The sequence below is a fragment of the Arthrobacter sp. Y-9 genome (assembly GCF_029690065.1).
In the GTDB taxonomy this organism is placed as follows: Bacteria; Actinomycetota; Actinomycetes; order Actinomycetales; family Micrococcaceae; genus Arthrobacter_E.
This window is the reverse complement of the sequence record NZ_CP121463.1, coordinates 113,757-170,996: the sequence shown is the minus strand read 5'-3', so window position 1 is coordinate 170,996 and position 57,240 is coordinate 113,757. Positions and strand designations below refer to the sequence as shown.

At 68.3% G+C, this 57,240-nt stretch carries 51 protein-coding genes and 1 tRNA gene (2 of these 52 running past the window's edge); 26 read left to right on the top strand and 26 right to left on the bottom strand.

Features of this window, described 5'->3' with window-relative positions; all coding sequences use genetic code 11:
* Positions 1-1,440 carry the 5' portion of a CoA-acylating methylmalonate-semialdehyde dehydrogenase gene (locus tag P9849_RS00785; RefSeq protein WP_278267849.1) on the bottom strand. The gene continues 51 nt to the left of window position 1, outside the view, so only the first 1,440 of its 1,491 coding nucleotides appear in the window; the start codon lies at positions 1,438-1,440; its stop codon lies off the left edge, out of view.
* A 104-nt stretch (positions 1,441-1,544) separates the two neighbouring features.
* On the opposite strand from P9849_RS00785, the gene P9849_RS00780 reads away from it, so the two are divergent.
* The 5 genes from P9849_RS00780 to P9849_RS00760 all read left to right on the top strand — a co-directional run bounded on the left by P9849_RS00780 (position 1,545) and on the right by P9849_RS00760 (position 8,606).
* Entirely contained in the window at positions 1,545-3,299 is a 1,755-nt protein-coding gene (locus P9849_RS00780) for a PucR family transcriptional regulator (protein WP_278267848.1), read from the top strand.
* A 141-nt stretch (positions 3,300-3,440) separates the two neighbouring features.
* Positions 3,441-4,334, top strand: a complete 894-nt coding sequence (locus P9849_RS00775) for a MurR/RpiR family transcriptional regulator (protein WP_278267847.1) — start codon at positions 3,441-3,443, stop codon at positions 4,332-4,334.
* A gap of 128 nt (positions 4,335-4,462) precedes the next feature.
* Entirely contained in the window at positions 4,463-5,668 is a 1,206-nt protein-coding gene (locus tag P9849_RS00770; protein WP_278267846.1) for a M20 family metallopeptidase, read from the top strand.
* A complete protein-coding gene (locus tag P9849_RS00765; RefSeq protein WP_278267845.1) occupies positions 5,665-7,011 on the top strand; it encodes a DUF3100 domain-containing protein in 1,347 nt (448 codons plus the stop codon). Before P9849_RS00770 ends, P9849_RS00765 begins: the two co-directional genes overlap by 4 nt.
* 251 nt (positions 7,012-7,262) lie before the next feature.
* Positions 7,263-8,606, top strand: coding sequence for an MFS transporter (locus P9849_RS00760; protein WP_278267844.1), 1,344 nt, complete (start codon positions 7,263-7,265; stop codon positions 8,604-8,606).
* Between the two features lie 97 nt (positions 8,607-8,703).
* On the opposite strand, the gene P9849_RS00755 is transcribed toward P9849_RS00760, so the two are convergent.
* Both P9849_RS00755 and P9849_RS00750 read right to left on the bottom strand, forming a co-directional pair.
* A complete protein-coding gene (locus tag P9849_RS00755) occupies positions 8,704-8,904 on the bottom strand; it encodes a hypothetical protein (protein WP_278267843.1) in 201 nt (66 codons plus the stop codon).
* Between the two features lie 177 nt (positions 8,905-9,081).
* Complete coding sequence (locus P9849_RS00750; RefSeq protein ID WP_278267842.1) at positions 9,082-9,831, bottom strand: NAD(P)H-binding protein; 750 nt, start codon at positions 9,829-9,831, stop codon at positions 9,082-9,084.
* 163 nt (positions 9,832-9,994) lie between these two features.
* On the opposite strand from P9849_RS00750, the gene P9849_RS00745 reads away from it, so the two are divergent.
* Positions 9,995-10,357 (top strand): cupin domain-containing protein, encoded by a 363-nt coding sequence (locus tag P9849_RS00745; protein WP_278267841.1) that lies wholly within the window; start codon positions 9,995-9,997, stop codon positions 10,355-10,357.
* Between the two features lie 88 nt (positions 10,358-10,445).
* Entirely contained in the window at positions 10,446-11,072 is a 627-nt protein-coding gene (locus tag P9849_RS00740) for a thymidine kinase (RefSeq protein ID WP_278269189.1), read from the top strand.
* Between the two features lie 40 nt (positions 11,073-11,112).
* On the opposite strand, the gene P9849_RS00735 is transcribed toward P9849_RS00740, so the two are convergent.
* On the bottom strand, positions 11,113-12,420 hold the full coding sequence (locus tag P9849_RS00735) for a helix-turn-helix transcriptional regulator (protein ID WP_278267840.1): 1,308 nt from the start codon (positions 12,418-12,420) through the stop codon (positions 11,113-11,115).
* Between the two features lie 436 nt (positions 12,421-12,856).
* Between P9849_RS00735 and P9849_RS00730 the strand changes: the two genes are divergently transcribed.
* Together P9849_RS00730 and P9849_RS00725 are read left to right on the top strand one after the other, a co-directional pair.
* Positions 12,857-13,534, top strand: coding sequence for a FadR/GntR family transcriptional regulator (locus P9849_RS00730; RefSeq protein WP_278267839.1), 678 nt, complete (start codon positions 12,857-12,859; stop codon positions 13,532-13,534).
* 97 nt (positions 13,535-13,631) lie between these two features.
* Complete coding sequence (locus P9849_RS00725; protein WP_278267838.1) at positions 13,632-14,294, top strand: FCD domain-containing protein; 663 nt, start codon at positions 13,632-13,634, stop codon at positions 14,292-14,294.
* Positions 14,295-14,322: 28 nt separating this feature from the next.
* On the opposite strand, the gene P9849_RS00720 is transcribed toward P9849_RS00725, so the two are convergent.
* Positions 14,323-14,994 (bottom strand): FCD domain-containing protein, encoded by a 672-nt coding sequence (locus P9849_RS00720; RefSeq protein WP_278267837.1) that lies wholly within the window; start codon positions 14,992-14,994, stop codon positions 14,323-14,325.
* A 190-nt stretch (positions 14,995-15,184) separates the two neighbouring features.
* Between P9849_RS00720 and P9849_RS00715 the strand changes: the two genes are divergently transcribed.
* Together P9849_RS00715 and P9849_RS00710 are read left to right on the top strand one after the other, a co-directional pair.
* Positions 15,185-16,966, top strand: a complete 1,782-nt coding sequence (locus P9849_RS00715) for an endonuclease/exonuclease/phosphatase family protein (RefSeq protein ID WP_278267836.1) — start codon at positions 15,185-15,187, stop codon at positions 16,964-16,966.
* Between the two features lie 392 nt (positions 16,967-17,358).
* Positions 17,359-19,272 carry an ATP-binding protein gene (locus tag P9849_RS00710; protein WP_278267835.1) on the top strand — a complete coding sequence of 638 codons (1,914 nt, stop codon included), beginning with the start codon at positions 17,359-17,361 and terminating at the stop codon, positions 19,270-19,272.
* Between the two features lie 1,563 nt (positions 19,273-20,835).
* On the opposite strand, the gene P9849_RS00705 is transcribed toward P9849_RS00710, so the two are convergent.
* A tRNA-Lys gene (locus P9849_RS00705) sits at positions 20,836-20,908 on the bottom strand.
* Positions 20,909-21,067: 159 nt separating this feature from the next.
* On the opposite strand from P9849_RS00705, the gene P9849_RS00700 reads away from it, so the two are divergent.
* From P9849_RS00700 to P9849_RS00690, 3 genes are all read left to right on the top strand, one after another.
* Positions 21,068-21,712, top strand: coding sequence for a hypothetical protein (locus tag P9849_RS00700; protein ID WP_107003863.1), 645 nt, complete (start codon positions 21,068-21,070; stop codon positions 21,710-21,712).
* Between the two features lie 216 nt (positions 21,713-21,928).
* Complete coding sequence (locus P9849_RS00695) at positions 21,929-22,546, top strand: nuclease PIN (RefSeq protein WP_066213231.1); 618 nt, start codon at positions 21,929-21,931, stop codon at positions 22,544-22,546.
* Positions 22,547-23,557 carry an inorganic phosphate transporter gene (locus P9849_RS00690; protein WP_278267834.1) on the top strand — a complete coding sequence of 337 codons (1,011 nt, stop codon included), beginning with the start codon at positions 22,547-22,549 and terminating at the stop codon, positions 23,555-23,557.
* A gap of 100 nt (positions 23,558-23,657) precedes the next feature.
* Here the strand turns inward: P9849_RS00690 and P9849_RS00685 are convergent, their stop codons facing one another.
* Both P9849_RS00685 and P9849_RS00680 read right to left on the bottom strand, forming a co-directional pair.
* Positions 23,658-24,323 carry a response regulator gene (locus tag P9849_RS00685; RefSeq protein WP_278267833.1) on the bottom strand — a complete coding sequence of 222 codons (666 nt, stop codon included), beginning with the start codon at positions 24,321-24,323 and terminating at the stop codon, positions 23,658-23,660.
* Complete coding sequence (locus tag P9849_RS00680; protein ID WP_278267832.1) at positions 24,320-25,930, bottom strand: sensor histidine kinase; 1,611 nt, start codon at positions 25,928-25,930, stop codon at positions 24,320-24,322. Before P9849_RS00680 ends, P9849_RS00685 begins: the two co-directional genes overlap by 4 nt.
* Before the next feature lie 248 nt (positions 25,931-26,178).
* On the opposite strand from P9849_RS00680, the gene P9849_RS00675 reads away from it, so the two are divergent.
* The 4 genes from P9849_RS00675 to P9849_RS00660 all read left to right on the top strand — a co-directional run bounded on the left by P9849_RS00675 (position 26,179) and on the right by P9849_RS00660 (position 31,256).
* The gene (locus P9849_RS00675; protein WP_278267830.1) at positions 26,179-27,195 is read left to right on the top strand and encodes a tripartite tricarboxylate transporter substrate-binding protein; all 1,017 of its coding nucleotides are present in this window, start codon (positions 26,179-26,181) and stop codon (positions 27,193-27,195) included.
* A 116-nt stretch (positions 27,196-27,311) separates the two neighbouring features.
* Complete coding sequence (locus P9849_RS00670; RefSeq protein ID WP_243874921.1) at positions 27,312-27,776, top strand: tripartite tricarboxylate transporter TctB family protein; 465 nt, start codon at positions 27,312-27,314, stop codon at positions 27,774-27,776.
* A gap of 1 nt (position 27,777) precedes the next feature.
* Positions 27,778-29,286: a tripartite tricarboxylate transporter permease gene (locus tag P9849_RS00665; RefSeq protein WP_278267829.1), complete on the top strand. Its 1,509-nt coding sequence runs from the start codon at positions 27,778-27,780 to the stop codon at positions 29,284-29,286.
* 638 nt (positions 29,287-29,924) lie between these two features.
* The gene (locus P9849_RS00660) at positions 29,925-31,256 is read left to right on the top strand and encodes an MFS transporter (RefSeq protein WP_278267828.1); all 1,332 of its coding nucleotides are present in this window, start codon (positions 29,925-29,927) and stop codon (positions 31,254-31,256) included.
* An 86-nt stretch (positions 31,257-31,342) separates the two neighbouring features.
* On the opposite strand, the gene pstB is transcribed toward P9849_RS00660, so the two are convergent.
* From pstB to pstS, 4 genes are all read right to left on the bottom strand, one after another.
* Positions 31,343-32,122 carry a phosphate ABC transporter ATP-binding protein PstB gene (gene pstB, locus P9849_RS00655; RefSeq protein ID WP_144629715.1) on the bottom strand — a complete coding sequence of 260 codons (780 nt, stop codon included), beginning with the start codon at positions 32,120-32,122 and terminating at the stop codon, positions 31,343-31,345.
* Positions 32,123-32,157: 35 nt separating this feature from the next.
* Positions 32,158-33,267 carry a phosphate ABC transporter permease PstA gene (gene pstA, locus P9849_RS00650; protein ID WP_278267827.1) on the bottom strand — a complete coding sequence of 370 codons (1,110 nt, stop codon included), beginning with the start codon at positions 33,265-33,267 and terminating at the stop codon, positions 32,158-32,160.
* 1 nt (position 33,268) lies between these two features.
* Positions 33,269-34,201, bottom strand: coding sequence for a phosphate ABC transporter permease subunit PstC (gene pstC / locus P9849_RS00645; protein ID WP_066213254.1), 933 nt, complete (start codon positions 34,199-34,201; stop codon positions 33,269-33,271).
* A 189-nt stretch (positions 34,202-34,390) separates the two neighbouring features.
* Complete coding sequence (gene pstS, locus P9849_RS00640; protein ID WP_278267826.1) at positions 34,391-35,509, bottom strand: phosphate ABC transporter substrate-binding protein PstS; 1,119 nt, start codon at positions 35,507-35,509, stop codon at positions 34,391-34,393.
* A gap of 309 nt (positions 35,510-35,818) precedes the next feature.
* Here pstS and P9849_RS00635 point away from each other — a divergent pair, with 309 nt between their 5' ends.
* Together P9849_RS00635 and radA are read left to right on the top strand one after the other, a co-directional pair.
* Positions 35,819-36,946 carry an FUSC family protein gene (locus P9849_RS00635; protein ID WP_278267825.1) on the top strand — a complete coding sequence of 376 codons (1,128 nt, stop codon included), beginning with the start codon at positions 35,819-35,821 and terminating at the stop codon, positions 36,944-36,946.
* Between the two features lie 68 nt (positions 36,947-37,014).
* Positions 37,015-38,391, top strand: a complete 1,377-nt coding sequence (gene radA, locus P9849_RS00630; protein ID WP_278267824.1) for a DNA repair protein RadA — start codon at positions 37,015-37,017, stop codon at positions 38,389-38,391.
* A gap of 40 nt (positions 38,392-38,431) precedes the next feature.
* On the opposite strand, the gene P9849_RS00625 is transcribed toward radA, so the two are convergent.
* Positions 38,432-39,067 (bottom strand): T6SS immunity protein Tdi1 domain-containing protein, encoded by a 636-nt coding sequence (locus P9849_RS00625; RefSeq protein ID WP_278267823.1) that lies wholly within the window; start codon positions 39,065-39,067, stop codon positions 38,432-38,434.
* 214 nt (positions 39,068-39,281) lie between these two features.
* Here P9849_RS00625 and P9849_RS00620 point away from each other — a divergent pair, with 214 nt between their 5' ends.
* The 3 genes from P9849_RS00620 to disA all read left to right on the top strand — a co-directional run bounded on the left by P9849_RS00620 (position 39,282) and on the right by disA (position 41,385).
* On the top strand, positions 39,282-39,674 hold the full coding sequence (locus P9849_RS00620) for a metalloregulator ArsR/SmtB family transcription factor (RefSeq protein ID WP_278267822.1): 393 nt from the start codon (positions 39,282-39,284) through the stop codon (positions 39,672-39,674).
* Positions 39,664-40,092, top strand: a complete 429-nt coding sequence (locus P9849_RS00615; RefSeq protein WP_278267821.1) for an SRPBCC domain-containing protein — start codon at positions 39,664-39,666, stop codon at positions 40,090-40,092. The genes P9849_RS00620 and P9849_RS00615 overlap by 11 nt, the downstream gene beginning before the upstream one ends.
* Positions 40,093-40,308: 216 nt before the next feature.
* Positions 40,309-41,385, top strand: a complete 1,077-nt coding sequence (gene disA, locus P9849_RS00610; protein WP_278267820.1) for a DNA integrity scanning diadenylate cyclase DisA — start codon at positions 40,309-40,311, stop codon at positions 41,383-41,385.
* 24 nt (positions 41,386-41,409) lie between these two features.
* Here the strand turns inward: disA and P9849_RS00605 are convergent, their stop codons facing one another.
* The gene (locus P9849_RS00605; RefSeq protein WP_278267819.1) at positions 41,410-42,048 is read right to left on the bottom strand and encodes a hypothetical protein; all 639 of its coding nucleotides are present in this window, start codon (positions 42,046-42,048) and stop codon (positions 41,410-41,412) included.
* Between the two features lie 81 nt (positions 42,049-42,129).
* Between P9849_RS00605 and P9849_RS00600 the strand changes: the two genes are divergently transcribed.
* On the top strand, positions 42,130-43,122 hold the full coding sequence (locus P9849_RS00600) for an A/G-specific adenine glycosylase (RefSeq protein WP_278267818.1): 993 nt from the start codon (positions 42,130-42,132) through the stop codon (positions 43,120-43,122).
* Between the two features lie 84 nt (positions 43,123-43,206).
* On the opposite strand, the gene dhaM is transcribed toward P9849_RS00600, so the two are convergent.
* The 8 genes from dhaM to lysS all read right to left on the bottom strand — a co-directional run bounded on the left by dhaM (position 43,207) and on the right by lysS (position 51,338).
* Positions 43,207-43,929, bottom strand: coding sequence for a dihydroxyacetone kinase phosphoryl donor subunit DhaM (gene dhaM / locus P9849_RS00595; protein ID WP_278267817.1), 723 nt, complete (start codon positions 43,927-43,929; stop codon positions 43,207-43,209).
* Positions 43,930-44,140: 211 nt separating this feature from the next.
* Positions 44,141-44,779: a dihydroxyacetone kinase subunit DhaL gene (gene dhaL / locus P9849_RS00590; protein WP_278267816.1), complete on the bottom strand. Its 639-nt coding sequence runs from the start codon at positions 44,777-44,779 to the stop codon at positions 44,141-44,143.
* 2 nt (positions 44,780-44,781) lie between these two features.
* Positions 44,782-45,783, bottom strand: a complete 1,002-nt coding sequence (gene dhaK / locus P9849_RS00585; protein ID WP_278267815.1) for a dihydroxyacetone kinase subunit DhaK — start codon at positions 45,781-45,783, stop codon at positions 44,782-44,784.
* A gap of 106 nt (positions 45,784-45,889) precedes the next feature.
* The gene (locus P9849_RS00580) at positions 45,890-46,402 is read right to left on the bottom strand and encodes an amino-acid N-acetyltransferase (RefSeq protein ID WP_278267814.1); all 513 of its coding nucleotides are present in this window, start codon (positions 46,400-46,402) and stop codon (positions 45,890-45,892) included.
* Positions 46,403-46,551: 149 nt separating this feature from the next.
* Positions 46,552-49,089 carry an ATP-dependent Clp protease ATP-binding subunit gene (locus P9849_RS00575; RefSeq protein ID WP_278267813.1) on the bottom strand — a complete coding sequence of 846 codons (2,538 nt, stop codon included), beginning with the start codon at positions 49,087-49,089 and terminating at the stop codon, positions 46,552-46,554.
* A 165-nt stretch (positions 49,090-49,254) separates the two neighbouring features.
* On the bottom strand, positions 49,255-49,578 hold the full coding sequence (locus P9849_RS00570; RefSeq protein ID WP_066213296.1) for an Lsr2 family protein: 324 nt from the start codon (positions 49,576-49,578) through the stop codon (positions 49,255-49,257).
* Positions 49,579-49,687: 109 nt separating this feature from the next.
* Positions 49,688-49,879 (bottom strand): hypothetical protein, encoded by a 192-nt coding sequence (locus tag P9849_RS00565; protein ID WP_278267812.1) that lies wholly within the window; start codon positions 49,877-49,879, stop codon positions 49,688-49,690.
* Position 49,880: 1 nt separating this feature from the next.
* Positions 49,881-51,338: a lysine--tRNA ligase gene (lysS, locus tag P9849_RS00560; protein WP_278269188.1), complete on the bottom strand. Its 1,458-nt coding sequence runs from the start codon at positions 51,336-51,338 to the stop codon at positions 49,881-49,883.
* A 109-nt stretch (positions 51,339-51,447) separates the two neighbouring features.
* On the opposite strand from lysS, the gene P9849_RS00555 reads away from it, so the two are divergent.
* Complete coding sequence (locus P9849_RS00555) at positions 51,448-52,407, top strand: alpha/beta hydrolase (protein WP_278267811.1); 960 nt, start codon at positions 51,448-51,450, stop codon at positions 52,405-52,407.
* 42 nt (positions 52,408-52,449) lie between these two features.
* Positions 52,450-53,283, top strand: a complete 834-nt coding sequence (locus P9849_RS00550) for an alpha/beta hydrolase (protein ID WP_278267810.1) — start codon at positions 52,450-52,452, stop codon at positions 53,281-53,283.
* A 90-nt stretch (positions 53,284-53,373) separates the two neighbouring features.
* Here the strand turns inward: P9849_RS00550 and P9849_RS00545 are convergent, their stop codons facing one another.
* The 4 genes from P9849_RS00545 to P9849_RS00530 form a co-directional block, all read right to left on the bottom strand.
* Positions 53,374-54,873 (bottom strand): MDR family MFS transporter, encoded by a 1,500-nt coding sequence (locus P9849_RS00545; protein ID WP_278267809.1) that lies wholly within the window; start codon positions 54,871-54,873, stop codon positions 53,374-53,376.
* A gap of 277 nt (positions 54,874-55,150) precedes the next feature.
* The gene (panC, locus tag P9849_RS00540; RefSeq protein ID WP_278267808.1) at positions 55,151-56,029 is read right to left on the bottom strand and encodes a pantoate--beta-alanine ligase; all 879 of its coding nucleotides are present in this window, start codon (positions 56,027-56,029) and stop codon (positions 55,151-55,153) included.
* A gap of 68 nt (positions 56,030-56,097) precedes the next feature.
* Positions 56,098-57,069 (bottom strand): DUF2520 domain-containing protein, encoded by a 972-nt coding sequence (locus tag P9849_RS00535; RefSeq protein WP_278269186.1) that lies wholly within the window; start codon positions 57,067-57,069, stop codon positions 56,098-56,100.
* A protein-coding gene (locus tag P9849_RS00530; RefSeq protein ID WP_278267807.1) for a DUF3180 domain-containing protein crosses the window boundary here: on the bottom strand, positions 57,062-57,240 show its final stretch. The gene runs 307 nt beyond the window's last position; 179 of the gene's 486 nt are visible here — the last part of the coding sequence; its start codon lies beyond the right edge, outside the window — the gene reads right to left on this strand; its stop codon occupies positions 57,062-57,064. Before P9849_RS00530 ends, P9849_RS00535 begins: the two co-directional genes overlap by 8 nt.

Genomic DNA, 57,240 nt, shown 5'->3' with positions numbered 1-57,240 from the left:
CCAGCGCGTGGTCACCACCTTGCCGCGCGTGAAGAAGTGCACGCCGTCGGCCCCGTAGGCGTGGGTGTCGCCGAAGAGGGAGTTCTTCCAGCCGCCGAAGGAGTAGTAGGCCATAGGCACGGGGATTGGCACGTTGATTCCGACCATGCCCACGGTGACCTCGTTCTCGAAGCGGCGCGCCGCCCCGCCGTCGTTGGTGAAGATGGCCGTGCCGTTGCCGTAGGGGTTGGAGTTGATGAGGTCCAGGCCCTCGTCGAAGCCGGGGACGCGGACCACGGAGAGGACGGGGCCGAAGATCTCGTCCTGGTAGATGGTCATGTCCGGGGTGACGTTGTCGAAGAGGGTCGGGTTGAGGAAGAAGCCGTCGCCCTCGGCGTCGGGGCTGGGGTGGCGGCCGTCCAGGACCACGGTGGCGCCCTGTTCGATGCCGGCGTCGATGTAGCCGGCCACCTTGTCGCGGTGGGCCGCGGTGATGAGGGGTCCCATGTCGCAGCCGCGGGTGCCGTCGCCGATCCGCAGGGTGCGGGTGCGCTCGGCGATCTTGGCCACGAGTTCGTCCGCGATCGCGTCCACGGCGACCACGGCGGAGATGGCCATGCAGCGCTCCCCGGCGGCGCCGAAGCCGGCGTTCACCGCGGCGTCGGCGGCGAGGTTCAGATCGGCGTCCGGCAGGACGAGCATGTGGTTCTTCGCGCCGCCCAGGGCCTGGACGCGCTTGCCGGTGGCGGTGCCGCGCTCGTAGACGTAGCGGGCGATCGGGGTGGAACCGACGAAGGAGACGGCCGAGACCTCCGGGGAGTCCAGCAGGGCGTCGACGGCTTCCTTGTCACCGTGCAGGACGTTGAACACGCCGTCCGGCAGGCCGGCTTCCTTCCAGAGGGAGGCGAGCCAGTTGGCGGCGGTCGGGTCCTTCTCACTCGGCTTGATCACGACCGTGTTGCCGGCGGCGATCGCGACCGGGAAGAACCACATGGGGACCATCGCCGGGAAGTTGAAGGGCGAGATGATCGCGGCGACGCCCAGCGGCTGACGCAGGGAGTGGACGTCCACCTTGGTGGAGGCGCTCTCGGTGTAGCCGCCCTTGAGCAGGTGCGGGATGCCGCAGGCGAACTCCACGACCTCCTGACCTCGGGCGATCTCTCCCAGCGCGTCCTCCAGGACCTTGCCGTGCTCGGCCGTGATGATCGCGGCCAGTTCGGACTTGCGCGCGTTCAGCAGCTCGCGGAAGGCGAAGAGGACCTGCACGCGGCGGGCCAGGGAGGTGTCGCGCCAGCCCGGGAAGGCGGCGGCCGCCGCGGCGACGGCCTCGTCGGTGGTGGCCTTGCTCGCGAGCGCGACCCGGCCGGTGACCTTGCCCGTGGCGGGGTTGGTGACGTCGCCGAAGCGGCTGCCGTCGACCTCGACCGGCTTGCCGTTGATCCAGTGCGTGATGTTCTGCATGGTGGTCCTTTCAGGGAATGTCCTGGGATCATCCTGCGCCGCAGAACCAGCCCGCACACGTGACACACTGTCGCGCATTCAGCGGAAAAACATACACTGTGTCCATGACCGCGGCCTCCTTCCCCTTCCAGCGGCCCCTCACCGTGCGGGACGCCCTCGACCTGGACGCCCTCCGGGCCGGCTCCCCGGAGGTGCTGGCGGGCGAGGCCGGCCTCGACACCCCGGTCCGCTGGGTGCACATCGCCGAGGAGGCGGAGGCCAGTTCACTGCTCGAGGGCGGCGAGCTCGTGCTCACCACCGGCCTCGCCTTCCGGCACTCGGCGGACCTGACCCGCATCTTCCTGGAGCGCTACCAGGCGGCGGGGGCGGCCGCCGTCGCGGTCGAACTGGTGGACGACGACGGCGCCCCCGACGCCCGCGCGGCGGCGCACCTCCGCACCGCCGCCGGAGCCGTGGCCTGCCCGCTGATCCTCCTCACCCGCCGCGTGCGCTTCGTCCAGGTGACCGAGGAGGCGCATCGCGCCCTGATGGACCACCAGGTCCGGAGGCTCGAACGCGCCCGTCACGTCCACGAGGTGTTCACGGCCCTGAGCGTGGGGAACGCCGGGGAGAGCAGGATCGTGGAAGCCACCGCGGCACTCCTGGACAGCCCCGTGGTCTTCGAGGACCCGGCTCACCTGGTGCTCAGCTACTCGGCACGGGACCGCGACCCCGCACGGCTGCTGGACGGCTGGGCCGATCGCTCGCGGTTCGTCGGGTACCGCAACCAGACGGCCTTCGGCACGGGCGGGGACCGCTGGCTGCAGACTCCGGTGGGCCTCACGGGACAGCGATGGGGCCGGCTCGTGGCACCCGAATTCGTCCCGGAGTCCGCGCCGGAGGAACCGGGCGGCTCGGACGGGGACGGGGACGGCTCCGGCCGGGACCTCGCCGACGCCTTCCAGGTCCTCGAACGGGCCGGACAGGCGCTCACGATGGCCCGGATGGCCGGCCGCGACCGGCGGGAGGTGCTCTTTCAGGCCCGCTCCGGCCTCATCCAGGACCTCCGCCAGGCCACACCACCGGACGAGCAGGAGGCGCTGGCGCGCGCCACGGCGCTCGGGCTGTCCCGGGGCGCGGCGTATGTGCCGTTGGTCGCCCGGCTCGAATCCGGCGGGACCAGCCGCGGGACGGATGCCGGGAAGGACGCCGGCGCAGCGGCCGGATCGACGTCTGCCGCGGAGGCTCCGGACGCCACGGAGGTGCAGCTCCGCGAGCGCGCATTCCTCGACGCCCTCCAGGCCTGGGCTCACAGCAGCCGGCAGTCGGTGCTGGCCTCGAGCCTGCACGCCGGTTCCGTGGCGATCCTCCTGCCGCTCGCGGCCCTGGAACTGGAGGACTCCGCGCTGCATCGCCTGGCCGCCGCGCCCCAGCTGGCGGGCTTCCGCTGGACTCTCGGGGCCGGGCGGGCGGAACGTTCCCTCGTCGCCGCTGCACGAGGCCTCGATGACGCCGATCAGGTGGCGGAGACGGCCGCCACCCTGGGCTCCCGCCACCTGCCCTTCTATCGTTTCGCCGATATCCGCCTCCGCGGCCTGCTCGCCCTCCTCGGAGAGGACTCGCGCGTGAAGGCGTTCGCACAGTCGGAACTCGGGCCCCTTCTGGAACCGGGCAGGGCGCCGGCCCTGCAGCTGCTGCGGGACTACCTGGCTCACGGAGGGAACATGACGTCGCTGGCCAAGGCGCGGAATGTCAGCCGCCAGGCCCTGTATGCGCACGTGAAAAGCTTGCAGGACCTGCTCGGGCTGCCCCTGGAAGACCCGGAGTCCCGGGCCTCGCTGACGGTCGCCCTGCTCTGGCACGACCTCACCGGCGCCTGAAATCCGTGCGGTCCTCCCCCGCCGCGTGACAGCCCGTCGAAACAAGCCATCCATCTTGTTCTGCAAAAACTTGTGCAGAAACTGCAATCTGCACATACAATTGCAAATGAGACGAGCATCACAAGCGTGAAGGAGGTGGCGATGACTCAGAACCAGCCCACCGGCGCCCCGGAATCCGAGGACGCCACCGCCGTCGTCGGGCAGCAGTGGCTCGGCGATGCCATCCCGCCCCTCAAGCTCACCAAGGCCCAGGCCCGCGTGGTGGACGCGCTGACGGTCAACCCGAAGCTCGCGTCCTATGGCGACGTCACCGAGGTGGCCAACCGCGCCGGGGTCAACAGCTCCAGCGTGGTCCGGACCGCCCAGGCGCTCGGCTACCGCGGCTGGCCGGATCTCCAGCGCGAACTCCGCGCCCGGTACCTCGTGCACATCGCCAACACCGCGCCGCTCTCGCACCGCGTGGAGGTCCGCTCTCCCATCCACGACTCCCTGGCCCACGACGCGGAGAACCTCCGGCTCGCCATGGAGAGCGTGGACCCCCAGGCCGCCGACGACGCCGTGGCAGCCCTCTGCGGTGCGCGCCGCATCGCCGTGGTCGCGCAGGGCTCCTACTCGGGCGCCGCCGTCGTGTTCTCCCACCTGGCCGCGACCATGGGCTATCCCGTGACGTTCGAAGGCCGCGCCGGAGTGCACCTGGCATCGCTCGTCAGCTCGCTCGGACCCGGGGACGTCCTGGTGGTGTTCCACCTGTGGCGCCCCCTCAAGCACCTCACGGTCGCCGCCCAGCTCGCCCACCAGGCGGGCGCCACGGTGGTGGCCGTCACGGACCTCAAGTCCACCGATCTTGCCAAGGCGAGCCACCACCTGCTGCTCGTCCCGTCCGAAGGCGTCTACGCCTTCCAGTCGGCCACCGCCTCGACATCCGTGGCGTACGGCCTGCTCGCCGGAATGGAAGCGCGCGAACCCGAGCGCGTCAAAGCCGGCATCGAAAGAACCTCGCAGTTCTGGCAGGACCTGGACCTCTACACCACCTGAGTCCGGCGTCCGCGCCCACCCCTTCCCGCACGACACTTCCCCGCCTTCACCGCCGGTCCCGCGCCCACGCCTCCGGCCTCCGACCCGTACCCGGGCGACCCCTCCATACCCCCTGCCTCAGGAGCACCATGCCTTCCGCAGCCCCGTTCAGCGAAAAAATCGACCAGGCCCTCAGCGCCGCACGCCCCGCCGTCCTGGAGATGGCCCGGTTCATCCACGCCCATCCGGAACTCTCCTTCGAGGAGTTCCAGGCCGCCGCCACCATCACCGAGGTGCTGGAGAACGCGGGCTTCGACGTCGAACGGGGCACGGGCGGCCTCGACACCGCATTCAGCGCCACCCTCGGGTCCGGCGACCTGGTCGTGGCCATCTGCGTCGAGTACGACTGCCTCCCGGAGGTCGGCCACGCCTGCGGCCACAACCTGATCGCCGGCTCCACCGTCGGCGCGGCCCTGGCCCTCGCGCCTTTCGTCGACGAGCTGGGCATCACGCTCAAGGCGATCGGCACCCCGGCCGAGGAGCACGGCGGTGGCAAATCCCTCCTGCTGGACGCGGGCGCGTTCGACGGCGTCGGCCTCTCGCTCATGGCCCATCCCGGACCGGAGGGCCGCACCGCCAATCCGCTCGGCACCAGTTCCCAGGCCGTCGGACGCTTCCGCGCCACCTTCTCCGGCCAGGCCGCGCACGCCGCCGCGATGCCGCACCGTGGCATCAACGCCGCCGACGGCGCGGTGCTGAGTCAGGTGGCCATCGGCCTCCTGCGTCAGCAGCTTCCCGACGACCACCGGGTGGCGCTCTTCGTCCGCGAGGCCGGCGTGGCCACCAACATCATCCCGGACCACGCGGTCGTCGACTTCGAGTGCCGCGCCTTCACGCTCCCCGAGTACGAATCGCTCGTCTCCCGCGTGCAGAACTGCTTCGAGGGCGCAGCGCTGGCGACGGGCACGGATCTGAGCATCGAGGACATCGAGCCGCTCTACGAGCCGCTGTTCCAGGACCCTCAGCTCTCCGCCCACTGGAGTGAAGCCTTCGGCTCCCGCGGGCACGACGTCACCCCCGCCAAGGACTCCTCCGGCGGCGGCTCCACGGACATGGGCAACATCAGCCAGGTGATCCCCAGCATCCATCCCATGTTCTCCATCCCCGGGGCGAGCTCCCCGATCCACTCCGCCGGCTTCACGGCCGCCGCCAACACCCCCGAGGCCTACGAGGCCATGTTCGACGCCGCCTATGCGATGGCCTCCACCGTGGCCGCCGCGGCGTCGGACCCCGAGCAGAAGGCGCGCTTCACCGCGGCCGCCTACCACCCCGTCACGACTGAGGCCATCGCATGACCACCACCACCTCCCCCCAGACCACCCGGACCAAGGCCCTCCCCCTCGCGGCCATGGCCCTCGCCGTCGCCATCACGGCGCAGCTCATCGGCCCGCTCAAAGTCAGCATCGGCGTCGGCGCGCTCCTGATCTTCCCCATGGTGTGGGGACTGCTCATGGGCCTGGTCATCTCGGTTCAGAAGATCAAGCCGCTGCCCGTCAAATACCAGCGGCTCGCCGCCGCCCTGTCCGGCGTCGCCGTCCTGGTGCTCTGCGCCCGCCTGTCGGTGGACATCGGGCCGAACATCCCCACCATGCTCAAGGCAGGGCCGGCACTGCTCCTGCAGGAGGTCGGGCACCTGCTCGGGACCATCGTGCTGGCGCTGCCGCTCGCCGTGCTGCTCAAAATGGGTCGCGCGACCGTGGGCGCCACCTTCTCCCTGGACCGCGAGCCCGCGTTCGCCATGGTCTCCGAACGCTTCGGACCCAACTCGGACGAGTACCGCGGCGTGCTGGCCATGTACGTCTTCGGCACGGTGTTCGGCGCCGTGTACATCAGCCTGATCTCGTCCCTCGTGGCGAACTGGAAGATCATCGACCCGCTGGCCCTCGCCATGGGTGCGGGCGTGGGGTCCGGCTCCATGATGGCGGCCTCGGCGGCGAGCATCATCGGCGCGTACCCGGATGACAAGACGGCCATCCTCGGCATGGCCGCCGTGTCCAACATGATCACGAGCCTGCTCGGCGTCTACGTGGGCATGTACATCGCGCTGCCGCTCGCGGACCGCGTCTACCGCCTGCTCACCCGCACCCCGGCCGCCGTCGCCGTCTCCGGCCCCGCCGCCTCTCCCGCGACCGACGACGCCGGCAACGCCACCTTCCGCAGCGAGGTCGCCGACGCGACGGCTCACACCGCCGTCCCCTCCCGGGTCGCGCTGCCGATCGTGGGAGGCCTGGGGCTCGTCACGGCCACCATGGCGGATCTCGCCGCCGGCAAGGGTTTCAGCGTCCTGACGGTCGTGGGCTACCTGGTCATCATCGCCATGCTGCTCGCCGCCTACGGACTGGCCAAGCTCACCCGCAACAAGGTGCAGGCCGTCATCTGGCTGACCACCCTGGGCGCTCTGGCGTCGAGCCCGCTCATCCCTCCGCTGGCCGCCTTCATGCACAGTACGGTCGGCGCGGTGGACTTCCTGTCCATCACCACGATCGTGCTGACGCTCGCGGGCCTGTCCCTCGGCAAGGACATCGGCCTGCTCCGCAAGATCGGCTGGCGGATCATCCCGGTGGGCCTCGTGGCGATCACGGCGTCCTTCCTGTTCGCGACCCTGATCGCCGAGTTCTCCCTGGGGTTCTGGCACTGAGCCACCCCCACTCCGCGAGATGACAGGTGGTGCCCTCACCCGGCTCGGGTGAGGGCACCACCTGTCATCTCGCGGGCGTCGCCACGTTCCACACCACCGGCTTCACGCTTCAGCAACCTCGGAAAAATCGTAGACGCGTTGTATACACTCAATCTACAGTGTGTGTACGGTCACATTCCCGGCCCGGGGATCACCGTTCCACCCTGGCTCCGCCGCCCTGACGCAGCGGCCCCGGCATCAACGAGGTTCACATGAGCACACCCACCGTCACCCGCCCGGAACGGCGCAAACACACCACCCTCCCGGCAGTCGCGGCCTCCAGCCTGGCCGGCACCGCCGTCGAGTGGTACGACTTCTTCCTGTACGGCACCGCCGCCGCCCTGGTCTTCAACAAGCTGTTCTTCCCCACGGGAGACCCCGTGGTGAGCACGATGCTGGCGATGGGCACCTTCGCGGCGGGGTTCCTGGCGCGGCCTCTGGGCGCGCTGGTCCTCGGCCACTACGGCGACAAGCACGGCCGCAAGACCACCCTGGTGGCCAGCCTTCTGCTGATGGGCATCGCGACCGCCCTGATCGCCGTCATTCCGCCCTACGCCTCGATCGGCGTCTGGGCGCCCCTGCTGCTGCTCTTCCTCCGCCTCGTGCAGGGCTTCGCCCTCGGCGGCGAATGGGGCGGCGCGGTGCTTCTCGTCTCCGAGTACAGCGACGACAGCACCAAGCGCGCCTTCTGGGCCTCCTGGCCGAACGTCGGCCCTCCGCTCGGCAACCTTCTGGCCGCCGGCGTCCTCGCGATCCTCTCCGCCGTACTGCCGCAGGCCGAGTTCCTCGCGTGGGGCTGGCGCATCGCTTTCGGCCTGTCCGCCGTACTCGTGATCATCGGTCTCATCCTGCGGCTCTATGTGCAGGAGACGCCGCTCTTCAAGGCCTCGCAGGCGCAGGCCGAGGCGCAGCACGGCGCGGCGGCCAAACTGCCGGTCTTCACCGCCTTCCGCAAGCACTGGCGGGAGATCCTCATCGCGGCGGGCAGCCGGATGGGCGAGAACGCCGGCTTCTACATCTACTCGCTGTTCATCATCACGTACGTCACGGAGATCCTGAAGCTCAACCGTCAGGTCGGCCTGAACGCCGTGATGATCGGGCAGGCCGTGGCCGTGGTGGCCATTCCGCTGCTCGCGATCCTCGCGGACCGGATCGGCCGCAAGCCGGTCATGATCGCCGCCTCCGTCGCCACCGTGGCCTGGGGCTTCGCCTTCTTCGCCCTGCTGGACACCAGGAACCCCGGGATGATCATCCTCGCGGCGGTGGGCGGTCTCCTGATCTTCGCCGCCTACAGCTCGGTGATCGGCGCCTTCTTCTCGGAGCTCTTCCCGACGTCGGTGCGCTACTCGGGGACGTCGATCGCCTACAACCTGGCATCCCTCGTGGCGGGTTCACTCTCGCCGATCGTCGCCCTGGCGCTCTACCAGGCCTTCGGCAGCGGTCTGGCGATCGGCCTGTACCTGGCGCTCATGGGCGTCATCTCGATCATCGCGGTGGCCTGCGCCCGCGAGACGAAGGAACTCAAGCTGAGCGATCTGGACGCCCCGCGGAGCTGAACGCGACGCGGAACGCAGGATGCCGCCGGACTCCCGGTCCGGCGGCATCCTTCAGGCGCACAGGCGATATTGAGGGAATCCCTCGCGTTGTCCGGCGTCAGGCCATCTGGGCGACACGGCTGGACCGCCGCACCCACACTGCGGGACGCCCGTCCACCATGGGCAGCACGTGCCCCTCGGGGATGAACTGCTCCTTGGAGGGATCGCCCTCCGGGAACCAGGTGCCCGAGGCCGGGCAGTGAGCGCCGGTCTCCGCGGTGGAAACGGCACGTTCATGGACCAAGGCGATGCGCTTCATCGTTGAAACCCCTCGTTGTCTTGCTAGTTCTCTGAAAGCTTGACTTCAAGCCTAGAAAACCGGCCGCGGGCGCCCCATGTGCAGGTGAACAACGATCGTTGGAATCTCTGTACTCGCCGCCGGTGCACAGACATCCCGAGAGGAGTATGTGTTGTCCATCACATACTCCGCGAGGCATCAATCCGGATCGCGCCCGCTCAGCCACGCGTCGAACGTCTGCCGGCCCAAGATCGCGTCGGGGCCGGGCAGCAAGGACCCGTCCCGCTGCGCCCGGCCGAGCCCTCCGGGCAGAGAGATCGCAGGAATCCAGCCGCCCGCCCCCTGTGCATGTGCATAGGCCCGCACCATCCGCTCCAGGCTCTCCTCCTGCGGTCCTGCGAGGTCGGGCACCCGTCCGGCGGGACCGCCTTCGACGACCCCCGCCAGACGATCCGCGACCTCATCGGCGCCCACCGGCTGGACCCGCCCGCGGGGCGCCAGGTGCAGCGGGCCCAGCCGCGCGCCGTCGTACATCTGCCGGGCGAAGTCGTGGAACTGCGTGGCGCGCTGGATGCTCCAGGGGATGCCTCCGGACTCCACGAGACGCTCCTGGGCCAGCTTGGCCGCGTAGTACCCGTGCGGCGCGCGGTCCACCCCGACGATCGAGAGCACCACATGATGCCCGACGCCGGCCGCCTTCTCCGCGTCCAGCAACGCCGCGGTGGCGGAGGTGAAGAACTCCGTGGCGCGGTCGGTGTTCAGGGTGTTGATGTTCAGCACGTCGACGACGGCGTCCGCCCCCTCGAGCGCCCGCCGGACGGCGCCGGCGTCGCGGATGTCCACGCCGGCCGCGCGCGACAGCACCACGGCCTCGTGCCCCCGCTCCCGCACGGCCCGCGTGACACGCTCGCCCACAGTGCCGCTGCCTCCTGCGATGGCGACCCTCATGACTGCCTCCTTGCCGCGTGGCAGGATCGCCCAGCCGGCGACCCTTCCGCCATTCTGCACCCGCGGCCCGCCTCCGGCACCCCTGGCCGCGGAGCCCTTCCCCATACTGAACTGCTCGGTATAGTATGCGGACATCCACCGCATCGCCCCGAGCAGGAGAATCATGGGTACCGAACCTTCCGTCACGGCACTGTGCCACGTCCCCACCGCCGAGCTGGTCCACGAAGCCCTGCCGGCCGAGCAGGTGCTGAGCGGTTCTCCCACGGCGGCGGTCCTGGAACTCGAGGACCTCGGAGGCTCAGGTGTGGGCGTCTGGGAGATGACCCCGGGCGTGGCCACGGACGTGGAGGCGGAGGAGGTGTTCGTCGTGCTCAGCGGCTCGGCCCGCATCGACTTCCAGGGAAAGGACGACGAGATCACGCACACCCTGGACGTCGGGCCCGGGGACCTGGTGCGCCTGCGAGAGGGCCAGCACACCGTCTGGACCGTGCACGAGACACTGCGCAAGGTGTACGTCAGCATCTGAGCCGAGCGGCGCGGACGCCACTAGACTTATCAGTCATGTCCTTCTCTTGCCGCGCCTCCGCCGCGCCCCGGACCGAGGCCTGCTGACCGTGGCCAAGCTCTACTTCCGCTACGGCGCCATGAATTCGGGGAAGTCCACGGCCCTGCTGCAGGTGGCCTTCAACTACGAGGAGCGCGGCCAGCGGGTGCTGCTGGCCAAGCCCGGGATCGACACGAAGGGCGACACCTCGATCGTGTCCCGCCTCGGCGTGGAGCGTGAGGTCGACTTCCTGATCCCGCACGACGCCGATGTCCGCTCCCTGGTCCGCCAGCGCGCTGCCGGGGACGATCCGGAGGCGCTTCTGGAGCACGTCGACATGGCGCCTGTCGCCTGCCTTCTGGTGGACGAGGCGCAGTTCCTCACGCCCGAACAGGCGGACGGCCTGTTCCGGATCGCCGTCCTGGACGACATCCCGGTGCTGGCCTACGGCATCAGGACGGACTTCCGCACTCAGGCCTTCCCGGGCGCCGCGCGCCTCCTCGAGATCGCCCACTCGCTCGAGGAGCTCAAGACCATCTGCCGCTGCGGCCGCAAGGCGGTCTTCAACACCCGGATCGTCGGAGGCAGGTTCGTGTTCGACGGCGGTCAGGTCGCCATCGACGGGGAGGAAGTCCAGTACGAGTCCCTGTGCGGCAGCTGCTACCTCCAGGAGACCGGCGGCACCCTCAACCCGTAAGGCCCGGCGACACTGGCGCCCCTGTCCCCGGACGTGCCCGTCAGCTCGCCGCGCAGTGCGCGAGGGCCGGGGAAGGGTTCGCGTAACGCGTCCGGGAGATGTCCAGGATCAGATCCGCGACACCTTGCGCGCCCCTGAGATTCCGCAGCCGGAAGAACCCCTCCTGGGCAAGAGCCAGGCGGGCCAGCGCGTCGTCCGGCGCACCGAGCCCCAGCAGGATCCGCCCTCCGAGGAAGGCCGCCTCGGACGAGAGCCGGTCCATGCGCTGACTGCGCTCCTCGAACGGGGCCAACTGGTCCAGCGCTTCGGAGTCCCGGCCCTGGGCATGCAGCCACCAGGCCCTCAGCAACCTCAGCTCACGCTGCGGCTCCCCGCCGATTCCCGGGTTGCCGGTTCCCGGGTCGTCCTGCCCCAGGATGTCCTGCGCGGAGCCTGCACGATCAAGGCAGGCGAGCGTGGCGTCGTCCGCCACCCCGGCCTCCAGCCTGGCCCGGGCCGAACTCAGGTTGAACGCGGCCCACTCCTTCAGGTCGACCTGGGGCCGCAGAAGCCCGACGGCTCTCTCATGGCGTTCGATCCCCCGCTTCGCCTGCCCGCGGGCGAAAGCGACATCCCCGACCACCCAGGCCAGTCGCCCTCTCAGGTGGGCGGGCGCCCGCTCGGGGACGACGTCGTCGGACGCCAGCTCACAGTGCCGCCATGCCGCCTCCTTGTGCCCCTCGCTCAGCAGCGCGCGGATGACGAGATGCAGGGCGGACAGGCGCACCGTGGAATCCTCGCCGAGGACGGCTCCCTGCGTCAGGCCCTCCTGCGCCTGAGCCGCCGCGCCGCGGAACGACTGCTCGGCCAGGGACATCCGGGCCGACAACTGATGCGCCTCGGATCGCAGACCTGCGTTTCCTGAGGTCAGCGTGTTGGCCAGCAGCAGATTCACCAGATTCCGGCCCTGTTCGTGACGGCCCAGCCGGGTCAGGCACTCGGCCCTCAAGAGATTCATCTCGCACACGGTCGCGTCCTTGCGGCTCTCCCGAGCGAACTGCGCCGCCACCAGGGCGTGCGAGGCGGCCGACTCATAATCGCCGACGTCCCAGGCGCACCACGCGTGCAAGGCGGCCAGAGAGTACTCCTGGTCCTGCACCGTCGGCTGCAGCGCCCATTGCTCCAGCTCACCGGGCGGCAGGCCGAGGCGGCGGGCGAGCCCGCCGAGGATCTCCATGGACGGCTCCCGGACGCCCCTCTCGAGCAGGGAGACGTAGCTGTGCGAACATTCGGGCCCGCCCAATTGCTCCTGCGTCAGCCCTCGCGACAGACGTTCAGCGCGCAGGCGATTGCCGAATATGCGGCCCATCAGGCGTTCCCTTCCTCCGGCCTTCACCACGACGACGGCGGCCCCTCGGGAGCCGCTTCCGGGCACGCCGACAGGACCTTCCCTCATGGTCGAGACCCGTCGCGGCCCTCAGGCATTAAGGTACCAGCAAATGTCGGACATTTGAAGACGATCGTCGCGGTCGTTTCCCGACCTCGGCGGCGCGCCCGAGGGGCCGGCGCCGCCGACACCTCAGTCCGGGTTCGGAACAGGTCCACAATTCATCCGAAGAAGAGAAATCAAAAAGGTCCCAGGAACACTTCTGCGCCGGAATTCCCGGCGCCGCCATTCATCCCGCCGGACAGCGCAGGCAAAGCGTGGCGGTGATTTCCGTGAGGCTCGCCACGCCGGCCTGTCATAGCGCTCGGATTTACGCATCACCCACGCATTTCCGTGCTAAATGTCCTACTCTTATGGGGTGCATCACCTACAACCCACTGTCCGCAACGTTCCGCTGTCCGTCCAGATCGGAACGCAGTTGCGCGAGCAGATCATGAATGGAACCTGGCCCGTCGGGACCAAGGTTCCGGGTGAGCACGACCTGGTCCGGACCTTCGGCACCAGCCGCAACACGGTCCGGGAAGCACTGCGGGCGCTGGTCCACCTCGGACTGCTGGAGTCCCGCCCCGGAGACGGCACGTATGTCCGCTCCACCAGCGAACTCGGGGCCGTCCTCGGCCGCCGCATCTCCGAGGAATCGGTCAACGAAGTGTTCGAGGTGCGCGAAGCCCTCGAAGTCCAGGCGGCCCGCCTCGCCGCGTCCAGGATCACGGAAAGCCAGATCGGGGAACTCCGCGAGCTCCTCCGCGAGCGCTACGCCGGCGAGACGCCCGCCGACCGCCTGCAGGCCGATGTGCGTTTTCACCAGGGCATCGTCGCGGCCTCCGGCAATCCGCTGATCACCGAACTCCATCACGGCCTCGAACCGGCGGTGATTCACGACGAGAGCAATTATTCGGGCCTGAACACCGACGGATTCCTCCTCGAGGAACATCAGGCCATTCTCGACGCGCTCGAACGCCACGATCCGGACGGCGCGGTCGCCGCGACCCTTCAATTGCTCGACGGCGCCAACCGGCCCAGCGCGTCGAAATAACCCGCCCTGAGAGCGCCGCCGGAAGACCCCGACGGCGAAACGCACACTCGCGCACACATTCATTCAATTAAATGTCCAGCTGTCGTACAATTGCCGAGTGCGTTCCGAACACACTCCCCAGCAGACCCGGCCTGTCTCCAACGACTTCGGCAAGAAGCTCGAACACTGGATCGACTCGGGGGTCTGGCCGGAAGGCGGGCTGCTGCCCACGTGGGACGAGCTGGCGCTGATCTTCGGCGCCTCCGACCTCGAACACGCTCATGAGGTGCTGGACGGCCTGCACCGCCGCGGCATCCTCACCACCAGGCCCGCGGACGGACGCCTGGTGATCGGCGTCAAAGGCGGTGCGCAGGACAGCTCGACCCTCGCCGCCACCCAGGGCTCACCGGGGCCGGACGGCGATCGCTGGGAGCTGGTGTCGGAGACCCGCAGGGCGCTCCTGACGCAGGCCGCACGGCTCGCGGCCACCCGCGCCTCCGCCGAGGAGCTGGCCAGGCTGGACGCCCTTCTCGCCGCCGACGTCGAGCCCTCCGGGGCGTCTGGGGAGGATTTCGAGCGGGAGGTGATCGTCGCTTCCGGCAATGCGCTCATGCTGCGCATCTATGACCGGCTCTCCCTCCTGGAAAACATGACCCGGACGGCCGGCGACGAGCCGGTTGTCGACGTCCCGCGGGTCCAGTTCGCGCGGGGGGAGCTCCTGAGAGCGATCGTCGCTCATCAGCCGACGGCGGCCGCCCTGCTGGCCGACCGCATCCCCTGACGCCTCACCCTGCGCAGCGAGGCGTCATTCAGTCCGCTCCGCCGGGCGCCAGGACTTTGGCGCGGACGTGAGCCAGCAGGTGGTCGACAGCGCGGGCACAGGCCTGCACGTCGCGGGAGGCCAGCGCCTCGACCAGGTCCTCGTGCTCAGCCTGAAGGGACTCCTCCGGGGAGATCTCCTTCATGCTGCTGAAGTCGAAGACCCTCCCCTGATCGAGCCCTTCGTACATCTCGACCATGAGCGAATTGCCCGTGGCCGCCACGACCAGACGGTGGAAGCGGATGTCCTCCCGCGCCACGGTCCCCAGATCCGGGGCGCTTCCCCTGGCCTTGAGCGTGGCGCGGAGCTCGGCCAGCTGAGCTTCGGAGATGCGGCGCGCGGCGAGACGGACGGCATACGACTCGAGCGCCTCACGGGCCTCCATCGCATGCAGCGTGAGCTCGTCCTTGACCCGCCCCACCAGGGCGCCGGGCAGCTCACTGACGGCCCTGACGAACGTGCCCTTCCCGGGCAGGGATTCCAGGACGCCGGCGTGCACCAGACAGCGCACGGCTTCACGGACCGCGCTCTGCGGGGCCGAGAGGATGTCCGCGAGCGCCGCGTCATTGGGGATCTTCGACCCCACCGGCCACTCCCCCGCTCTGAGCCGGCGACGCAGCAGATCCACGGGTTCGTCGGGGGTGGTGACGGTGCGGGCCACGGGACGGATCACCTGCGTTCGGGGTCTGAGGTTCGGGGCGGAGTACGGTGCGGAAACCGGTGACTGTGAGTGTACGCCCGGCGACGGCGCCCAGCCCGCTCCCGGATTCGCTTGATAAATGTAGAACAATCCGGACCGGCCCTCTCGCCGGACCGACGACGCCTTGCCCCCGAGCCCAGGAATCCCCCGCGTGAACCCCCTGAACCCGACCCGCACCTCCACTCCCGCCTCAGACGACCGGACCAGGTCCACTCGTCTCCGCCCGCGGGATCTGGTGCTGCTCGGCGCAGCGGCGGCGATCACGGCGGCCGCGTTCCTGCACCTCGTGCTCGCGGGACCCGCCGGAACGTTCTTCGCGATCATCCTCCCGTGGCTCTGGGTTCCGGCGCTGCTGTGCCTGGGCTGCATGCCCTGGGCGCGACGGCGCGCCAGGGCCGTCCTCCTGGTCCCGCTCCTGGCGTGGGGGCTGATGGCCGTCCCTGCCCTGATCCCGCTTCAGTTGTCGTCCGCTCCTCAAACGCAGGGCGGCGCGGATGACGGGCGGATCACCGTGGCGAGCCAGAACGTGCACGCCGGCAGCGGAGCGGACTCCACGGCACGGGCGGCGAGCGCACTCGCGGAACGGGGCGCCGGCGTCGTCGTCCTGGTGGAACTCGACGACGCCGGCCGCAGCGCCGCGCGGGAGGTGCTGGGCGAGCGCTATCCGCACGCGTACACCGTGGGAACGGTGGGCATCTGGAGCCGGTACCCGCTCAGCAACACGCGCGCACTGGGCCTGGGACTGGGCTGGAAGCGGGCCTTGGCGGCGGACGTCGAGGCGCCCGGCGGGACCCTGACCCTGTACGCCGTGCATGCCGCCTCGGTCCGGCCAGGGGAACAGGGTGCCCGGGACGAGATGCTCCGCGACCTCTCGCAGGTGATCGCGAAGGATGACGCGCCGCGGGCCGTGGCGGTGGGCGACTTCAACGCGGTGGCTCAGGACCCCGCCCTGGCCGGGATCCGTTCAGCCTTGTCCGAACCGGCGCAGAGCACCCCGTCCTTCGGGTTCAGCTGGCCGGCCGGGTTCCCGCTGGCCAGGATCGACCACGTCTTCCAGCGCGGGCTCCTGCCCCGGGAGAACACGATGGTGCGGGCCGGCGACAGCGACCATCTCGCTCTCGTCGCGTCCTTCGACGTCCCGCAGTTATCCGGGCTGACGGCGCTCCAGGCAGACCTCCGCACGCGGACGTCAGCGGTCCCGGGGAACCGACCGCACCGGAGCGTCCCGCCCGTCGTGGGTCGTGGCCGGGAGCTCCCAGTGCCGGCTCCCGGGATTCCGGAGGTCCAGGTAGAAGAATCGACGGCCCGGGCCGCTCGCCAGATAGGACCGGGCGGCGTACACGGCGGTGAAGTCCAGGAAAGCGTCCGGCCCGGCCACCCGGAACCCGGATCTCCGCAGGAACTCCTGGAGCCAGGGGTCGGCCTCCGCCTCGATGACCCCGTGGAGGAGTGGAGCCCCGGACAGCCTGTAGTGCCAGACGAGCGCGTCGAACAGGGCCTTGCCGACGCCGCGGCGCCGATGCGCGGGACCCACCGCGACGGCCACCAGCTGCGGGGTGTCCGCGAGACCGCGGAGCATGAGGTCTTCCCGGCGCGAGGGACTTCCGGCCACCGCGTCCTGGATCGAGGCAGTGCTCGGGGCCACCACGCCGCCACCCACCACGATCCCCTCCTGGTCCACCGCCACGAGGGCCGTGGTGGCGAGCAGGAGTGCCGCTGGAGAGGACGGTTCGCCGGCGCCCTTGAGGATGGCCTTGCGGAACGCCTTCATCCCGAGAGCCCGCCGCGGGACCGCGTCCCCCAGCCGAGGGTCCCCCACGCCGTGCTCCATCAGAAATCTCTCGCTCAGGCCCGCCTCGGCCATCACCCGCACCAGCCCTGGGCGGTCCTCCGGCCCGGCCTCGCGGATGGTGACGACACCTTTGCCTGCTGAATTCATCCCCACTCCATCCGTGTCCCCCATGCGCACCGCTGCACACGTCCTCCAGTATCATATGTCCAACATTTACCGAAGCTGAAGACTGGCGCTCCTCTGTGGACAGAAGGGTCAGTCCACCAACCAGAGACAGGTGCTCCATCCTCTTTAGAAATCTAGAGCGAAGGCCGAACTCAAAGGGATCCGTCCACCCACTTGCCAATACTCCGCATCAAACGACAAGCCTTCCCCCGTTCCGCGAATCGCGACCGCGAGTCCGACCAATCCGGATTTCCCCGCCCAGATAGCGGGCCTCAGTCACGAACGTTTCACGCGTCCCCGAGTACACTCGGGATCGGATGGTTCTGACGTCGCTTCGCGGAACCTTGGCTATCGTGTAGAGGGGTTCCGTGAACAATCGCGAGCTGACAATGGACTTTGCTGGATCGCTTGTTCGCCATCTTGGGCTTCAAATGTACGCTGGCGCCGTGCCCGCGATTGCAGAGCTTGTCGCAAACGCGTATGACGCAGACGCATCCGAAGTGCAGATCGACGTACCTCTTGATGCTGCACTCGAAGCGAGCTCCCAGATCGTCATTCGGGATGATGGGCTCGGTATGACATTTGAAGATGTAAATGACAAGTATCTACTCGTCGGACGAGATCGGCGTGCATCGGGCACCGACCGCTCCCCCGGCGGGCGTCTCGTTCTCGGCCGCAAGGGGCTTGGCAAGCTCGCAGGATTCGGAATAGCAAAAGTCGTCACCGTAACAACCGTGAACAACCGCCACCTTACCTCGTTCCGAATGAGTTACGACGATCTGGTGGGAAGCAACACCAACACCTACAGGCCCGTGATACTTGAAGATCGACCACTTCGGGTGAACGAAATTCAACCGCACGGGACCGAGGTGCGGTTAACAGAACTTCAGCTGAAGAATCGAATATCGGCAGCTTCCTTCCGAAGAAGCATGGGCAGGCGCTTCTCAATTCTCGGCCACGAGTTTCGAGTGCTCATCAATGGGGAAATGCTCACATCCGACCAAACCGAGCTCCAGTTCCGCTACCCAGAGGACGGCCTTGAGACCGTGGATCTGCCTGGCGTTGGAACGGTCCAGTGGTGGGTGGGGTTCACAGAGAAGCCGCTAAAGAACGATGACATCCGTGGAGTCTCAGTGCTTTCCCGAGGCAAACTTGTCCAGACTCCATTCTTCTTCGACATGAGCGGCGGCACGCAGAATCAGCTCGGTCTGCAGTACCTAACTGGCGAAGTTTTTGTCGACGGTCTCGATTCATATACAGACGATCTCATCGCCACCGACCGGGCCACTGTGCTGTGGGAGCACCCGATCGCATTGCCCATCCTCGAATGGGGTCAGTCCATGCTGCGCGACTCGCTCCGAAAGTGGGCAAGTGCGCGCGCCCAGAAGCAAAAGGCTCGGCTCAGGACAACCACACCCTACATGGACCGGATTGATAAGTTTCCGGAAAGGCAGCAGAAGGAACTACTCAGGGCGATCCAGACCCTTGCGGACGCTCCTACGATGGAGCCCGAACGATTGGATCAGATTGTCGAAATCCTTCTCAACGCCTACGAGAATGAGCAGTTTTTCGCTCTCCTCAAAGAGCTGAGTGAACTCGCAACGTCTGACCAAAAGTCCATCCTCGACCTGATGGGTGAGTGGGATATTCTTGAAGCTGTTCAGGCGGCCCAGCTCGTGAGAGGTCGCGTCGTAGTGATTCAAACGCTAAGACGACTCATCAAGGATCGCGCCCCGGAAAAGCCGACAATGCAAGATTTGCTTCGAGAACATCCTTGGATCATCGATCCAATGTGGCAAATTCTTCATCATGAGCGGTCTCTCGAGACTGTTCTACGTGAAACTTTCCACTTCACTGAGAGCGAGGGCGATCAGCGAAGGCTCGATTTCCTATGTCTAGGGGACTCTGGTACAGCGATCGTCGTAGAAGTCAAACGACCTGGCGACAAGATCGGACTCAAAGAACTCGGTCAGTTGCGAGGATACGTGAACACGCTTCGAGACCGCAATGACAAGGCGGGAAACTTCACTTCTACTCAAAGATCACAGATCGTTGGGGTCATGATCTACTCCGAGCTCAAAGATGAGCCCGGGATTCAAAACGAGATTCGCGAAATGAAGAATGCTGGTTATCGAATCTCTCCGTGGGATCACCTTTTAGAGGCAGCCGAACGCCTCCACCGTGAGTATCTGGACGTTATTACAGAACGTGCGCCTCAAGACGATCCTCGTATACAAGCGATTCAGAATGATGCTCTGAGAGCGGTCGGAGAGGACTCCTAGTAGCTCTTACGCCGCACCCGCCATAAGAGAGTCGAGTAACCGAGTAGCAATTGCTGCGGCCATCCGAACAGGCACTGCATTACCGATCTGCCGCTCGACGTCACCTCTTGTGCCGACGAACTGATAGGTGGGCGGAAACGTCTGGATCGCGGCAGCTTCGCGAAGCGTAATGGGGCGATGCTCTTCCGGATGCAGGAATGGGCCGCAAGCTGGAGTCGTACACCGTGTCGTCATAGTCGGCGCAGGCTCATCCCAGCGAAGGCGCCCATATGATCCAGAAGCACCGCTCTTATTTTCCCGCGCCAACTTCTTGTGGCAATCGAGCTGAAGCTCCTCTGGAAGATCGAAGCGACTTCCGCCGACAGGAATTGCTTCGACACGCTTTTGAACCCTGTCGGGGAGCATCCGAGGTCGATTCAGGGGGTCATCCGCCATCGCTCCACTTTGGAGACCAAGGAATGCCTCTCTCACGGTAACGGGCGACTCGGGATCGATGGTTGTGAGTGACGCCGGGAGCACTGCGCGACGTCCGCGTAAGGCTAAAATAATGAGGCGCTTCCGCCTCTGGGGTACACCGAATTCGATTGCATTCACATGATACGCCCGCGCGTTATAACCCATACGGCCGAGGGCAGCGAGTAACTCCGTAGATCTCCTGTCGCGCCCAAGCCCTGGCACATTTTCCACAAGAACGGCGCGAGGTCTCAGGGCGCGAACGAATCTGATGGTGTGATTTACAAGGTCATTGCGAGGGTCGTCGCCTTGAATTCGCCCCTCGGCAAGTGATGAAAACCCTTGGCAGGGAGGACACGCCTTCAGGAGCGTCAAATCGCCTGAATCGAGGTCAAGAACTCGCTTCACTTCCGCTGCGCTAACTTTCCGAATGTCTTGTTCCCAGAGGCGGGTTCTTGGGTGGTTTAGTCGGTATGACTGTGCAGCCTTCCCGTCAAACTCGATGGCCGCTAACACGTCGAATCCGGCGTCGAAGAGACCCTGAGTAGCTCCCCCTGCTCCGGCAAACAAATCGATGGCCGTCGGATTCCCGCGGAGCTCTGATGACGAAAGCTCACCACGGCAGAGGGGCAATGGCAGAGCTAAGAGGCCCTGATGCAAGTCTTCTCGCACTCAATACCTACTCTCACTGCACCGGCGGCGTGCCACCCCTCGATCCAGGACTGACAGTGAGTCAGTGTCTGTAGTAGACGGGAGACTCACGCACACCATCTTACGTGGCGGTAGCGATCTTCAAGTCCGCATCTTCATGGATGTGTCGGCTCGAGAACCGTCGACATGAACCGGCACGGCGCGAGTCACCCTCTTGGCGGCCCTGGCGTGACGAAAGGTCGACCTGACAACGAAGCAGGCGACATCGCAGGCAACGCATCGCCACAATCCAATGTGCTTTGCATACCTAGATAGCGCGCCGTGCCTTGTAACCGATGTGCGATCTTCGGCGAAGGAGGTCTAGACAAGATCACCTGTCGCTCCGGATCCACGGGAGGCCGCTCATCGCCAGTCGCCTCGCCAGGGCGACGCGGCTCGCGCCAAACACTGGGTCTGTTGTGGGCCCTGAGGGGATCGAACCCTCGACCTATGGATTAAAAGTCCACTGCTCTACCAACTGAGCTAAAGGCCCAACCGTCCCTAGGGACGTCACTACTCTACCGTAGGCGCGCAAGGGGTTCCGGCATGCGTCCCCGCACCCCAGGCGGCGTTCCGCGCGGGGCCCGCGGCCGCCGTCGTGCGGCTCCGCGCCACTCTGGCATGGCTCCCGCACCAGGCGTAGCGTAAGGGCATGAGCGAGAACCCGGGAGCAGCCCCACGGCATCACAAGCCAAAGCCCTTCGCACCCGCCGACTTCGAACCGTTCGCGGGAGGCGCCGACCCCGCACGCGTCTCCGAAGCGGCTCACCTCGCGGCACACGCCCTGGTGAAACACGGCCGCGCCGCGGACGACCCGGACGTGACGAAACGCCTGGTCAAGCTCGCCGACCGGCAGGGCATCGAAGTGATCGCCGAACTCTGGGCCGAGAGCCCCGCACACTCCCTCCCCGGCGCCCTCTGGCGGCTCTACGCGCTGCGCGCCGCCGTCGTGAAGGATCCCGACCGGATGGCCCTGTACTTCAACGCCGGCAAGGAGGGCGCGCAGGTCTCCCACGTGGTGGCGGGAGCGGCCGAGCCCCCGGGCGCGGACGAGATCCGCCACATGTCCGACGCCATCCTCTCCGGAGCGTTCGACGGCGAGTTCGACGTGGCGCTGGAGCGCTTCGCCGCGTTCTGCCGGGTGATCGCCCTGGGCCAGGCGCGCTTGGCCGACGCGGCCGAACTGGGCAACGAGGCGAACGCCACCCGGCTCACCCGCGACTCCCACCGCCTGGTCCGCACGGCCGATGACCTCGAATTCGCCGCCGCCGCATGGCGCAACGGCCACTTGGACTGACCGCGCACTGAATCACTCATTCCGGAACCTGTCAATGTTGACTCCGGGCCACGGAAGTAGAAAACTGAACTTGGTGTCGGGCCGCGAAACCCCCGGGCTTCAACAATTCGCCGCTTCGAGCGGCCTACCGCCGAGAGGCGTATCCGGTCCGACACCATTCTCACGCTGAGGTCCGTGCCTCAAGATCTTTACGCCAGCCAAGGACACCGGTACGACGTGAAACTCAGCCTCTTCCCTCAGGAGACTGCAGGCCTCAAGCTCCTCACCCAGCTGGCCCGCCAATTGGTGCTCGGCACCGGCACCCTCTCCGAGCTCCTGGGAGCCCCCGCCGCGGATTTCGATCGTCTGGTCGAAGAGATGCATCAGCACGAGGGCGAGTCCATGAACCTGCATTACGCGCTCCTGACCCATATGCGCACCAGCTTCATCAACACGCTGCCGCGGGAAGACATGTTCAACCTGTCGCGCTATCTCAATGACGCCATGGAGAAGCTGGACGGCGCCGCCGAGCTGATCGGTCTCTACAAGCTCGAACGCCTTCCCACCCGGGCCGCGGATCAGCTGGAGATCATCACCCGGCAGGCGGAGCTGACCGTGGAGGCGATGCGGCGGCTCGACGATCTGGATGAGCTCGAGGACTACTGGATCGAAGTGCTCCGGCTGGCCAAGCGTGCCGAACGCAGCCACCGCGTCTGGGTGGCGGACATGCTCCGCGACATGAAGTTCGCCCAGTACACCCGGCACCGGGACGTCGCCAATCAGCTGGTGGAGGTCACCAAGGACATGCGCCGCGTCGCCACCTCCGTCGGGGCGATCATCGTCAAGGAATCATGAGTGATCGCCTTCTTCCTGGTCCTCACGGTCCTGCTGACGGTCACCTTCACCTTTCTCAACGGCTTCCGTGACGTCTCCTCCGCGATCGCGTTCGCGGTCCGCTCCCGCGCGCTGACCGCCAGCGTCGCCGTGGTGCTCGCGGCCTTCTTCAACCTGCTCGGCGTCGTCCTGGCGTTTCCGCTGGCCCTGGAGATCGGCAGGAACTGGCTGCAGCTCCCGGAAGGGCTGAACGGACTCAGCCTGCTCGTCTCAGGTCTATCCGCCGGCATCATCTGGAACATCTTCACGTGGTGGAAGGGCATCCCGTCCTCGTCGACGCATGCCCTGCTCAGCGGCTTGTTCGGGGCGGGCGCCGCCGCCATCCTCAAGGGCGGGGCGGAGATCCCGGAAGCGTCCGCCACCCTGTGGAACTCGGTGGCACTGCCCCTGCTCCTCTCCCCCGCGCTGGCCTTCGTGCTGTCCTATGTGCTGGTCTGGCCGACCACCTGGGTGGCCCGGAATCAGCCGCCCAACGTGGTGAACCGCCGGCTCCGCCGGGCCCAGGCGATCACGGCGGGCGCGGTGGCATTCGGGCACGGGTTGCAGGACGGTCAGCGCACCTTCCTGGTCCTGCTCATGGCGTTCTTCGTGGCAGGTTACGACGACGGTCAGCCGCTCGCCTTCATGATGGTGGCGCTCGTGGCCGCGGCCATGACGGCCGGCACGCTGTTCGGCGGCTGGCGCATCTCCTACACCCTGGGGCACCGGATGATCCGGGTAGACCCGCTCCGGGGCTTCGTCACCCAGGCGGTCGGGTTCGCGCTCCAGTTCGCCGGGGCCATCGCCCTCAGCTGGCCCATCTCCACCACGCACACGATGGCGGCGGGCATGTGGGGAGCGGGCACGAACCAGCGCTTCTCCCAGGCCAACCGACCGCTGATCCTGAAGATCCTCGGGTACTGGGTGATCACCCCCGTGGCCACGGCGGCCCTGGCGTTCGTGTTCCAGATGGCGCTCTCCGCGCTGGCCTGAGCCCCGTCGCGAAACAGTGACTTTCCGCTGAAACAGTGTGCACAACACACTGTTTCAGCGGAAAGTCACTGTCTCAGCGGTCAGGCGGGTCGGCGCCGCCTCACTTCCAGACGTACCGCCGCTCTGGCCGTCCGACACCCCCATACCGCAGGCTCACCACCGCGCGTCCCTCCTCGGCGAGGTACTCCAGGTACCGGCGAGCGCTCACCCGGGACGTGCCGAGGACCGCGGCCGCCTCCGTGGCGGAGACGTCGCCGTCGCGGTCCTTGAGGAGAGCCTCCACCATGCGCAGCGTCTCGACGCTGCACCCCTTGGGCAGGGGCCGTTCGCGGTGCGCGACGCCGAAGACGCGGTCCACATCGGCCTGGTCCGCCACGCTGCCGGACTCGGCGAGAGGGCGGTAACTCTGCTGGTAGTGCACCAGCCGCTCCGCCAGGTCCTGAGCCGTGAACGGCTTCATGAGGTAGTGCACGATCCCGCCCCGCAGGGCCTTGCGCACCGTCTCCATCTCCCGGGCCGCGCTGATGACCAGGACGTCGAGCTCGGGCTGGAGGGTCCGCATCTCCTGGAGCAGTTCGAGCCCGCTCCGGTCGGGCAGGTGGATGTCCAGGAGCACCAGATCCGGCCGGGTCCGCTCCACCTCCTGCAGAGCCTGCGACGCAGTGTGGGCCACCCCCACCACGCCGAACCCGGGAACCTGACGGACGAACCCCGCATGAACCTTGGCCACCATGAAGTCATCGTCGACGATCAGGACCTTGATCATGCCTGCGCCCTTTCCCTCTCCGGCGGGCCGTCCCCCGCCTCCACGCCCCGGCCGAGCACCGCCGTGAACACCGCTCCGCCGTCGTTGAGGACCTCCACGTCCCCGCCGCGGCGCCGGCACACCAGCTGGGTGATCGCCAGGCCGAAGCCGTGGCCGCCCTCGCCCAGCGCGTCCTTCGTGGTGTACCCCTGACGGAACACCTCGCGGATCTTGTCCCCGGCCACGCCCGGTCCAGTATCCCGCACCCGCACGCCGACGTGGCCGCCGTCGTCGCTGATCAGCAGGGTCACGCGGGCGTCGGGGCGGCCGGTGACGGCGTCCAGCGCGTTGTCCACCAGATTCCCGACGACGGTGCACAGGTCCCGCGACAGCCCCTCGCCGACGCGGCCCAGCCGGGAGTCCGGGTCGAGATCCAGGGGCACGGCCCGCTCGGCCGCGAGGCTGGCTTTCGCGATGACCAGCGCGGCGACCGCGGGGTCCTGGAGGCGTTCGGTGACCTCGTCATAGAGCCGGGTCCTGCTCAGCCGGACGCCGTCCACGAAGCGGAGCACGTCGTCGTACTCGCCCAGCTGGATGAGGCCGGAGATGGTGTGCAACTGGTTCGCGAACTCGTGGGTCTGGGCGCGGAGCGTGTCCGTGGCGCTGCGCGTCGCGCCGAGCTCCTGCTCCAGGGCGGCGAGCTCGGTCCGGTCCCGGAGCGTGGTGACGGAGCCGATCTCCCGGCCGCGGTTCACCACCGGACGCCGGTTGAGGCTCACGAGGCGCTCTCCCGCCAGGACGATCCGGTCCTCCACGGCGTCGTCCCCCGCGAGGACCTCCCTGAGCCGCGGATCCACCCCGAGCTCCTCCAGGCTGTGGCCCTCGGCGGAGCGGGGCAGTCCGAGCATGGCGCGGGCGCTCTCGTTGAGGAGCGTGATGCGCTGCTTCTGGTCGAGGGCCAGCACACCCTCCTTCACTCCGTGCAGGATGGCCTCGCGGTGCTCCACGAGGCCCACGATCTCCTCGGGTTCCAGACCCAGCGTCTGCTTCTTGACCCTCCGCGAGAGCAGGACCGAGCCGGCCGCCCCCAGCGCGAGGGAGACGCCCAGGTACGTGACCAGATCCGGGAGGGCATCGCCCAGCCGGTCCAGCACGGAGGGGTACTCCCGGCCGACGGCCACGAATCCGACGAGTTCGCCGCCGTCGCTCAGCACGGGCACATGCGCCACGAGCGCGCGGTGACCGGAGACGTCGGCCGATCCTGTCCACGCCCGGCCTTCCAGGACATGGCTCTGCCCCAGATCCAGCCGCGATCCCAGCAGCGACGGATCGGGCGTCGTGAGGATGACGCGGTCCGGACGCACGAGCAGCACGAAGTTCGAGCCGGAGACGGTCCGCGCGGACTCCGCGACGGCCGGGAGGGCGGCCCCGTGGCCGGGCTGGGCGGTCGGGAGGAGTGTGCGCACGGCGGGCATGGCCGCCACGGACTCGGCCGCGGACAGGGCCCGACGGCCCTCCACCCGTTCGAAGGTATCCTCCGACTGCGCGAGGGACACCGCGATCACGCCCACCAGGACGGCCAGCACGATCAGCAGCTGCAGCACCAGGTACTGGGCGGCCAGGGACATCCTGGCCCGTCGAGGCCACCAGCGCGTCATGGGGCACTCACGGGACGGGTCCTTGTCCTTTCTTCGCGGGGACGGACGTCCCCGCGTCCATCATGACAGCCTGGAGGGGTATGTGACCGAGAACACAATGAACACAACGATCTTTGAGAACTCAAGGGTGACCCACCTCACATCCCCGCATAGCGTGAGGGACGTTCTTTCCGGAACCCCCTCATGACAGCGACGTCATGCGAACAAAGGAAGTACCAATGCGTTCACTCAAAGCCGTCCGCCTCGCCGCCGCCGCGCTGGGCCTGATCCTGGCCGCCACCGGCTGCGGCGTCACCGGCTCCGGCGGTTCGAACCCCCAGGGTTCTGCGTCGGGCGCCTCCAGCGAGCCCCTCAAGGGCCTGCGCATCATGGTCCCCAACAGCCCCGGCGGCGGGTACGACACCACGGCCCGCACCGCTGCGAAGGTCATGGGCGAGACCAAGACCGCCACCAATGTGGAGGTCTTCAATCTGGCCGGTGCCGGCGGCACCGTGGGCCTGGCCCGCCTGGTCAACGAAAAGGGCAACAAGGACCTCACCATGCTCATGGGCCTGGGAGTGGTGGGCGCCAGCTACACCAACAAGTCCCCGGCCAAGCTCACCGAGACCGTGCCGCTCGCCCGTCTGATCCAGGAGCCCGGCGCCATCATGGTGCCCAAGAGCTCCCCCTACAAGACCATCAAGGACCTGGTGGACGCCTGGAAGGCCGACCCCTCCAAGCTCGCCGTCGGCGGCGGCTCCAACCCCGGCGGACCGGACCACCTCCTGCCGATGCAGCTGGCGCAGGCCGTGGGCATCGAGCCCAAGAAGGTCAACTTCGTCTCCTTCGACGGCGGCGGCGACCTCCTGCCCGCCATCCTCGGCAACAAGATCGGCTTCGCCGCCTCCGGCGCCGGCGAGTACATCGACCAGATCAAGTCGGGCGAGATCCGCGTCCTCGCGGTGAGCGGCGCCCAGCGGCTGGACGGCGTGGACGCCCCCACCTTCAAGGAATCCGGGATCGACCTCGAATTCACCAACTGGCGCGGCATCGTGGCCCCTCCCGGCATCTCCGACGCCGACCGTGACAAGGTGATCGCCACCCTCAAGAAGATGCACGACACGGACGAGTGGAAGGCCGCGCTCAAGACCCACGGCTGGACCGACGCGTTCATCACGGGCGACGAGTTCGGCGCCTACCTGAAGGACCAGGATCAGCGGGTCGCCGACGTCCTGAAGAAGCTGGGCCTGGCGTGAGCCATAGCGCCGCAGACGCCGGGGGTCACGCGGACCCCGGAGGCCTCGGCGCCGGGCACGACGACGGCGGCGAGCGCGCCACTGTCGGCGCGCCCGGCGGCCGGAGCCGCGCCGAGCTGGGCATCGCCGCCCTGCTCGGCGTGGCCGGCGTCGTCGTGCTCTGGGACGCCTCTCGCATCACGGTGCCCTACTCCGTCTCCGACGTGGTGGGACCGAAGACCATGCCGGTGATCATCGGATCGCTGCTCGTGGTCAGCGCCGTGCTCCTGGCCGTCAACGTCCTGCGGGGCGGCAGCGGCCAGGCCGAGGAGGGCGAGGACGTCGACCTCAGCCATCCCACCGACTGGAAGACCGTGCTGCCGCTGATCGGCTTCTTCGTCCTGAACATCGTGCTGATCGACCCCCTCGGCTGGGTGCTCTCCGGGACCATCATGTTCTGGGGCAGCGTCTGGTCCCTCGGCAGCCGCCACTACGTGCGGGACGGACTGGTCTCGCTGGTCCTGGCCGTCGGCACCTTCTACGGTTTCTACCTCGGCCTGGGCATCCACCTGCCGGCCGGGATCCTGGCGGGAATTCTCTGACATGGACATCCTCAACAACCTCATGCAGGGCTTCGCCACCGCCGCGACGCCCACCAATCTGCTCTTCGCCTGCATCGGCGTCCTCCTGGGCACCGCCGTGGGCGTGCTGCCGGGCATCGGTCCGGCCATGGCCCTGGCGCTCCTGCTGCCGGTGACCACCAATCTCGAACCGACCGGCGCTCTCATCATGTTCGCGGGCATCTACTACGGCGGCATGTACGGCGGGTCCACGACCTCGATCCTGCTCAACACCCCGGGCGAATCCTCCACCGTCGTCACGGCCATCGAAGGCCACAAGATGGCGAAAGCGGGCCGCGCGGCACAGGCCCTCGCGACGGCGGCGATCGGCTCCTTCGTGGCCGGCACCATCGGCACGGCACTCCTGGCCGCGTTCGCGCCCGCCGTCGTGCAGTTCGCGGTGAGCCTCGGCCCGTCCAGTTACCTGGCGATCATGATCCTGGGCCTTCTGACCGTCACCGCGGTGCTGGGGTCCTCGAAGATCCGCGGCTTCGCCTCCCTGGGCCTCGGCCTGGCGATCGGCCTGATCGGGCTCGACCCGGTGAGCGGACAGCAGCGTCTGGTGTTCGGCATCCCGCTGCTGACGGACGGCCTGGACATCGTGGTGGTGGCGGTCGCCATCTTCGCGGTGGGCGAGGCCCTCTGGATCGCCGCCCACCTGCGCCGCAAGCGGATGGACACCATTCCGGTGGGCCAGCCGTGGATGGGCAAGGAGGACTGGAAGCGGTCCTGGAAGCCGTGGCTGCGGGGCACCGCGCTGGGCTTCCCGTTCGGCGCCATGCCGGCCGGCGGCGCCGAGATCCCGACCTTCCTCTCCTACGTCACGGAGAAGAAGCTGTCCAAGCATCCGGAGGAGTTCGGGCACGGCGCCATCGAGGGTGTCGCGGGTCCGGAGGCGGCCAACAACGCTTCCGCGGCGGGCACGCTGACGCCGGCTCTGGCGCTCGGTCTGCCGACCAACGCGACGGCGGCCATCATGCTCGCGGCCCTGACCCAGTTCAACATCCAGCCGGGTCCGCTGCTCTTCCAGAAGGAGCCGGATCTGGTGTGGGGCCTGATTGCGAGCCTCTTCATCGGGAACACGCTGCTGCTGGTCATCAACCTGCCGATGGCGCCCCTCTGGGCGAAGCTGCTGCAGATCCCGCGCCCGTACCTGTACGCCGGCATCCTGTTCTTCGCCTCGCTCGGGGCCTACGCGGTGAATCTGCAGGCGTTCGACCTGGTGATCCTCCTGGTGCTGGGCGCCCTCGGCTTCGCGATGCGGCGCTTCGGCCTTCCGGTGCTGCCGCTGATCATCGGCCTGATCCTCGGGCCGCGGATCGAGGGGCAGCTCCGCAAGGCGCTCCAGCTGAGCGGCGGCGACCTCTCGGGCCTGTTCAACGAGCCGGTGGGCGTGACGGTGTACGTGATCGTCGCACTGATCGCCCTGTCCCCGCTCCTGATCGCGGCGTGGAAGCGGACCCGCGCCCCGAAGGCGGACGCGCTGGCCTGAGCTCCCGGCCCCGCCCCTGAGGCCGGGGCTGGGCCTCCGCCGGGTCTGGGTCCGGGTCCGACGTCGGGCCAGCCCCCGCTGAGACCGTGAGTTTCCGTCGAAACCGTGTGTTAAACACGCGGTTTCGACGGAAACTCACGGTTTCGGCGTTCACGGGCCCGCCCAGGTCACCGGGGCACCCGGGCCGGCACGCCGCCGTCGCGGTCCGGACATCCGGCCGGAAACCGCTCCGTCACACTCTTGACCACGCGGGAGCGCCACCCTAGGGTTCTGATATATGAGTCATATGTCACATTCCCGCCGACGCCGGTCCGGGATCTGACCTCAGGGGCGCCGCGTGCTCCCCGGACGCCAGAATCCCGCCGGATCGGCTCAGCGGACCGTGATCCATGACGACGCCGGAGTCACCTCGTGCGTCCAGCGCGGCATCCCGGCTGGCAGCGGGCCCCACGGCTCGTCCATCCGCCGCACCGGACCACAGGTCACCCGCGCGTCCCGGACAAGGCGCTCTGGCGCCGTCAGCGGTCTCCGCTGAAGCCAGAAGGGAACTGCACTCCATGACCCAACCGACCGGTACGACAGCCTCCGTCTACCCCTCCACATCGAAACATGCCGACTCCAGGTTCAAGCGCCGGTTCATGGTGCGCCTCGTCGCCGTCTTTATCGGGGGCATGTTCCTCGACGGCTACATCCTCGGCATCATCGGCCCCGTCACGGGCCTCATGCGCGCGGACCTCCAGCTGGACGAACTCTCCCTCGGGCTGATCGCGGCCGGACCGCTCGCCGGGATCTTCGTCGGCTCGCCCCTCGCCGGCTGGGCCGCCGACAAGTTCGGCCGCAAGCCCATGTTCCTCGTCGACATGGGCCTGTTCCTGCTGGCCTCCGCGGCGCAGTTCTTCGTGACCGCCGGGGACGGGGCCGTGATCCAGCTGGCCCTGATCCGCTTCTTCATGGGCGTCGCGATCGGGGGCGAGTACTCCATCGGCGGCCCGCTGCTGTCCGAGTTCTCCCCGCCGAAACTCCGCGGGCGGCTCCTGGGTCTGACGCTGATCGCCTGGTACATCGGCTTCATGATGGCGTTCATCATCGGCACGGCCCTGCACGACGCCGGGACCCCCTGGCGGATCGTGATCGGCACCAGCACGGTCCTCGCCCTCATCCTGTTCCTGGCCCGCATCGGCCTTCCCGAGTCGCCGAGCTGGCTCATCACCAAGGGCCGCCGCGACGAGGCACTCGCGATCGCCCGCAAGTACGTCGAGTCGCCCCAGATGCACCACAGCATCACCGAGGAGATCGACCTGCGCGCGATCCAGGAGGCCCAGGCCGCACGGGACAAGACCCCGATCAAGAACGCCTCCTTCCGGATGCTGTTCTCCCCGCAGTACTGGCGGACCACCCTGTTCACCTCGGGCTTCTGGTTCTGCGCCGTCACCCCGTACTTCGCGATCGCCACCTTCGCCGACGACGTCCTCCACCAGTTCGGCTTCGGCGGCGGCTGGGCGGGCGGCGTGGGGCTGTCCGCGCTGGCGGCCGCGGGCGTCGTCACCACGGTGCTGCTGATCGACCGGCTCGGACGCCGCATCCTCACCGTGCCCGGCCAGTGGCTGTGCGCGGGCATCCTCCTCGTGATCGGCGTCTGGGCGGACGCCCCGGCGATCCTCGTGCTCGTCCTCTTCCTGGCCTTCTCCTTCTTCAACGCCGGCTACACCACGATGACCCAGGTCTACCCGGCCGAGGTGTTCCCGGGCCACCTGCGGGGCATCGGCATGGGCTTCGCGGCGTCGTTCAGCCGCATCGGCGCCGCGCTCGGCACCTTCGCCCTGCCCTGGGCGATCACCAACATCGGCATGGGGCCCAGCATGGTGGTGGCCGCCGTCGTCGCGTTCCTGGGAGCGGCACTGTCCCAGTGGCTCGCGCCGGAGACGAAGGGCCGCACGCTCGCCGAGATCTCGGCGGACTTCACGCACTGACGCCGCGCGGTTCCACCCCCGGTGATGCAGAGGACCCACGGAAATTTCCGTGGGTCTTCTGCATGTCCGGGGGTCGTCCGGAAGGATCACCCGAAGCGGCCGGAGACGTAGTCCTCGGTGGCCTTCTGGCTCGGGTTGTTGAAGATGGTGCTGGTGTCCGCGAACTCGATGAGCTTGCCCGGCTTGCCGGTGCCCGCGATGTTGAAGAACGCGGTCTTGTCCGAGACACGGGCGGCCTGCTGCATGTTGTGGGTCACGATCACCACGGTGTAGGAGTCCTTGAGCTCGTTGATGAGGTCCTCCACCGCGAGGGTCGAGATCGGGTCCAGAGCGGAACACGGCTCGTCCATGAGCAGCACGGCAGGCTCCACCGCGATCGCACGGGCGATGCAGAGACGCTGCTGCTGGCCACCGGAAAGACCCGAACCGGGCTTGTCCAGACGGTCCTTGACCTCATTCCAGAGGTTCGCGCCCTGCAGCGACTTCTCCACCAGGGCGTCGGCCTCGCCCTTGGAGATCCGCTTGTTGTTCAGCTTCACGCCGGCCAGGACGTTGTCCCGGATCGACATGGTGGGGAACGGGTTCGGGCGCTGGAACACCATGCCGATGTTCGTGCGGACGGTCACCGGGTCGACGCCGGGGCCGTAGATGTCCGCGCCGTCCAGCAGGACCTCGCCTTCCACATGTGCACCCGGCAGCACCTCGTGCATGCGGTTCAGGGTGCGGAGGAAGGTGGACTTGCCACAGCCGGACGGGCCGATGAAGGCCGTGACCGACTTGGCCTCGATGTTGATGTTGACACCCTCCACGGCCAGGAAGTTGCCGTAGTAGACGTTCAGGTCCTTGACGTCGATTCTCTTGCTCATTGCTGTGGTTCCTTCGGAATCTTCAGTGGGTGTCTCTAGCGGCCCTGCTTGGGCGCGAAGACCCGTGCGATCAGGCGGGCGATGAGGTTCAGCAGCATCACCAGGATAATCAGGACCAGGGCCGCGCCCCAGGCCCGCTGGTCCGACGGACCGGGGTTGGACGGCGACGTCGGGTTCAGGATCTGCGTGTAGATGTAGGTCGGGAGCGAAGCCATCCACCCGCCGAACACGTTGTTGTTGATCGCGGTCGCGAAGCCGGCGGTGACGAGGATGGGCGCCGTCTCACCGATCACGCGGGCGATCGCCAGGGTGACGCCGGACGCGATGCCGGAGATCGCCGTCGGGATGACGACCTTCACGATCGTGCGCCACTTGCGCACGCCCAGGGCGTAGGCGGCCTCGCGGAGCTCGTTCGGGACGATCTTGAGCATCTCCTCGCTGGAGCGCACCACCACGGGGATCATGAGCACCGAGAGCGCGATCGCGGCGACCGCGCCGGTCTTGGTGCCGGGGCCCACCACGATGAAGAAGAACGCGGCGGCGAACAGACCGGCCACGATCGACGGGATGCCGGTCATGACGTCCACGAAGAAGGTGATGGCGCGGGCCAGGAAACGGTCGTTGCCGTACTCGACGAGGTAGACCGCCGTCAGCAGACCCACCGGCACGGAGATGACCGTGGCCAGGGCCGTGATCTGGAGGGTGCCGATCAGCGCGTGGTATACGCCGCCCAGGACCTTGGTGCCGTTCTCCACGGCCTTGTTGTCGGCCACACCGGTCACGCCGTTCATCGAGGTGCCGAGGAAGCCCGGGGTCATGAGGCCCGGGATGCCGTTCACCAGCGCCGTCCAGATGACCGAGATCAGCGGGAGGACCGCGATGATGAAGGAGCCGAACACCAGGCAGGTGGCCAGCTTGTCCTTCGCCTTGCGGGCGCCCTCCACGGAACCGCTCCAGGCCACCAGGCCCACGGTGAAGAGGATCGCGGAGATCAGGCCCCAGCCGAACGGGTTGAAGCCGATCAGGTTCACGAGCGCCGCGCCGACGACGAGGGACGCGCCCAGCACGACCCACGGGGCGTACTTGGGCAGCTGCCCCTTGGTCAGCGCGGAGCGGCGGCGATTGGGTGTCAGGGTCGTGGTCATGTCAGTTGGCCCCCGAGAATTCCTTGTGCTTGGTGATGATCCACCGCGCGATCATGTTCACGCCGAGGGTGATGACGAAGAGGACCAGGCCGGCGGCGATCAGCGTGTTCACCTTGATGCCGGACGCCTCCGGGAAGTTCAGAGCGATCTCGGCGGCGATGGTCTGGTTGCCGCTCTGGATCAGGCTGGCCGTCAGGGCGCCCGAGGAGAGCACCAGGGCGACCGCCATGGTCTCGCCGAGCGCGCGGCCGAGGCCGAGCATGATGGCGCTGATAATGCCTGGGCGGCCGAACGGCAGAACGGCCATGCGGACCATCTCCCAGCGCGTGGCGCCGAGGGCCAGTGCGGCCTCCTCGTGCAGCTTGGGCGTCTGGAGGAAGATCTCGCGGGACAGCGACGTGATGATCGGCAGGACCATGACCGCCAGGACGATGCCTGCCGTGAGGATGGTCTTGCCCGTGGCCGAGGCGGGGCCCGCGAAGATCGGGATCCAGCCCAGGTTGTCCGCCAGCCAGTCGTAGGCCGGGGAGATCTCCTTGGCCAGGAACGCCGCGCCCCAGGCGCCGTACACCACGGAGGGAATGGCCGCCAGCAGGTCGATGACGTACCCGAGGGCGGAGGCCAGGCGGCGCGGGGCGTAGTGCGAGATGAAGAGCGCGACGCCGATCGCCACCGGGGTCGCGATGACCAGGGCGATCGCGGCGGCGATCAGGGTGCCGATGATGATGGGCCAGATGTAGGCCCAGAATCCGGCGCCGCCCTGGATGTCGGCCGGGTCGGCCACGAGCGCGGGGATCGCCTGCGCGACCAGGAATGCGGCCACACCGAAGAGGACGAGGAGGATCAGGATCCCGGCGCCGAGCGTGGCTCCGGAGAAGACCTTGTCGCCGGCCCGTCCTGCGGCCGATGACTCGGTCATGGTGTTGCTGCTCACTTAACTGCCTTCCAGTCCAGTGTGGGTGTCCCGGCCCAGCCGGATTCCCCGATCGGGTGGGTAACGGCAAAGTTCCCTGTCCAAGCCTTCCGCGTCCCCGGGCCGTGGTCGCCGGGCGTGACACCCGGTTCCCACGACGTCGGGGAGAATGCTCTGGACAGGGAACCCGTCATTCCCGGGCGGGGAATGCTAGCCCTTGACCTTGATCTGCTCGATCGCGGCCTTGGCCTTCTCCTGAAGGCTCTTGCTCAGCGGCGCGGACTTGGCGGCGTCGGCGGCGGCCTGCTGGCCGGCGTCGCTCACCACGTAGTTCTCGAACGCCTTGATCAGGTCCACGGTGGCCTGGTCCTTGTAGGTGGTGCAGAGGATGTGGAACGAAGCCAGGGTCAGCGGGTAGGCCGCGGAGTCCGTGGTCTTGCGGTCGATCTTCAGGGAGAGGTCGCCCTGAGCGCGGCCTTCCACGGACTTGCCGGTCTCGACGGCCTTGGCGGCGCCCTCGGCGTTCGGCTTCACGAAGCTCTCGCCGACCTTGATGGAGGCCACGCCGAGCTTGCCGGACACGGCGGAGTCATCCGCGTAGGTCACGGCGCCGGGGGTGTCGGTGACGGTCTTGACGACGCCGGAGGTGCCCTTGGCGTTCTCACCCTTGAGGGAGGACGGCCACACGCCATCGGCCTTGTCGGTCCAGACGGACGGGGCCACGGCGGACAGGTAGTCCGTGAAGTTCTTGGTGGTGCCGGAGTCATCCGAGCGGTTCACCGGGGTGACCTTGAGGTCGGGCAGGGTGACGCCCGGGTTCAGCTTGGCGATGGCCGCGTCGTTCCACTTGGAGATCTGGCCGCGGAAGATCTTGGCGGTGGTGTCGGCGTCGAGCTTGAGCTCCTTGACGTCCGGCAGGTTGAAGGCCACGGCGATCGGGGAGATGTACACCGGGATGTTGATGGCGCCGTTGGGGCCGCACTTCTCCTTGGAGGAGGCGTACTCCTCGTCCTTCAGGTAAGCGTCGGAACCCGCGAACTGGGCGGAGCCGTCCAGGAGGGCCTTGCGGCCTGCGCCGGAGCCGTCCGGGGAGTACTGCACGCTGGCGCCGGAGTTCGCGCTGGCGAAGCCGGTCTTCCAGGCGTCCATGGCCGCACCCTGCGAGGAGGCGCCGACGCCGGTCAGGGTGCCGGTGACCTTGGGACCGTTGTTGCTGGGGGCAGCCGTGCTGGTGCCGGTCGCGTTGTCCGAGCCGCAAGCGGTCAGCGCCAGAGCGCCTGCTGCGACGACTGCGAGTGCCGCATGGCGGCCGAAGCGGAGAGCCTTCACAATGTTCCCTTTCAGGGTCCTGATGTCGCGTCGGCCCGAACTCTGCCTTCCGCCCCGATCGGGTGCGTGACGGTCCTGCCGACGATGCGTACCTTTGTACCTTCAACGAAACTAAAGAGCCGAGGTAAAGGGATCCGCGGTTAAAGGTGAACGTGAGGTTAACCAGCCGTGGATAGTCCGTGACTTCTGGCCGGGCCGCATTGCGTTGGCCTGCCGCACGCCGTAAGGACACTTCCTGAACCACCGGCCACGGCGACGTGAACGGCCGGCCGCTGAGCGCCGTCGTCGGCTCCGCAATAGACTGAGCCCATGGTGCGCATGAGCGGCGTGAAGCCGATCGGGAGGGAAGCGAAGGAGCGCGCCACCACGGGTGTGATCCGCATGCGTGAATCCCTCATCCCCGCCTTGCAGATGACGTTCTGCGCCGTGGGCGCGTACACCTTCGCCGAGCTCGTCCTGGGGCATGTGGGGCCGCTGTTCGCGGCGACGTCCTCGCTGATCGCCCTGGGTTTCGCCCGGGGCACCCGCTTGCGCCGCGTGCTGGAGGTCGGCCTCGGCTGCACGCTGGGCATCGCGGTGGGGGACGTCCTGCTGCACTGGCTCGGGTCGGGGATCTGGCAGGCCGCCGTCGTGCTGCTGTTCTCGATCCTCCTGGCGCGGTTCCTGGACAGCGGCGCCATCTTCGCGACCCAGCTGGGGCTGCAGTCGCTCCTGGTGGTGCTGCTCCCGGCTCCCGCGGGCGGCCCGTTCACCCGGAGCCTGGACGCCGTGGTGGGCGGGGTGTTCGCGCTTCTGGTGACGCTCCTGACCCCCAGGGATCCGCGCGAGGAGCCGCGGGTGCAGTTGCGCTCCACGCTCCAGCAGGCCTCGGAGGTGCTGCGGGAATGCGGGAAGAGCCTCATGGACAACGACTCCACTCTGGCCTGGCACGCCCTGGTCCGCGCGCGGAACTGCCAGCCCGAACTGGACGCCCTGCGGATGACGCTGCGGGCCTCCGGCGAGGTCACGACCATGTCACCGCTGTACCGGCGGCACCGTTCCGAGGTCTCCCAGCTCGGCGAGGCGGTCGAGTACCTGGATCTCGCCCTGCGCAATTGCCGGGTGTTCGCCCGTCGCCTGACCAGCGCCATCAATCACACCGCGCTGAGTGATGAGGCGACGCAGAGCATCGCGGAAGTGTTGTTCGAGACCGCCGACGCGGTGGACCTCATGGCCGTGGGTTACGCCGGCGACGACGGCCGGGGCCGCGACTCCGCGCTGCGGGACGCGCAGCAGGACCTGGCCTCGATCGCGACGCGCCTGCATCCCCGCCTGCTGGGCGTGAGCCGCCTGGAGGGCGAGACGGTGGTCATGCTGTTCCGGCCACTCATGGTGGATCTGCTGGAGACCGCGGGCGTGGAGGCCAAGGAGGCGCGGGACTACCTGCCGGATCTCTGATCCCTGAGGTTTTCCACATCGCTCGCCCAGCGCTTTTCGTGTCAGTGCCCGCCGATAGGCTTGAGGGCATGGCAAGCAAGACCACCCGCGGCAGCAAGGCGCCGGGATACAAGTGCACCGAATGCGGCTGGACCACCATCAAGTGGGTGGGCCGCTGCGGTGAGTGCCAGGCGTGGGGCACGGTCGTGGAGACCGGCGCCACGGTCGCCCGCACGACGGCGGCCGCCACCGTCCTGGAGCCGGCGCTCCCGATCGCCTCGGTGGACGCCGCCGCGGCGGCCTTCCTGCCCACGGGCGTGAACGAGCTGGACCGGGTGCTCGGCGGCGGTCTCGTGCCGGGCGCCGTGATCCTCCTGGCCGGCGAACCCGGTGTCGGCAAGTCGACCCTGCTCCTGGATGTCGCGGCGCGCTTCGCCCGCACGGGCCAGGACGTCCTCTACGTGACCGGCGAGGAGTCGGCCGCGCAGGTCAAGCTCCGGGCCGAGCGGATCGACGCCGTGGCGGACACCCTGTACCTCTCCGCCGAGACGGACCTCTCGCAGGCTCTGGGCCAGGTCGAGCGGGTGGAGCCACGGCTTCTGGTGGTGGACTCCGTGCAGACCCTGAGCAGTCCCGAAGTGGAAGGGTCCGCGGGCGGCGTCTCCCAGGTGCGCGAGGTGGCGGCGTCCCTCATCGCCGCGGCCAAGAAGCGGAACATGACCACGCTCCTGGTGGGCCACGTGACCAAAGACGGCTTGATCGCGGGGCCGCGCCTCCTGGAACACCTCGTGGACGTGGTGTGCCAGTTCGAGGGCGAGCGTCACTCACGGCTGCGCCTCATCCGCGCCGTGAAGAACCGCTACGGGCCTACGGATGAGGTCGGCTGTTTCGATCTGAACGAGGACGGCATCGAAGGTCTGGCGGACCCGAGCGGTCTGTTCGTCTCGCGGACCAAGGAGCCGGTGTCCGGGACCTGCATCACCGTGACCCTCGAGGGCCGCCGGCCTCTCGTGGCCGAGGTGCAGTCCCTCCTGGCCACGTCCCCCAACGCCCAGCCCCGTCGCGCCACGAGCGGCCTCGATTCGTCCCGCGTGTCGATGCTCCTGGCAGTGCTCCAGCAGCGGGCCGGCTGCCAGCTCCACAAGGACGACTCCTATGTGGCCACCGTGGGCGGCGTGAAACTCAGCGAGCCGGCCACGGACCTGGCCGTCGCCCTCGCCGTGGCCTCCGCCAAGGCCGGCAAGGCCCTGTCCAGCCGCCTGATCGCGTTCGGCGAGGTGGGCCTGGCCGGCGAGGTCCGTCCCGTGCCGGGCATCAACAAGCGCATCCAGGAAGCGAGCCGGCTCGGCTTCACGCACGCCGTGGTCCCGTCCAGCCCCAACGGCCCGGGCCCCGTGCCGGAAGGCTTCACCGTGAAGGAAGTGGAGCATTTGGCGCAGGCGCTGGAGCTGCTGTTCCACGGGTGAGGGTGGGCGCAGGGAGGGATCTGGGCACTGGTGGCTGAGACTATTCGCCCCTTGTGACTCCTTGAATCGGGGTCCCGGGTGGCAGGTCCAGGGTGCTGACGCGCAATTGGCCTGTGAGGGACCAGTAGACCTCCAGGTCGGTGATCTCGAGGTTCTGTTCCTCATCCTGGCCGCCGAGGAACAGCGGGATCCGGTACCCCACACACTGATCGCGGCGCAACGGCAGAACATCGGTGTTGGGAGCCGACCAGGAGTAGAAGAATTCGGAGGCCAGAGCTGCGTCCGGATATTCAACGACTTCTTCCTCGTGGAACGCGGCGAATGACACCGGGATATCCAAGGCCTCGCCTGTTCCCGGCATAAGTAGGAGGACCTGCGGCTCTCCGTCCACGACGCGCCCGTAGTCAACGGCGAACTGTTGGCCGAGCCAGTCGTAGCCGAAAGGAAGGACCCGGTTAGAGAACTCAGGAAATGCTCCCTCGATCAGCTTCATGGCGCTCGGACCAGACAGATCGTCGTGGAAACGGTAGAGGCCCCCATCGAACGTCGCCCCCGCAAACTCCGCGGCGAAATTCGTGTACCCCGGGACCGTGGTGAGCCGTTCGGGCAACCAAGCAGAACCCGCCGGAACGTCCTCCCGGAGCGGGGCATACAGTGCGCGGAAACGATCAAACATCCCAAGTCCTCTCGGCCGACCTTTCCCGCCATTATGCACGCGCCCGAGATGCAGTCATCCGCGGCCCGCCGCCGGCGTTATGTGCTCAGTTGTGGTGCGCCCGTCGTTGAGTGCTCAGTTGTTGCGGGTTCCGGAGCCCGTAACCCGCAACAACTGAGCACACAAGTCTGGGAAGGACTTGATGCGTCGGATATTTCCGACATATCCTGGGGCCGTGCTTCCCGACGTCTTCGGCGCTCTCGCCAACCCTGCCCGGCGCAGGATGCTGGACGCCCTGCGCGCGGGACCGCTCACGGCCGGCGAGCTCACCGGGCTTCTTGAACTGAGCCGGTCGGCGGCCTCCGAACACCTCGCCGTGCTGCGCGAGACCGGCCTCGTCCGGGAGGAGCGCCGAGGCCGGAACCGCGTGTACCACCTGCGGCCGGCCGGGTTGGAGCAGGCGGGCGACTGGCTCAAACCGTACGAGCACTACTGGAACCGCCGCCTCGACGCCCTCGGGGACCTCCTCGACGCCGCGGCGCCCGCGGCCTCGGACCCCGCGCCGCACCAGGCAGACCCCGCACACGACACCCCTCCCCACCCCACAGAACGGACCGATGATGACTGAGAACCCCGAGACCGCCGAGAACGCCATCCGTCTCGAACGCCACTTCCCGCACCCGATCGAGCGCGTCTGGGAAGCCATCACGACGCCGGAACTCCTCGCCCGCTGGTGGGCCGCGGGAGACATCGCGCCCGTCGTCGGGCACCGCTTCACGCTCGACATGGCCCATTGGGGCGAGCAGCGCTGTGAAGTCCTCGCCGTCGAGCCCGGTAGGTCCCTCACGATCCTCTTCGCCGAGGGCGTCCTCGACACCACGATCACCTGGCGACTGGAAAGCGTGGCCGACGGCACCGTGCTGCATTTCGAGCACGCGGGCTTCCGCCTGGACACGCCGGCGGGCCGGCAGGCACTCGACGGAATGGGCCACGGCTGGCCCGGCGTGCTCGGCCGGATCGAGACCGTGCTGGCCGAAACCACCTGATCCGCACAGCGCCGGAGAGACCACTTTCCGCACTCGCGGAGCGACGCTCCACGGGGCACTTTCCGGCGTCCTGATGCGGAAGACGGCTCTTCTGGACCCTATGATGGTGTCAGCCGTGGAAGGTGCACTTTGTGTGCGCCGCGATGCAGATCATTCAGCGGCTCTTGGAGCCGGGCCGCAAGACCCCGGCCCGGACGCCTGAAGGGAACTGTCAGCATGGCCCGCACACCAGAAGAGACGCTCACGGCGACACTGGCCCGCGTCGCACCCGGCACAGCCCTGCGTGACGGCCTGGAGCGGATCCTCCGCGGACGCACCGGCGCGCTGATCGTGCTGGGCTCGGACCGCACGGTCGACTCCATCTGCTCGGGCGGCTTTGAGATCGGGATCGAGTTCTCCCCGACCCGCCTGCGCGAGCTGGCGAAGATGGACGGCGCGATCGTCTGCGACAAGGACGCCCGCCACATCGTCCGCGCGGGGGTTCAGCTCGTCCCGGATTCGAGCATCGAGACCTCCGAATCGGGCACTCGGCACCGCACCGCCGAACGCGTCGCCAAGCAGACGGGCTTCCCCGTGATCTCGGTCAGCCAGTCGATGCAGATCATCGCCCTGTACGTGAACGGCCTGCGCCATGTGCTGGAAGGCTCCGAGAAGGTCTCCGCCCGCGCCAACCAGGCCCTCGCCACGCTCGAGCGCTACCGCTCCCGCCTGGACCAGGTGACCGCGGCGCTCTCCTCCCTGGAGATCGAAGCCATGGTGACCGTGCGCGACGTCGCGGTCACGCTGCAGCGCCAGGAGATGGTGCGCCGGATCTCCGAGGAGATCTCCCAGCTGGTCCTGGAGCTCGGCCTGGACGGACGCCTTCTGGCCCTGCAGCTCGACGAGCTCACCGCCGGCCGCGGCCCGGGCAGCGAGGTGATCCTGCGGGATTACGCCGGCTCCGACGCCTCCGCCGAGGACATCGAGCAGGCCGTCGCCGCGTTGCGCGAGCTGAGCGCGCAGGACCTCGTGGACCCGCACCGGATCGCGGCGATCATCGCCGGGGCGGGCGGCGAAGCGTCGCCGGACGCCGTCGTCGAACCGCGCGGTTATCGCCTGCTCTCCGGGCTGAAAGCGGTGCCCGGCGCCGTCGCCGACCGCCTCGTGGAACACTTCGGCGGGCTGCAGTACCTCATGGCCGCCACGATCGAGGACCTCATGCAGGTGGACGGCATCGGTGAGCAGCGTGCCCGCAGCGTCCGCGAGGGCCTGTCCCGCATGGCCGAATCGAGCCTGCTGGACCGCTACATCTAGGACCGGAGAGAACCCGGCGGGAACTCAGCCGAGCTGGAAGATGGCCTTGTCGCTGGTCCGCTGACCGAGCGTCGCCTGGAAGACGTAGGTGGCCCCGCCTGCGCCGGGTTTCGCCGTGATCAGCTGGCACCCCTCGACGGACCGGTTCCGCTGCCACACGAAGTTGGCGGTCTCACTCTTGCCGGGCGCCAGGGTCTTCTTCAGATCGTTCGGCTTGTCCATGCAGTCCCGGGAGTTGAAGATCCGGTCCTGGCCGCTGGAGATGAGGAACTCCATCTGCGAGGTGCCGATGTTGACAGGGCACGCGACGGTGCCTTCGTTCGTGACCTTGAGCGTCAGGACCGGGTTCTCCTTGGGTCCGTAGACCTTCTTGTCCGTGGTCGCGGTGACCTTGACCCGGCCCTCATCGCACACCGGGGTCGCCGGCGCGGACGGACTGGCCGGCGTCGCGGGAGGCGTGACCGCCGGCGTCTCGGTGCCGGTCGCCGCCGTGGCGGGCCCGGCGGAACCCTTGGCCAGGGACAGGAGCCCGAAGACACCCCAGGCCACCAGCGCCAGGACCACGATCAGGGCCCCCAGGACCACCACGCGCCGTCGCCGGTACACGGCGGGGCTGACCTTCCGCCGCGTCCCGTCGCCTGTGCTCACACCCTGCCGTGCCATAGCTCCAAGCCTACCCAGTGAGCCTGGGTGCACGCCGCCGGGCCGCTCCGGGAACCCGGGAGGGATACAGTGGATTCCGCCATGACCACGTACCCCAGCGACAGCATCAAGCTGAAGACCGCCCGCCTCATCGAGGACTGGTTCCTGGCCACCGGCCGCGACCTCCCGTGGCGGACCGCCCTCCCTCACTCCCGGGGATGCAGCCCGTGGGGCGTCATGGTCAGTGAGTTCATGCTCCAGCAGACTCCCGTGGTGCGTGTCCTCCCGGTGTGGGAGGCCTGGATGAAGCGCTGGCCGACGCCCGCGGCTCTGGCGGCCGAGCCTGCCTCCGAAGCCGTCCGCGCCTGGGGGCGCCTCGGATACCCCCGGCGTGCGCAGCGGCTGCACGCGGCCGCCGTCGCGATCGTCGAAGAGCACGACGGCGCCGTGCCGGACACGCGCGAAGCCCTCCAGGCGCTCCCCGGCGTCGGCACGTACACCTCCGCGGCCATCGCCGCGTTCGCGTTCGGCCGCCGGGAGAGCGTCGTCGACACCAACATCCGCAGGGTCCATGCCCGTCTCTTCACCGGGTCCGCCCTGCCGGCGCCGGCGTTCACGGCGGCGGAGGCCCGGCTGGCGGAGCAGCTCCTGCCCGAGGACCGGGCCGAATCGGTGACGTGGAACGCCGCCGTCATGGAGCTGGGCGCCCTGGTCTGCACCGCGAGGTCCCCGAAGTGCGAGGAGTGCCCTGTCGCCGCGGAATGCGCGTGGCTCGCGGCCGGACGCCCCGAGCCCGAGTACACCCCGAAGGGCCAGTCCTGGCACGGGACCGACCGGCAGGTCCGCGGCGCCATGATGGCCGTCCTGCGGGAAGCCGGGGCACCGGTCCCCCGTGAGCTCTTCCTGGCCCGGCCGGAAGGCTGGGACGCGGACGCGGCGTCGGTCGATCTCGCGTGGGGAGGCCCGGACGGCGTCTTCCGGAAGCTCGACGCCCTGCACCGCCTCCAGGCTCCGGCTGATCAGCTGGAGCGCTGCCTGGCGGGCCTCCTCAAAGACCGGCTGGCCACGGAAAGCCCCGCGGGCCTCACCCTTTAAACCATCGACTGCTCCAGAGGATGTCGTTTCCCGCCGATTTCAGGGAAAAAGAGCATCCTCTGGAGCAGTCGATGGGTAGAACCGTCAGAGCTCGCCGAAACCGGTCCGGCACTGTTCGGCGATGAAATCCATGGCACGGCGGGCGTCGGGGCCGCTCGCGCGCACGTGCAGCACCGTTCCCTGACCCGCGGCGAGGGTCATGAGCATCATGACGGACTGGCCGTCGGCGCCGTTGATGTCGACCTCCACGTCCAGGCCGCCAAGGTACCCGGCGAGCACCGCGGCGGGGCGGGCATGCAGGCCGAGCTGGTTCAGCACCTCGAAGTCCTCGACGATCGCGCCGCCCACGGACACGGACTCGTCGGCGTCCTCGGCGACGGCGCGGGGGCGCACGGGAGGCGCGGTGCTGTCGTCGATGCGGGCCTGGACCTGCTGTGCCAGCGCGGACTCGGCGGCGGCCTTGACCGCGGCCACTCCGGCGCCGCCCTGAGCGGCGACCGACGCGGCGACGAGACCTTCGATGAGCGGGGCGTCGGCCAGCGAGACATCCTGCGGCGTGCCGAGGAATTCGACGGCGCTCTCGGCCACCATGACGGCCGAACCCAGATCGCAGAGGATCACCACACCCTCGCCGGAATTCGCCGCTTCGACCGCGGACATCACCTTCTCCAGGCTGGTGCCCAGCCCGCCGTCGTCGGTGCCGCCGGCCGCCTCGAGACGCACCGACGGCGCCATCTGAGCAGCCAGCTCACACGCCCCCTCCGCGATCTTGATGCTGTGGGAGACGACGACGATTCCGACAGTCATGGGGACCCTTCCGGCGTGACGAGCGAGGTGGACCTGGTCCCGGAGGGTGCCAGGGAGCGGCGCGCTGAGGCGGGCCGCAAGGTTGATTCTAACCGTCCGGACCGCGTCCGGAACGGCCCGGGTCCGCTGATCGGACCCCCGGTGCGGCAGCTCACACGGAGCCGCCCACCGGGGCCGACATGAGCACGGACGCCGGACCCGCGAGGAGCGGTCAGGACACCGCTGCCGCCGCGTCCGCTGCCGCCCGGAGGAGGAGCGCCGTCGACTGGGAACCGGGGTCGCGATGCCCCGCGCTGCGTTCGCCGAGATAGCTGGCACGGCCCTTGCGTGCCACGAGCGGCTCCGTGGCGGCGGCGCCCTGCTCGGCGGCGGTCGCGGCACGGTCCAGGAGGTCGGCGGGGCTCTCCCCCACCGCGGCCTGAGCGGCCTCGACGGCGGGCGTCCAGGCATCGATCATGGTCTTGTCCCCGGGTTCGGCCTTGCCTCGCGCCACGATCCCGTCGCGGGCGGCCGCCAGGGCCACCACGAGGGCCTCAGAATCGAGTTCCTCGGCGTCGCCCAGGGCCGTGGCCGCACGCAGGAACGCCGTCCCGTAGAGGGGCCCGGCGGCGCCACCCACCTTGGACATGAGGGACATCGCAACCGACTTCAGGGCCGCCCCGGGAGTCGCCGGGGGCTGCTCCTCCAGCTTGGCCAGGGCCGCCGTGAATCCGCGGTCCATGTTCTCCCCGTGATCGGCGTCCCCGATGGCACGGTCCAGTTCGATGAGCGCCATGCGGTTCTCCGCGAGCACGGCGCCCGAGCGGCGCAGCCAGTCGAGGGCCCAGGCGAGATCGAGCGTCTGCGCCATGGTCAGACCCCCCACCGGAGTGCCGCGGTGTGCACGGGAGCATCCCAGAGTGCCACCATCTCCTCGTCCAGCTTCAGGACGGAGATCGAGCAGCCCTGCATTTCGAGCGCCGTGATGTAGTTCCCCACCAGGCTGCGCTGCACCTCCAGGCCGGCTTCCGCGAGGATCTGGGAGGCGGCCCGGAAGACGATGTAGAGCTCGCTCTGCGGGGTGCCGCCCATGCCGTTCACGAACAGCAGGACCTTCTGTCCCGGCGCGGCCTGGAGGTCCTCCAGGACCGGGGACAGCAGCCGTGCGGTGATGGCGTCGGCGTTCTCGAGCGGGATGCGGTGCCGGCCGGGCTCGCCGTGGATGCCGATGCCGATCTCGATCTCGTCCTCGGCCAGGTCGAAGCTCGGAACCCCGGCGTGCGGGACGGTGCAGGCGCTGAGGGCCACGCCCATCGTGCGGACGTTCCGGTTGACGCGGTTGGCGATCTCCTCGACGGCGTCCAGTGAGTCGCCCCGCTCCGCGGCGGCGCCGGCGATCTTCTCCACCAGCACCGTGCCGCCGACACCACGGCGGCCGGCGGTGTAGAGCGAGTCCTCGACCGCGACGTCGTCGTTCACCAGGACCGAGCGCACGTCCACGCCTTCGGCCTGGGCGAGTTCGGCGGCGGTCTCGAAGTTCAGCACGTCACCGGTGTAGTTCTTGACGATCTGCACGACGCCGGCGCCCGAGTTCGCGGCGAGGGTCGCCGGGAGGATCTGGTCCGGGGTGGGGCTGGTGAAGACGGCGCCCGGAACGGCGGCGTCCAGCATCCCGAGTCCGACGAATCCCGCGTGCAGCGGTTCGTGCCCGCTGCCGCCTCCGGAGACGAGTCCCACCTTGCCGGCCACCGGCGCGTCCTTGCGGGCGATGAAGAGCGGGTCCGCGGTCACGGTCACCAGATCGGGGTGGGCGAGGCCGAATCCTTCGACGGCCTCCTCCACCACTGCGCGCGGGTCATTGATGAGCTTTTTCATGGGACTACCTGCCTTGTCTCGGAGCGCCTCATTGTGACCCTACTACCAGTGCCCGGGGCACGGTAGAGGGACGGGCTCGAAGCCTCCTGGGGGTTGCCCGTGAAGCTCAGAGACGGCGGATCATGCGGGTGTTGCCCAGGGTGTTGGGCTTGACCCGGGCGAGGTCCAGGAACTCGGCGACGCCCTCGTCATGGGAGCGCAGCAGCTCCGCGTAGACGGCCGGATCGACGGCGCTCTGGTCCGCCATGACCTCGAACCCGTGGCGCTGGAAGAAATCGACCTCGAACGTCAGGCAGAACACCCGGCTGACCCCGAGAGCACGGGCCTCGTCCAGGAGGCGCTTGACGAGGGCGTGGCCCACGCCCCTGCCCCGCCAGCTGTCCGCGGCGGCGAGGGTGCGGATCTCGGCGAGGTCCTCCCACATGACGTGGAGGGCGCCGCAACCGATCAGCTCGCCCTCGGAGGACTCGGCGACGCGCAGTTCCTGGATGCCCTCGTAATAGGCGACCGTCTCCTTGGCCATGAGGATGCGCTCCTCAGCCAGCGGCGCCACGAGTCGCTTGATCCCCGGGACGTCGGAGGTGCGTGCGGGGCGGAGCGTGAAGTCGGCTGCTGGCATTCCTCCATCGTAGGGGCTGACGCGGCCGTGCCCGGAACCTGCGACGCAGGGTGGACATCCGGACATGCGAAAGGCCGACGACGGCGGGTCTCCCCGCCGTCGTCGGCCTTCAGTCATGCGTGGTGTTCAGTTACACGGTGCTGCGGGCCTCAGGCGGCTCCGCTGCCCAGCTCCCCGGCACTGCTGTCACCGTGAGTGCTCGGAGCGAGCTCCGGGACCGTGGGCTTGGCGGTGCCGGCGAAGGTGAACTTCGCCTCGTCGCCTTCGCCCTCGACGTCCACCAGAACGATGTCCCCGGCCTTGAGCTCCCCGAAGAGGATCTTCTCGCTGAGCTGGTCCTCGATCTCGCGCTGGATGGTCCGGCGGAGCGGACGGGCGCCCATCGCGGGGTCGTAGCCACGGGTGGCCAGCAGGACCTTGGCGGCCGGCGTGAGCTCGATGCCCATGTCCCGGTCCTTCAGACGGTTCTCCAGGCGGGTGACGAACAGGTCGACGATCTCGATGATCTCGTCCTGCGTCAGCTGCGGGAAGACCACGACGTCATCGACACGGTTCAGGAACTCGGGGCGGAAGTGCTGCTTGAGCTCCTCCGTGACCCGCGCCCGCATCCGGTCGTAGCCCGTCTTGGTGTCCGTGCCGGACTGGAAGCCCGTCATGACGCCCTTGGAGATGTCCCGGGTGCCGAGGTTCGTGGTCATGATGATCACGGTGTTCTTGAAGTCCACCACGCGGCCCTGGGAGTCGGTCAGGCGACCGTCCTCCAGGATCTGCAGGAGCGAGTTGAAGAGATCGGCGTGAGCCTTCTCCACCTCGTCGAACAGCACCACGGAGAACGGACGGCGACGGACCTTCTCCGTCAGCTGGCCGCCCTCTTCGTAGCCCACGTATCCGGGAGGCGCTCCGAAGAGCCGCGACACGGTGTGCTTCTCCGAGTACTCGGACATGTCCAGCGTGATGAGGGCGTCCTCGTCACCGAACAGGAACTCCGCGAGAGCCTTGGCCAGCTCGGTCTTGCCGACGCCGGTGGGGCCGGCGAAGATGAACGAGCCACCCGGGCGCTTCGGATCCTTGAGGCCTGCACGGGTGCGGCGGATGGCCTGGGACAGCGCCTTGATGGCGTCGTCCTGGCCGACCACACGCTTGTGCAGCTCGTCCTCCATCTTGAGCAGACGACTGGACTCCTCCTGCGTCAGCTTGAAGACCGGGATGCCCGTGGAGTTGGCCAGCACTTCGGCGATGAGTTCCTCATCCACCTCGGCGATCTCATCCGGACCGCCGTTGCGCCAGGCTTCTTCCTTCTCGTGACGCTCGGTCACGAGCTTCTGCTCACGGTCACGCAGTGCCGCGGCGCCCTCGAAGTCCTGAGCGTCGATCGCGGATTCCTTCTCCCGCTTGACCGCCTCGATGGCGACGTCCATCTCCTTCAGCTCAGCGGGAGGCGTCATGCGGCGGATGCGCAGACGGGCTCCGGCCTCGTCGATCAGGTCGATGGCCTTGTCCGGCAGGAAGCGGTCCGAGATGTAGCGCTGCGCGAGCGTGGCGGCGGCCTCGAGAGCGCCGTCGGTGATGCTCACGCGGTGGTGCGCCTCGTAGCGGTCGCGCAGGCCCTTCAGGATCTGGACGGCGTGATCCACGCTCGGCTCCGCGACCTGGATGGGCTGGAAGCGGCGCTCGAGTGCGGCGTCCTTCTCGATGTGCTTGCGGTACTCGTCCAGCGTGGTGGCGCCGATGGTCTGGAGTTCACCACGGGCCAGCATCGGCTTCAGGATCGAGGCGGCGTCGATCGCGCCCTCGGCGGCGCCCGCACCCACCAGGGTGTGGATCTCGTCGATGAACAGGATGATGTCGCCACGGGTGCGGATCTCCTTGAGGACCTTCTTCAGGCGCTCCTCGAAATCACCGCGGTACCGCGAGCCCGCCACCAGGGACCCGAGGTCCAGGGTGTAGAGCTGCTTGTTCTTGATGGTCTCCGGCACGTCTCCGCGGACGATCGCCTGGGCGAGACCCTCGACGACGGCGGTCTTGCCGACGCCGGGCTCACCGATCAGCACCGGGTTGTTCTTGGTGCGGCGCGAGAGGACCTGCATGACGCGTTCCATCTCGTGCTCGCGGCCGATCACCGGATCGAGCTTGTTCTCCCGCGCGGCCTGGGTCAGGTTGCGGCCGAACTGGTCCAGCACCACGGAACCGGCCGGGGTGCCTTCCTGCTGGCCCGAACCCACGCCGGCGCCGGCGGTCTCCTTGCCACCCTGGTAACCCGTCAGGAGCTGGTTGACCTGCTGGCGGACCTTGGAGAGGTCCGCACCCAGCTTGACCAGCACCTGCGCGGCGACGCCTTCACCCTCGCGGATGAGGCCCAGCAGGATGTGCTCGGTGCCGATGTAGTTGTGGCCGAGCTGGAGGGCCTCACGCAGAGACAGCTCCAGGACCTTCTTGGCACGCGGGGTGAAGGGAATGTGACCCGACGGCGCCTGCTGGCCCTGGCCGATGATCTCCTGGACCTGCTCGCGGACGCCGTCAAGCGAGATTCCCAGGGACTCGAGCGCTTTCGCGGCGATGCCGTCACCCTCGTGGATAAGGCCCAGCAGGATGTGCTCGGTCCCGATGTAATTGTGGTTGAGCAGCCGGGCTTCTTCCTGTGCAAGGACGACTACCCGGCGAGCTCTGTCCGTGAATCTCTCAAACATTTCGCCACACTCCTCAGATACGACGTAATTAGATGCTACGTGCGGACCAGCGGCTTGTGGGGCGTGTTCGCCAGAGGGGGAATCACCCGTCTTGCGCGGACACGGAAACGGCCGGCCCGGGACTGGGAAGTCCGGACCGGCCGCGAAACCGTAGCTCTCCTGAAATCAGCTGTTGGCCTTGTGGTACGCCTCGATGATGTCGGCGTGCACGCGGCCGCGGGAGCTGACCTTGTAGCCGTTCTCCTGAGCCCACTTGCGGATCTGGGCGGTGTCCTGACCCTTCGCCGCGGCGCGCTTCGGAGTGCGGGTGGTGCTGGTCACCCGGCGGGCGACGGTGATGTATTCCTCAAAAGCGCCCCGGAACTTCTGAGCATTTTCAGCGGAGAGATCAATCTCATAGTTGTTTCCATCCAGCCCGAAGCGGATGGTTTCATCGGCTACGCCGCCGTCGACGTCGTCGACAAGAATGATTTTGACTCGCTGTGCCATGGAGTATGGCTCCCATCGTGTGGTGGTTTAAGCAGGTCTTACGACCCGTATTGGCTGCGCCCCCGCACTAGAGTATGTCCGAATCGTTTCACCGAGTCAATAATCCGGATTAGTCAGTACCCGAATTATTCGCAGAAGCACCTGATTCACCGTCGTTATTCTTTGCCTTGGCGTCCCACTCTTCTTCCGCCTTGGCCAGGGCCTCACGCTCGGAACGGTCCGCATTCAGCAATGCGCGGATCGCGAACCAGAACAGCAGACCGACCACGAGGGACGGGAGAAGAACGGCGATGTATTCCATATCAGTTCGCCTCTGGCTTGAGCAGGGGGAAGAGAATCGTCTCGCGGATTCCGGCTCCCGTGAAAAGCATCACCAGGCGGTCCACGCCGAGACCGATGCCGCCCATGGGCGGGGCGCCGTATTCGAGGGCGCGGAGGAAGTCCTCGTCCAGCTGCATGGCCTCGACGTCGCCGGCCGCGGCCAGACGGGACTGCTCCGTCAGGCGCTCACGCTGAATGACGGGGTCGATCAATTCGGAGAACGCGGTGCCGCGTTCCATGCCGCCGATGATCAGATCCCAGGCCTCGATCAGCCGGCCGTCCTCGCGGTGCGGACGGGCCAGGGGCTGGGCAGAGGGCGGGTAATCGTAGACGAAAGTCGGATTCAGCAGAGTCGGTTCCACGATCTCCCCGAAAAGCTCCACCACGAGTTTTTCCGCACCCCATGCGGGGTCGATCTTCACGCCGTGCTTTTCGGCGATAGCGCGCAGTTCATCTTCCGTGGTGTCCGGGGTGATTTCCTGACCGACGGCGCTGGAGAGACCCGGATACACACCGAGCCACGCCCATTCCCCACCGAGGTCGATTTCGCCGGCCTCCGTCTGGATCACCCGGCCGGCGCCAATTGCATCGGCGGCGTCCAGGATGATCTCTTTCATCCGTTCGGCCATGACGAATTGATCCGCCCAGGCCTCATAGCATTCCAGGGTGGTGAATTCCGGGCTGTGCGTGGAATCGACACCTTCATTCCGGAAGACGCGTCCCATGTCATAGACGCGTTCGATTCCGCCGACCACGGCGCGCTTCAAATACAGCTCCGTGGCGATGCGCAGGGTCATCTTCTGGTCGAAGGCGTTGAGGTGCGTCTCGAACGGACGGGCAGAGGCGCCGCCGTGGACCAGGTTGAGGATCGGGGTCTCCACCTCCACGTAGCCGTGGCGGTTGAGCGTCTCGCGGATGGACCGCGTGATCGACGCGCGGGTGTAGACCATCTGGCGCGCCTCGTCGCGGACCAGGAGGTCGACGTACCGCTGACGGACGCGGGTCTCCTCGTTCAGGCCGGCGTGCAGCACGGGCAGCGGGCGCAGGGCCTTGGAGGCCATCCGCCAGGACTCGGCCATGATCGACAGCTCACCGCGGCGGGAGGAGATGACCTCGCCCTTGATGAAGACGTGATCCCCCAGGTCCACGAGGGACTTCCACTGGGAGAGGGCCTCCTCGCCCACCACGGCCAGGCTCAGCATGGCCTGGAGGCGGACGCCGTTGCCGTCCTGGAGGGTGGCGAAGCAGAGCTTGCCGGTGTTGCGCACGAACACCACGCGGCCGGTGACGCCCACGACGTCGCCGGTGGTCTCATCGGCCACCAGGTGGGCGTACTTCTCGCGGATCTCGCCCAGCGAGTGAGTGCGCTCCACCCCCACCGGGTACGCCTCCATGCCGAGCTCGAGCAGCTTCTGGCGCTTTTCCTGGCGAACCCGCATCTGCTCGTTCGCGTCGGAGGCCTCGGAATGGGGGGTGGGGTTTTCAGCAGTCACAGTCCCCTAGTTTACGTGACGCAGAGCCTGCCCACCTGGACGCTAGCATGGGGTCGTGAAGTTCCGGAAGGTCCTGGAAGTTCCCCGCACCGAATCCATCGTCCGTGCCGGGGACGGGGCGGAGTTGGCGATGGACAGTTATGGCGAGTCGGACGCGGACCGGAGCCTCGTCGTCGTCGGCGGGGTGTTCCTCACCGCGGCGCTCTACCGCCCTTTCGCGCAGGCCTTCGTGACCGCCCTCGAATCCGAGGACGACGGCCGCAGCTGGTCCGTCCACATCTACGACCGCCGGGGACACGGCCAGTCCTCCGAGCAGGGCCCCGAGTACGGCATGGATCTGGAGATCGCCGATCTGGAGGCGGTGCTGCGGCACACCGGGGCGAAGCACGTGCTGGGACACTCGCTGGGAGGCGCCGTGGTGCTCAACGCCGCACGGCACAGCGGCTCCGGGCTCGGCGTCTCCCGCCTCTCCGTCTATGACCCGGCCGTCAACATCGACGGCAGCACCCCCGTGGACTGGCTGCCGGCCTTCTCCCAGGCGGTGAACGACGGCGACGTCCCCCGCGCCATGGCGCGCATGCGGCGGGGCATGCTGCCGGGCACCGCCCTCTCCCGGGCGCCCGAACCGATCCTCGGCCTGCTCTTCGGGGCACTCGGCCGGACCAAGGCCAACAAGCTGTTCGCGGAGCTCATGCCCGCCTCCGTCGGGGAGCTGAAAGCGGCCCTGGAAGAGGAGGCCCACGCCGAGGATTTCGCCGGCATCGCGCAGGAGTGCTGCATCTTCTACGGCGCCCGCAGCCCCGAGTACTTCAAGCAGACGGCACGTCTCCTCCACGGCTCCGTGCCGGGTCCGCTGCGCCAGGTGCCGCGCTGCGTCCACGGGTCCGTCCCGGCCGTCGGCAAGCGTCTCGTCACCGCCCTCGCCCAGTTCCACGTCCACGGCGCCCGCGAGGAACAGCACCGCGGACGGAAGCGGAAGCCGGCGCAGCGGGGGACGGCGGACGCCGCCGCCTGACGGGTTCATGACTCGTCCAGACTGCTCCGCTAGGCTCTTGTCATGAAGCGTGAGTTGGTGCGCACCTCTGACGGTGCCGAGCTGGAACTGAACACCTACGCCGGGGGCGAGGACGCCGCGGGACCGGGCGTCGTCGTGGTGATCGGATCGCTGGTCACCGCCGCCGACTACGCCAAATTCGCCAAGGCCCTCTCCGAGGCGCTGAAGCGGCCGGTCCACGTGCTCAACCGCCGTGGCCAGGGCAAGTCGACCCCGCAGACCGACTCCTACTCGCTCGAGCAGGACGTCGAGGATCTGAAGGCCGTGCTCGAGCACACCGGCACGCGCGACCTCTTCGGCCACAGCTTCGGCGGCGCCCTCGTGCTGCATGCGGCCCGCAGCATCCCCGTGGATCACCTGGCCGTCTACGACCCGGCCGTCTCGATCGACGGCAGCGTCCAGGCGCCGTGGATCGGCGAGTACGAGGCCGCCCGCGCCGCCGGTGACACCGAGAAGGCCCTCGCGATCGTGATGCGGGGCCTGGAACCGCACGGCGCCCTGTCCCGCATGCCGCTGCACATGCTGACGCTCGGCAACAAGCTGACCGCCACCACCGGCTTCGGCAAGGAGATGCGCGAACAGCTCCCCAACGGCGTCCGCGAGATCAAGGCCATGATCGCCGCCGACATGTCCGCCGAGCCGTTCCTGGAACTGCCGCTCGAGACGCTCATCATGGTCGGCGAGAAGAGCCCCGCGTACTTCGGGGTCGCATGCGGCCGCCTGCACGAGGTCCTGTCCGGCTCCGCGTACAGCGTGATCCCCGGTCTCGGCCACGACGGCGTGAACCGCGCCCCCGCCCGCCTGATCGAGCCGCTCGCGGAGTTCTTCGCGGGCTGACTCCCTGCTCGACGAGTTGAACGGACCGGCCGCGTCCCCTCAGCTGAGGGGACACGGCCGGTTCTGCGTCACGCCTGCGGCAGGCCGCGGTCAGTGGTGACCGGCGCCTTCCGTCCTGCGCATCATGGCGGAGAGCACGACGGCGAACACCGCCACGCCGGCCGCCGTCAGGAACGCGATCCGCGTGCCGTCCAGCAGATCACCGTGGAGGGCGGTCCCCGCCGCGAACAGCGCCACGAGCAGAGCCGTGCCGGCAGCGCCGGCCACCTGCTGGAGCGTGCCCAGAATGGCGGAGCCGTGCGAGTACAGCTGCGGCGGCAGCGGGTTCAGGCCGTTGGTGAACGCCGGGGTGAACAGCAGCGCCAGCGAGAAGTTGAGCACCGTCTGGATGACCGTGACGTACCAGATCGGCGTCGACGCGTTCATCATGGCGAACTGCCACAGGCACAGCACCATGAGGGCCGAGCCGGTCACCGTCAGCGGGCGCGGGCCGATCTTGTCGTACAGGCGGCCGATGAAGGGACCGGAAAGTCCCATCGCCAGGCCGCCGGGCAGCATCACCAGACCGGTCACCAGGGGTTCCGCGCCCAGCACCTTCTGCAGGAACAGCGGGAGCAGGATCACGGTGCCGAACAGGGCGACCATGGCCACCACCAGGAGCAGCACGGAGACCGTGAACATCCGGTGGTTGAACGCCCGCAGGTCCAGGAGCGGAGCGCCGGTCCGCTGGAGGACCAGCTGACGCCAGACGAACAGAGCCAGGGAGACCACGCCCACGGCCAGCGCCACGACGGCGCCGGAACCGGGACCCGCCTGACCACCGTGGCCGCCGCCGATCTGACTCAGGCCGTAGACCACGCCGCCGAACGCCGGGATGGTCAGGAGGACGGAGAGCATGTCCAGACGCTGCTGGCCCGGCTCACCGACGTTCACCAGGTACTTCGCGCCGACCAGCAGTGCCACGATGGCCACCGGCAGCACGAAGATGAACATGAAGCGCCACTCGAAGTGCTCCAGGATCAGCCCGGACACGGTCGGGCCGAGTGCCGGCGCCACCGACATCGCGATGGTGATGTTGCCCATCACCATGCCGCGCTTGTTCATCGGGACCAGGGTCAGGATGGTGGTCATGAGCAGCGGCATCATGATGGCCGTGCCGGTGGCCTGCACCACGCGGCCGAGCAGCAGCACCCCGAAGCCCGGGGCGACCGCGGCGATCACGGTGCCCAGGGTGAACAGCCCCATCGCCAGGAAGTACGCCTGCCGCGTGCGGAGCCGTTCCAGGATGAAGCCCGTGGTCGGGATGACCACGGCCATGGTCAGCATGAAGCCGGTGGAGAGCCACTGGACCGTGCTCTCGGAGACGTCCAGCGCGGTCATGAGGCGCGGCAGGGCCACGTTCATAATGGTCTCGTTCAGGAAGACCGTGAACGTGGAGACCAGGAGGACGCTGATGATCACGACGACTTCGCGGGAGAGCTTCTCCGGCGCACCCGGCTCGGGTGCGGTCAGGGTGGCCTCGAGCGGCGAGTCGTACGCGGCGGGCGCGTCGAGCGGCCCGCCGGAAGGGTTCTTGATGTCGGAGGTCATGTCACGTCCTTGCGAGTGAATCAAAGGGGAGCGAGATGCCGCCGGACCGCCGGCGTCGGAGAACGACGGGCTGCGGGACCGGCAACGGTGGTTTCCCGGACGGGAGAGGGGACAGGACAGGCCTGGCACCAGAGCTCTTCCGAGCGGGAGGGATAGCGGAAACGGCGATCAGGGCACGGCGAAGCCGGGCCACTAAAGCCGGCACACCGCATGGCGCACTCCGAGCATTTCCAGGGAGTCCCTGACAGAGGACTCCGGGAGGAAGGCTGGGTCTCGCCTAGGCAGAAAGCGGTGTGTTATCGATCAGACGCACAGAACCAAGCTTAGCCGCAATGATGGCCAGAGCGTCACCCCTGAACGGGGTGAATTCGCAATTCTCCGCCAGGGGCTCGAGCGTGCGCGGGTCCACCACCTCGAAGTAATCGAGCTCGACGCCGGGCGCGGACCGCACCAGGTCGGCGGCGGACTCGAGGTCGAGGGGCTCGTGGGCGGCGGCCCGGGTCTCCAGGAGCCGCAGCGCCCGCGAGAGCACCAGAGCGGATTCGCGCTGCTCGGGCGACAGGAAGCGGTTGCGGGAGGACAGGGCCAGCCCGTCAGCGTCCCGGACGATGGGCACGGGCACGATCCGCACGTCGAAATCGAGATCGGCGACCATCTGCTGCACCAGGGCGAGCTGCTGCGCGTCCTTCTGGCCGAAATACGCCCGGTTCACCGGCACCGGCGCGTGCGCCAGGTGCAGGAGCTTCGACACCACGGTGAGCGCGCCGTCGAAGTGGCCGGGGCGGGAGGCCCCCTCCCACTTGCCGCCGAGCGGACCCGCCGTCACCCGGACGCCCGGCTCCCCCAGGGGATACATCTCCTCCACCTCGGGGGCGAAGACGAGCTGCACGCCGGCCTCCTCCAGCAGGGCGAGGTCGGCGTCGAGAGTGCGCGGGTAGCGCTCCAGGTCCACGGCTTCGCCGAACTGCAGCGGGTTCACGAAGATGCTGACGAGGGCGAAATCGTTCTCCCGGGCCGCCTGGCGCGCGAGCGTGGCATGGCCCTGGTGCAGGGCGCCCATGGTGGGCACGAACCCGGCCGAGGAGACCCCCGACGCCGCCGCCTCCGCCAGGCGGGCACGGAGTGCGGCCTTGGTGGTGACCAGTTCGATGCTCATGAGGACCTCTTCTTCAGCCTGCTCCGGCGCAGGCCCGGATCAGGGATGTGACGTGCTGCGGGCTCCCCTCAGCCCAGGACGTCACCCAGCGCCGCGGCCTGATCCGCCCGGAGACGGTCCTGGCGGACGGCGCGCTGAAGAGTGGCACGGGCCATGGAGAGGTAGGAGTCCAGGATATCGTCGCCCGGGACCGCGTCCTGATCCTCACCGCGGCCCGGGGCGTTTCGCAGCAGACGATCGCGGCCGGTCAGCGCCTCACGATGGGAGGACACGGTGCCGGCGTCGCCGCGCGACACCGGTCCGGTGAGCGCGGACTCCCCCGACGCCAGGGCGTTGTCCAGCGACGCGCGGAGCAACGGTCCGAGCAGGCGCTCCGGGTCGGCGACGCCGATCTCCCGGAGCACCTGCGCCGCCTGGGAGGCCAGGGTGACGAGGTGATTGGAGCCGTGCGCGAGGGCCGCGTGATACAGCACGCGCTGCTCCTCGGGGATGACCACGGGCTCGCCGCCCATCTCGATCACGAGCGCCTGGGCGATCGGGAGCATGGCCGGATCGGCGCTCACCCCGAAGACACAGTCCTGGAGACGGCCGAGGTCCAGACTCAGTCCGGTGAAGGCCATGGCCGGGTGGATGGCCAGCGGGATGGCACCGGCCGCACGGACCGGATCCAGCACGCCGACGCCGAAGCGGCCTGAGGTGTGCGCCACGAGCTGTCCCGGCCGCCACGCCCCGAGGGACGCCAGGCCCGAGACCAGCTCGCCGAGCACGTCGTCCGGCACGGCCAGGAGGACCAGGTCACTCCCGGCGACGATCTCGCCCGGTTCCAGCACCGGGACGCCCGGCAGCAGGTTCTCGGCCCGCTCCCGGCTCGCCTCGGACACCGCCGCCACCCCGGAGACCTGGTGTTCCGCCGAGCGCAGGGCGGCTCCGAGCACCGCGCCGACCTTCCCGGCGCCGATCACTCCGACGCGCAGGCGTCCGGCGCGCGAGCTGCCGCCCCCGGCGCCGGTCGACGCCGGGCCGTTCACCGGCTCAGGCATACTCACCCTCAGTCCCCTTGTCCTTGCCACCGTCCGCGCCGCCGTCGTCCTCCGGAGGGATCCGGCAGAAGCGCTCGACGATCAGGCCCACCACCAGCATGACCACCCCGCCGCCCGCCATGACGGCGGCCGTGATGACATGGTCCACGGCGCTGGAGTACTGCAGGAACT

Bases quoted from the DNA above. Each gene is read 5' to 3' on its own strand.
- P9849_RS00780 (WP_278267848.1), top strand. From the start codon at position 1,545: ATGACCGCGGCCTCCTTCCCCTTCCAGCGGCCCCTCACCGTGCGGGAC.
- P9849_RS00775 (WP_278267847.1), top strand. From the start codon at position 3,441: ATGACTCAGAACCAGCCCACCGGCGCCCCGGAATCCGAGGACGCCACC.
- P9849_RS00770 (WP_278267846.1), top strand. From the start codon at position 4,463: ATGCCTTCCGCAGCCCCGTTCAGCGAAAAAATCGACCAGGCCCTCAGC.
- P9849_RS00765 (WP_278267845.1), top strand. From the start codon at position 5,665: ATGACCACCACCACCTCCCCCCAGACCACCCGGACCAAGGCCCTCCCC.
- P9849_RS00760 (WP_278267844.1), top strand. From the start codon at position 7,263: ATGAGCACACCCACCGTCACCCGCCCGGAACGGCGCAAACACACCACC.
- P9849_RS00755 (WP_278267843.1), bottom strand. From the start codon at position 8,904: ATGAAGCGCATCGCCTTGGTCCATGAACGTGCCGTTTCCACCGCGGAG.
- P9849_RS00750 (WP_278267842.1), bottom strand. From the start codon at position 9,831: ATGAGGGTCGCCATCGCAGGAGGCAGCGGCACTGTGGGCGAGCGTGTC.
- P9849_RS00745 (WP_278267841.1), top strand. From the start codon at position 9,995: ATGGGTACCGAACCTTCCGTCACGGCACTGTGCCACGTCCCCACCGCC.
- P9849_RS00735 (WP_278267840.1), bottom strand. From the start codon at position 12,420: ATGGGCCGCATATTCGGCAATCGCCTGCGCGCTGAACGTCTGTCGCGA.
- P9849_RS00700 (WP_107003863.1), top strand. From the start codon at position 21,068: ATGAGCGAGAACCCGGGAGCAGCCCCACGGCATCACAAGCCAAAGCCC.
- P9849_RS00685 (WP_278267833.1), bottom strand. From the start codon at position 24,323: ATGATCAAGGTCCTGATCGTCGACGATGACTTCATGGTGGCCAAGGTT.
- P9849_RS00680 (WP_278267832.1), bottom strand. From the start codon at position 25,930: ATGTCCCTGGCCGCCCAGTACCTGGTGCTGCAGCTGCTGATCGTGCTG.
- P9849_RS00675 (WP_278267830.1), top strand. From the start codon at position 26,179: ATGCGTTCACTCAAAGCCGTCCGCCTCGCCGCCGCCGCGCTGGGCCTG.
- P9849_RS00665 (WP_278267829.1), top strand. From the start codon at position 27,778: ATGGACATCCTCAACAACCTCATGCAGGGCTTCGCCACCGCCGCGACG.
- P9849_RS00660 (WP_278267828.1), top strand. From the start codon at position 29,925: ATGGTGCGCCTCGTCGCCGTCTTTATCGGGGGCATGTTCCTCGACGGC.
- pstB (WP_144629715.1), bottom strand. From the start codon at position 32,122: ATGAGCAAGAGAATCGACGTCAAGGACCTGAACGTCTACTACGGCAAC.
- pstA (WP_278267827.1), bottom strand. From the start codon at position 33,267: ATGACCACGACCCTGACACCCAATCGCCGCCGCTCCGCGCTGACCAAG.
- P9849_RS00635 (WP_278267825.1), top strand. From the start codon at position 35,819: ATGGTGCGCATGAGCGGCGTGAAGCCGATCGGGAGGGAAGCGAAGGAG.
- radA (WP_278267824.1), top strand. From the start codon at position 37,015: ATGGCAAGCAAGACCACCCGCGGCAGCAAGGCGCCGGGATACAAGTGC.
- P9849_RS00625 (WP_278267823.1), bottom strand. From the start codon at position 39,067: ATGTTTGATCGTTTCCGCGCACTGTATGCCCCGCTCCGGGAGGACGTT.
- P9849_RS00615 (WP_278267821.1), top strand. From the start codon at position 39,664: ATGATGACTGAGAACCCCGAGACCGCCGAGAACGCCATCCGTCTCGAA.
- disA (WP_278267820.1), top strand. From the start codon at position 40,309: ATGGCCCGCACACCAGAAGAGACGCTCACGGCGACACTGGCCCGCGTC.
- P9849_RS00605 (WP_278267819.1), bottom strand. From the start codon at position 42,048: ATGGCACGGCAGGGTGTGAGCACAGGCGACGGGACGCGGCGGAAGGTC.
- P9849_RS00600 (WP_278267818.1), top strand. From the start codon at position 42,130: ATGACCACGTACCCCAGCGACAGCATCAAGCTGAAGACCGCCCGCCTC.
- dhaM (WP_278267817.1), bottom strand. From the start codon at position 43,929: ATGACTGTCGGAATCGTCGTCGTCTCCCACAGCATCAAGATCGCGGAG.
- dhaL (WP_278267816.1), bottom strand. From the start codon at position 44,779: ATGGCGCAGACGCTCGATCTCGCCTGGGCCCTCGACTGGCTGCGCCGC.
- dhaK (WP_278267815.1), bottom strand. From the start codon at position 45,783: ATGAAAAAGCTCATCAATGACCCGCGCGCAGTGGTGGAGGAGGCCGTC.
- P9849_RS00580 (WP_278267814.1), bottom strand. From the start codon at position 46,402: ATGCCAGCAGCCGACTTCACGCTCCGCCCCGCACGCACCTCCGACGTC.
- P9849_RS00575 (WP_278267813.1), bottom strand. From the start codon at position 49,089: ATGTTTGAGAGATTCACGGACAGAGCTCGCCGGGTAGTCGTCCTTGCA.
- P9849_RS00570 (WP_066213296.1), bottom strand. From the start codon at position 49,578: ATGGCACAGCGAGTCAAAATCATTCTTGTCGACGACGTCGACGGCGGC.
- P9849_RS00565 (WP_278267812.1), bottom strand. From the start codon at position 49,879: ATGGAATACATCGCCGTTCTTCTCCCGTCCCTCGTGGTCGGTCTGCTG.
- lysS (WP_278269188.1), bottom strand. From the start codon at position 51,338: ATGCGGGTTCGCCAGGAAAAGCGCCAGAAGCTGCTCGAGCTCGGCATG.
- P9849_RS00550 (WP_278267810.1), top strand. From the start codon at position 52,450: ATGAAGCGTGAGTTGGTGCGCACCTCTGACGGTGCCGAGCTGGAACTG.
- P9849_RS00545 (WP_278267809.1), bottom strand. From the start codon at position 54,873: ATGACCTCCGACATCAAGAACCCTTCCGGCGGGCCGCTCGACGCGCCC.
- panC (WP_278267808.1), bottom strand. From the start codon at position 56,029: ATGAGCATCGAACTGGTCACCACCAAGGCCGCACTCCGTGCCCGCCTG.
- P9849_RS00535 (WP_278269186.1), bottom strand. From the start codon at position 57,069: ATGCCTGAGCCGGTGAACGGCCCGGCGTCGACCGGCGCCGGGGGCGGC.